Genomic DNA, 55756 nt, shown 5'->3' with positions numbered 1-55756 from the left:
CCGGCGTTAGGGCAGGGAAGTCGTTTTCAAAAACGTAGGTGGCCGTATAGGCGGGATTGCTGCGGCCCTGCGCGCGGGCGTTGCCGGGACAGAGATAGCAGTGCGGATCATAGGGCGGTACGAGCGCGGGCGTGATCGATTCTTCCTGGCCCTGCCAGGGACGGTTATTGCGTTGCGGCGAGACCAGCACCCATTCGTCGAGCAGCGGGTTATAGCGCCGGTGCGGATGCGAGAAGATCTCGCTCATGACGCGGCTTCCGCGCCCGCTCCCGGCGCACTGCGGCAAACCCAGGAGGCGCCGGGAAGCGCGCGCCGCAGTCCGGCCACCGCTTCCGGCTGTGCCAGCGCGAGCACGCAACCGCCGAAGCCGCCGCCCATCATGCGCGCACCGTACACGCCCGGTTGGCGGCGGCAGAGATCGGCGAGATCATCCAGTTCCGGGCAACTCACCTGGTAATCATCGCGCAGACTGGCGTGCGAGGCATTCAGTAATTCCCCGAGAGCGGTCAAATTGCTCTCCGATAACGACCGTGCCGCGGCCAGCACGCGCTCGTTCTCCCTCACCACGTGGCGGCAGCGCGCGGCCAGCACCGGCGGCAGCAGCCGGATGCTGCGCTCCAGATCCTGCGGCGCCAGCTCGCGCAGCGAGCGCAGGCCCAGCCGCGCCGCCGCCATTTCGCATTCCGCCCGCCGCTGGTTATACTCCCCGGCGGCATTATCATGGCGCACGCCAGAGTCGCAGACGACAAAGCAGGCCTCCTCCGGCCACGGCAGCCAGTGCTTCTCCAGGCTGCGCGTATCGAGCTGCAGGAACCAGCCCTTGCGGCCGTGGCAGGCGATGAACTGATCCATCAGCCCGCAGCGGCTGCCGGCGAATTCGTGACTCGCCTGCTGGCACAGCTTCGCGAGTTCGGTGCGGTCGATCTCGAGCTCTGCGACGGCGGCCAGCGCCACGCCCACCGCAACTTCCGCGGCCGCGGACGAGCTCAGACCCGCGCCTACCGGAATGCTGCTGCGCAGCTCCAGCGCCGCGCCTGGCAGTTTGACCTTGCGGTCGAGCAGCAGCGCCACCCCGCGCAAACTCCGGCTCCAGACCGGCACGGCGGCCTCAACGTCCGTCTCGTCGATGGCAAATTCGGCCGCCTCGCCAAAATGCTCCGACCATATACGGACGCGCCGCCCCGCGAGCGGCACGACGGCGACCCGCACCTCCAGGTCAATGGCGGCCGGCATCACCCAGCCGTCGTTATAGTCGGTGTGCTCGCCGATGAGGTTGATTCTTCCAGGAGCCCGAAACTCGCGCGGAGCCTCAGTGGGCACGCAGCATCACCACGCCATGCGAGGGCACGGTTACGGTGTAATGACCGGGCGAACGGAAGCTCCGGTGCGCCCACAGGTCGCGAATCTTGGGATTGCTCCCCACGCCCAGCTTGGCCCAGTCCGCGGTCATCGCGGCCGCCTGCGGGCCCCGGTTGAACAGCGCAATCGCCGTCGCGCCGCCCGACAGCGGCTTTTTCCAGATCTCCAGATCGCCATCCTGCTGCACGCGGTAGCCCTGCTTGCCCAGCTTGTCCTGATCGACCGCAATCACTTCGCGGTTGGTCAGAATCGCCAGAATATCGGGGGTCATCTTGGTCAGGTCGTTGCCGGCAATTAGCGGCGCTGCGAGCATGGACCACAGGCTCATGTGGGTGCGGTACTCGGCGTCGGTCATGCCGCCGTTGCCGATTTCAAGCATGTCGGGGTCGTTCCAGTGCCCCGGCCCGGCTGCGCCCTGGCGCCCGTTCTGGCTGAAACCGTTGCGCGACATCGAGGCGTAGTTGTCTTCGATGTCGCCGGTAGTGCGCCACAAATTGCCGCCCACCTCTGCACCCCACGCGCCCACGTTTTGCCAGCCATACTCGCACAGGCTGAAGACGATGGGCCGCCCAGTCATTCGACTGGCGCGGGACCCCGCGCGGCGCAGCGCCAGCGCCATTTTTTCGTACACCGCTCGCATCTGATCGGGCGAATAGACTTCGCTCGCGCTGCACCAGTCGTACTTGAGGTAGTCAATGCCCCACTTCGCGTAGGTGCGGGCATCCTGCAGTTCGTGATTGTAGCTGCCGGTGTAGCCGGCGCAGGTCTTCGGCCCCGGCGACGAATAGATGCCCAGCTTCAGTCCCTTCGAGTGCACGTAATCGGCCAGCGCCTTCATGTCGGGAAATTTGCTGTTGGGCTGAATGTTGCCGTTGGCGTCGCGCTGGCCCTCCCAGGTGTCGTCAATATTGACGTACACGTAGCCCGCCGCCGCCATGCCGGTGGAGACGAGGAGATCGGCCGTGCGGCGGATGTCTTCCGCGTTCACGTGCACGTTGAAGTGGTTCCAGCTATTCCAGCCCATGGGCGGCGTCAGCGCCAGGCCATTGGGCGGCAGCGGATGAAACGGCGCAAGCGGCGGATGCCGCAAATCGGGCGGCAGCTCATACACAGTGTTGGACGAGACCTTATGAAACGTCACCGGCTGTGGCGAAAACCGCCGGAAGCCGGAGTAGCTGGCGCGGCTGCCGCCGGGCGCGAAGGCGAGCGTCAGGCGCGATCCTTGCATGGTGCCCTGGTATTGCCGCCCCGGCGCCTGTGGCCGGAAGGGATCGTAAATTTTCAACTTCACCTGATTCCCTTCGACGTTGCCCTTGATGATGCCGTTGTGTCCCTGCTGCGTGGCCGCTACGCCGGTGATCTGGTTGCCCTCGGTCTTGAAGACGTATTCCAGTTGCACCGTGTGGCTCTGCCCACGTCGCGTATAGGTCTGCTCCGCTTTCCAGGTCCCCGCCAATTTCGACTGCTGCGGCGCAAACCCCAAAAACATCACGCCAAGCGCCAAAACCCATAGTTTCCAGCTACGCATCGGTTCCCCCCTCCGCAACAGAGTAGTTGAATCCTGAACGGATAAAGTATACCGTTTGCCATGGGGAGTCTCCGATGACCAACCGACGAATCATCATTACTCTTCTGGCTCTGACCTGCGCCCTGCCGCTGCTAGCCTCTGCCCAAGGCAGCGCCGCTGATTATGCCCGCGCCAACTCCATCAACAAAGAGTACGCCGGGCTCACCGTCAACATCCCCGGCCCGACCAACTGGATTGCCGGCAGCGATCACTTCTGGTATCACAAGACCGTTCCCGGCGGGCGTGAGTTTATCTGGGTGGACGCGACCACGCTCACCAAGCGCCCTGCGTTTGATCAAGCGCGGCTGGCGGCGGCGTTGTCCGACGCGAGCGGCAAGCACTATACCGCGCTGACGCTGCCGTTCACGGATGCGAATGCCGAACGTCTGGGCCGCACGTTTCCCCGCCCGGGCGGGCTGCAGTTCATCAACGGCGAGCAGGCGATTGCCTTCGGCCTCGGCGGCTACAACTGGACGTGCAGCCTTACCGATTACACCTGCACGCGCGGCGAAAAAATGAAGCCGCAGTCCCGCCGTTTTTTCCCGCCCCCGCCTTACGCCTCCGGCGCCAACGGTGGCGTCGCGGTGGATGCGGGCATCTATCCGCCGCCCATGATGGCCAATGAGCCGGAGGACGGCCTCGAAGATTTGGTTCCGTACCGCCCGCAAACAGCACAACCACCCTCAGCGCGGCCGCAACCGCCGCCCCAGCCCAACGAGAAGCCCTCCCCCAACGGCGACTGGATCGCCTACATTCAGAACTTCAACGTTTGGGTGCGCCGCAGCGGCGACAAAACCGGCTCCTCACTGAGCACCGATGGTTCCGAAGGCAATGCCTACTCGCTGCCCACGCTTGCCTGGTCGCCCGACTCGACGCATCTCGCTGCCTACGCCATCCGCCCCGGCTACGACCGGCACATTCAATACGTTGAATCCTCGCCCACCACGCAGTTGCAGCCCATCGCCTTTAAAGGCCCGCTCTACCGGAAACCCGGCGACACGCTGCCGATTGCGCAGCCGGCGCTATTCGACGTTGCGACTCGCACGGAAACGCCGATCCCAAACACGCTTTTTCCCAATCCCTTCAATCTGACGCCGCCCAAGTGGTGGAAAGACAGCCGCGGCTTCACCTTCGAGTACAACCAGCGCGGCCACCAGGTTTACCGCGTCATTGAGGTCAACGCGGCCACGGGCCAAGCGCGCACACTGATTGAAGAAGACAGCAAGACCTTCGTCGACTACCGTCCGCTGGTGCCCAACCCCACCGACACCGGCAAGTATTTCCGCTACGACGTCAACGACGGCAAGGAAATCATCTGGGCGTCGGAGCGCGATGGCTGGGAGCACCTGTATCTCTACGATGGCGTCACCGGCCAAGTCATCCGCAAGATCACCAACGGCGATTGGCCCGTCCGCGCCGTGGACTACGTGGATCCGGTCAAGCACCAAATCTGGTTCGAAGCCAGCGGCATGACGCCGGGCGAGAATCCCTATTACATCAACTATTACCGCATCAACTTCGACGGCACCGGTCTGATGACCTTCACAAGCGCGGATGGCGATCACACCGTCAGCTTCTCGCCCGACCACCAGTTCTACACCGACGAATGGTCCACGGTTGATCAGCCGCCCATCTCCGAGCTGCGCCGCACCAGCGACCAACACGTCCTCCTGACGCTCGAAAAGGCCGACGACAGCAAGCTGCTCGCCGCCGGCTGGAAGCCGCCGCTCATCATGCATGCCAAAGGCCGCGACGGCAAAACCGACATTTGGGGCATCATCTGGCAGCCCTCGAATTTCGACCCGAGCAAGAAATATCCCGTGGTCGAGAGCATCTACGCCGGGCCGCAGGGCAACTTCGTGCCCGAAACGTTCCGGCCGCGCGGCATGCCGCTGGCGGAGCTGGGCTTTGTGGTGGCGCAGATTGACGGCATGGGCACGAACAACCGCTCGCGTGCCTTTCACGATGTCGCCTGGCAAAACCTCGCCGACGCGGGCTTTCCCGACCGCATTCTCTGGCACAAAGCGGCCGCGGCGCGTTATCCCTGGTATGACATCAGCCACGGCGTGGGCATTTACGGCACCTCGGCCGGCGGGCAAAGCGCCCTGGCCGCGCTGCTGTGGCACGGTGATTTCTACACCGTCGCGGTCGCCAACTCCGGCTGCTACGACAACCGCATGGACAAGATCTGGTGGAACGAGCAGTACATGGGCTGGCCGGTCGGTCCGCAGTACGTCAAGAACTCCGACACCGTCAACGCGTGGCGCCTCCACGGCAAGTTGCTGCTGTTTTTCGGTGAACTCGACGGCAACGTTGACCCCTCTTCCACCGTGCAGGTCGTGAACCAGCTCATTCAGCACAACAAGCGCTTCAGCTTGATGGAAGTTCCCGGCGGCGGCCACGGCTCCGGCGGTGAGTACTACCAGCACCGTCTCGAAGATTTCTTTGTCCATAACCTTCTCCACGTAGAACCACCCCTCTGGAATACGAAAGGAACTGAGCAGCAATGAAACCGACGCTCCGCCACTTCACCCTCATCCTCACCAGTTTCGGTTTGTTGGCGCTCGGCCAGGCGTTCGGCCGCCCTCAAGGTCCGCAAGAGGTGCAAACGCCGGCGCCGCTGCATTTCCGCTATCTCGGCCCGGCGCCCGCCGGCCGCATCGCGTCGGCGGCGGGCGTTGACGGCAATCCCAACGTCTACTATCTCGGCGCGTCTTCCGGCGGCGTTTGGAAATCCACCGACGGCGGCAAGACGTTCGTGCCGGTGTTCGACAACCAGAACGCCATGGCGATCGGCGCGCTGGCCGTGGCGCCTGCGGATCCGCAGACGGTCTGGGCAGGCACGGGCGAAGCCTGGGCGATTCGCGGCATTGACGTCATCGGCGATGGCATTTACAAGTCCACCAACGCCGGCCGCACCTGGCAGGACATGGGTCTGGAGAAATCGGGCCGCATTGGCCGCATTGTCATCAACCCCACCGATCCCAATACCGTCTTCGCCTGCGTGCTGGGCCAGATTACCGGGCCATCACAGGAGCGCGGTGTTTACAAAACCGCCGACGGCGGCAAGACCTGGACGCGCGTGCTGTTTGTGAACCCCTATACCGGCTGCTCGGGCCTTGCGCTTGATCCCCACAATCCCAACGTCCTGCTCGCCGGCACCTGGCAAGTGCTGATGCATAGCTGGGGCGAGTTCAGCGGCATGTGGCCGGGTTATCAGGGCACCCCCGGCAGCGGCGTCTACATCAGCCACGACGGCGGCAGCACCTGGACACACCTGACCGACGGTCTGCCGAAGCCGCCGCTGGGCAAAATTGACGTCGCCATCGCGCCCTCCGACGGCCAGCGCATGTACGCGCTGATTCAGACCACTGACCAAGGCTCGGTCTGGCGCAGCGACGATGGCGGCGCCACCTGGCGCGATGTGAACTGGGACCGCACGCTCATCGGCCGCGCCGGCTACTACGTCCGCATCGCGGTGAATCCTTTCAACGAAGATAACGTGCTGGTCACCAACAGCAGTTTCCACGAATCCTTCGACGGCGGCCACACCTTTTCGGTGCCGCGTCCAGCGCGCTTTGGCGGCCCGCGCCTGCAGGCGAGCTGCGGCGACTGCCACGACATCTGGATGGATCCCAAAATCCCCGGCCGCTACGTCCTCACCGATGACGCCGGCGCCAGCATCGCCACCGGCCACAGCGTCGTGCGCGTCAGCCTGCCCAACGGCCAGATGTATCACGTCTTTACCGATAATCAGGTTCCCTACTGGGTCTACAGCAACCGCCAGGACGACGGCACCATGCGCGGCCCCAGCGACACCTCCGAAGGCACCGGCAGCGGCCGCGTCCCCGGCGTCGATGCCGGTCCGCATGGGCCTCCGGGCCGTCGCGCCCCGTACGGCGCTCCCGCCGCTTCCGCGCCGCATTGGCAGTACGGCCTGGGCGGCTGCGAATCCGGCTTCACGGAGCCTGCCAAGGGCAATCCCAACGTCGTCTGGTCAAGCTGCTACGGCGATGAAATTACGCGCTGGAGCGCCCGCACCAGCGTGGCGCGTTCGGTCGCGCCCTGGATGCACACCCTCGACTCGCAGCCCAATCTGCTCAAGTACCGCTGCCACTGGACGCCGCCGATGGCGATCGATCCCTTCAGCGGCAGCGTCTACTACGGCTGCCAGGTCGTTTTCCAGACCGATGACCAGGGCCAATCCTGGAAGGTCATCAGCCCCGATCTGTCGCAGGGCGGCCCGCGCCACATCGTCTCGTCCGGCGGCCTCGTCGGCGACAACCTCGGCCAGTACTACGGTGGCGTGGTCTACGCCATCGCGCCTTCGCCCGTCGCGCCGCGCCTGATCTGGGCGGGCACCAACAATGGCCAGCTCTGGTACACCAAAGATGGCGGTACGCACTGGACCAACGTCACCAAGAACATTCCTGATCTTCCGCCCGGGGGCACCGTTACGCAGATCTCGCCCTCCAGCTTCGAGCCCGGCACCGCGTACGTCGCATTCGATTTGCACCTGAACAACAATCGCGCGCCGTACCTTTACAAGACGCACGATTTCGGCCAGACCTGGACCAGCATCAGCGGCGATCTGCCGCACGGCAACCCGCTCGACTACATGCGCTCGGTGGCTGCAAACCCCAACCGCAAAGACATGCTGTTTGCCGGCAGCGGGCATGGGTTCTTCTATTCGATGGATGACGGCGCCCACTGGACGCAGTTCAACCGCGACCTGCCGGCCTCGCCCATCAACTGGATTACGGTGCAGAAGCGGGCGCACGATGTGCTCGTCGCCACCTACGGCCGCGGCCTGTATGTACTGCCCGATATCAGCATCCTCGAGCAGACCGGCAAGACCAGCTATCCCGACGGCGTCACGCGCCTCTATGCGCCCAAGGCAGGCATCCGCCAGGCGCGCGACGGTCGCGCCGAGTTCGATTTGTCGCTCGCGCGTACGCCCGCCAAGCCGCTGACCTTCACCATCCACGATTCCACGGGTGCTGTCGTCCGATCCTTCAAGGTCACGGCGCACGGCGGTCTCAATCGCGTCGACTGGAACCTGCGCTACACCGCGCCGGACTTCGTCAAGCTGCGCACTACGCCGCCCGAGGATCCCTATATCTGGTCGGAGCCGCGTTTCCAGGGCCGCGACTGGCGCCCGGTCACGCACTGGGGCATCGAAGGCGCGCAGCATGCCGGTCCACTCGCGGCGCCGGGCAATTTCACCGTCAGCTTCACCGACTCCGGCAAGACCTACAGCGAACCCTTCACCGTCGTCCAGGATCCTGCCATTCACTCGAGCGATGCCGATCTCGAGGCTTCGACGAAGATGCAGGTTCGCATCCGCAACGACATGGACGCCGCCGCGAGCATGATCAACCGCCTCGAGATTCTGCGCAAGCAGGTGCAGGACGATCTGAAGTCGCACCCCGATCAAGCTGCCGCGCTCAATAGCTTTGCGGGCAAGCTCATGGCGGTCGAAATGCAGTTGCTCAACCACGAAAGCCTGCTCAGCGATGATAAGTACTATCCGGAGCAGTACAAGGTCTACATGAACCTGATCTGGTTCAACGGCGTGGTGGGCACCGGCGCGGGCGATGTTGCCGGCGGCGCCAATTACAAACCAACCGATGTTTCCTATCCCATCCTCGCCGGCATCGAGCAAAAGCTGGCCACCGCTAAAGCCGATTACGACCAGGTGATCCAAACCGCGCTGCCGGCCTTCAACCGCCAGATGGAGGGCAAACTGCCGCCGGTCCATTAGCTAGCGAGTATATACTTTAAGTAGATATGCCCCGTAAGCTCGCCAAGCTCTTTTGGACCGGCAGTTCGCAGGCCGTGCGGCTGCCCAAGGAGTTCAGACTGCCGGGCAAGCAAGTGAGCGTGCACCGGCGCGGTGCGGCCATCGTGCTGGAACCGTTGCCGGAAAGCTGGGCATGGCTGGATGCCTTGGTGGCACCGGTAGACGCTGATTTTGAAAAGGCGGCCACGGAACGGCCCCGCGGCCAGCGGCGGCGCGAGCTGGACAAGCTATGGCGGTGACCACGCCCCGCTTCCTGCTGGACTCCAACGCCGTCATCGCTTTGCTGAACCAGTCCTCGAAGGATCTGGACCGGCGCGTGCGCCGCGAGCTGCCCGGCGCCGTCGCCATTTCCGTCATTGTCCTGCACGAGCTCGATTACGGAGCCTTCAGGAGTCGGCGCGTTGACGAAAACGCCCGGCTGGTGGACGCCTTGCAGTTTCCGGTGCTGGCGCTCGAGTCCGACGACGCCCGCCAGGCTGGCCGCATTCGCGCCGAGCTGGCCGCTGCCGGCACGCCCATCGGCCCCTATGACGTACTCATCGCGGGCCAGGCGCTGGCGCGCGGCTTGACCCTGCTCAGCCGCAACGCCGCGGAGTTTCGCCGCGTGGCGGGCCTGAAGTGGGAACAGTTCTGAGATGCTCGTGGCCAGCAGGAATGGTGCGGTCACCGGCCCAGGTCTGCGATGTGCTGCTTATTCGTCGCCAGGTCGGGGATCCCCGATTTGAATCGTCCGGTCCCGATGACCCGGTGCCGGCTGGCAGTTGGACGGCTTGCCTCGAACTGCTGGATTGCCGCTTGGATCACTTCTGACCGGCTCCAGCCTAGGCGTGCCACCAGGCGCTCCAGCGCGTCGCTGGTCTTGCCGTCAAGCGTAGCTCGCACCGAGGATCCCATACCTCAGCCTAGCTCACCGGCAGCCGGGCAGGCGGAAGGCGCCGATGCGCGTGGTTGATGCCGGCGCGCCGGGCTTGAGATAGTCGCCCACGTACCAGAAGGTGCAGTCGTCGCTCGGGTCCATGGCCATGGTGGTGTAGTCTTCCCAGCGATTGCTGCCCGTCTGCGCCGCGCCGCCCTGCGCCAGCACGGTCTCGCGCATGGTGAGCTTGCCCGGTGGATCGCCCGCCCGCCGCGCTGCAAAGCGCTGGCCCGGGTACACGTCCGGCCCGCCGTAGGAGTAGCCGATGCCGATGTCGCCGAACTTGTCCATATCCATGCTTGCCATCCAGCGATAGTGGTCGTCGGGCGCGTAAATGCCCTGCTGGTACAACGCCGGATCGCCCTGCCGGTCGAGCCGGAACTCGTACCAGTCCACGCCGCCGGCATGCGCGGCGGTATCCACGGAATGCTCGGCCAGTATCGACTGGTGCCCGTCCCAGCGGCGGTACACCAGCCGCTGCATGAGCTTGTCACCCTGCGAGTCGAGGTAGGTTTTGGAGTTCAACTGGGGGACACAGTTGCTTAGCTGTCCATTGCACAGGAAGTGATAGGGCGCGACGGCAAGCTGGTGGCCGCGCGACACGGTCGTCTTCCTGAAATTTTTCCAGTCGACGTGAACCTTGAACCAATACAGCACCGAGCTGTCGTAAATGTTCTTAAGCTGCGTGCCGCCGTCGGCCATCAGGATGTTGGCCTCGCCCGCGGGCGGCGGCGTGGGGCCATCGACGTCGGTATTATTCAGAAAGCTGACGCCGTCGATCAGCACGCACTGTTCCTGCGCCGGCTCGCCCTTCAGCATGCGCGCGCGCTGAGCGACGCAATCCATTTTCTGAATCACGCCATCGCCCGAGCTGGTGGGCACGTAGTAACCGTCGGGCCAGACCGCCGGCCGCGGGTAATCCGGAAAATACGGCCGCCGGAACTCGTAGCGATAATAGGTGCCGAGCGCGTTCGCGCTGGTGCTGACCGCGTAGCACATGCCGAAATCGCCCTTCGGTTGTCCTTGCGGCCGCGAGAAAATCGGCATCACGAACAGCCAGCGGTGCGCGAGCTGGTCGTAGCGCACCACCGCATCGCCGTTGTTGGTGGTGGCGCAGCGGCCTCCAAAGCCCGCAAAGATCGTATTGGTCGGCACCGCGCCATAGAGGAGCTTGCCCTGCTTGTCGAACACCGCCATCTGCGAGTTGATGATCTCAACCACCTGCTTCGGCCCTACCGCCAGACTCAGGTCGAGCGCGCCGCGCCGGCGCGCTGGCTCCGGATGCTGTCCTGGAAAGCCATAGCCCAGACCGTCGAAGCTGGCCACCAGTCGCGCTGCGGGTGCATCGCCCATCGCCGTCTGCTCGGCCGCCCGCTCCGCCGGCCCCAGCTCAGGAAACGGCGGCGGCAGGGGTGCGGGCCGCGGCGGATCGGTGGCCTCCGTCGGCGCGGGCCGGTGCTTCTCGAACCAGGCGTGCATCTGCGCCGGAGTCAACCCCGCCGGGAAAAATCGCCTCTGTGGCGCCGGCGGCGCGCTGCCCAGACCCTTGCCCGGCCCCACGAGCACCACGCCGGTAGCCGCCGGGCTTTCAAAGGCCGTATGCACCACCCCCGACGGCGGCGCATAGGCTCCCACCCGCTGCACCTGTGCCTGCGCCAGCGACAACCCGGCCGCAGCGGCGAAAAGAAGAGCGACTCGCAGGACGTGTTTCATGGTGATTTCTGGTGCGAGAGGGGGGAGTCGAACCCCCAACCCCTTGCGGGGACCAGATCCTAAGTCTGGCGCGTCTGCCAGTTTCGCCACTCTCGCACAACGTCATTGTGGCACGGAGGGGTAGCGCCGGTTGTGCGCGACGCCGCCCCAAGCTGCTCGCCAGGAAAATCGCCCGGTCTCAGAACATTGCGGTTTCACCGCGCCACGTTTTCTCCGTGCGCGCGCCTGATCCGTTATCATCCCCCGCAGCTCGTGGCAAGTTCCCAACTGGAGATCCTTGCTGCGGCGGGCCGGTCGAGCCTCACGCTGCCGTCGCCCGAGAATCTGCTGCCGCGAGGATCGCCCCATGTGAGCAAGAGCGGCACAGTCGCAAGCTCAACGCCATGTGCACCCCGCACCTCGGCGTAAAAACGGCAAGACGCCAGAGCGTCCCGAGGAGCCACAGGGCCGCCCTTGTCCCACGGCAACGGGGGCAGCCAGCCGGATGACGAAACCGAGGCCGCCGGTGGCGCATGACGGATATAGCGGCCCCGGACGTGCCCGTCGAGCAAAACCCTGAGCTCGTCGCCAGTCCAGTAGGTACGCAGGGCCCCGCCGATTTCCATTCCAGGGCACGAACACCCTGCCAAGTCGGTGCTCTCCACGTAGCTCGCGGGCAGTTCTCGACTTGCCGCAGCAAAGTAGCCAGCCGAGGCCGCCCACCATCCGCCGAGCAGTACGATGGCGGCACCGGATGCGCAAACTGCAACGGTTCGCGGATTCAATCGGGACATGGCGCTGCCTCAGCTCGGGGGCGATATACCAATAATAGACTCGTGGCCACTCTGCCTGACTGTGCAGCAGCCGGGAGCGGCCCCGATTAGAGTTTCTGGCCTTTGGCGATCTGGCCTGGGAGCAGGAACGTCTTGGGCAGCGCTCCGTTGCCGCATAGCTTGAAAGTCCCAAAGTCTTTGTACCAGTCCCCGTCGGGGACTAGCGGCGCCGACCGCACCCAGTGCATGAGCTCGTACAGATCCTCCAAGCCTATGCCACGTTCGCGCATGCGTTCCATCAGGTGGCGGCGTAAGGCCGGCGGAAACGCGTCCCAGCGCGCCAAGCGCGGCATCAGCCGCCGAAGACCATGCGGCCGAGTTCCTCTCCCAGTCGCGTGGCATCGTCTGGGTCGGATGCGGCACGGAAGTCCTGCGCCAGTTTGAGGAATTGCTGCCGCCGCACCTGTTCCGCGTCCAAGCCGGCCTCAACGAGTTGGGCCAGCATTTGGCTGGCACTGGTGCGCTTCTCCCGCGCCAGCGCTTTGACCCGGCGGGCCGTCGAGGCCGGCAGCGTTACCGACTGGCGGTGAACCGATTTCCTCGCGCGCGTTGCCACGGCACCATTATGCACCAAACTGCACCATTTTGCAGAGATACCCTTGCAGGTTCCAGGCGTCTACGCCCACATGACCGCAATTTCCTGCTCCCGGGCCGGGCTTTTTTAGTATGCTTCCCGCTTATGCGCCTACTCCGCTGCCGCTGGCTCCTCTGCAGTCTTCTGCTCGCAACCTTTGCCGCCGCTCAGGGCATCCCCACCCCGGCGCAGTACTTCGGCTTCGCCATGGGCGCGGACCGCAAGCTGGCGCGCTACGACAAGATCGTGGCCTATTTCCACGATGTTGCCCGGCAATCAGCCCGTGTCAAGGTGCTCGATCTCGGCCCGACCACGGAAGGCAATCCCTACGTGGTCGTGATCGTCAGCTCCGCCGCCACCATGAAAAACCTGGATCATTACCGCGATCTCGAACGGCAGCTTTATTTCCAGGGCGGCGAGCCCTCACCTGCCCAGCGCGACGAGATTTTCCGCGATGGCAAGGCCGTGGTGGTGATCACCAACAATATCCACTCCACCGAAATCGGCTCCTCACAGATGGTCGTGGATGCGGTTTACAAGCTCGCCACCGACAATTCCGCCGCGACCCGCACGATTCTCGATAACGACATCCTGCTGCTCATCCCCTCCCAAAACCCCGATGGCCAGATCATGGTGACGAACTGGTACGACAAGTACCTGGGCACGCCGCAGGAGGGTGGCCCGCTGCCGTTTCTGTATCAGAAGTACGTCGGCCACGACGACAACCGCGACATGTATCTGTTCTCGCAGCGCGAAACCCAGATGCTGGGCAAGCTCCTCTGGCACGACTGGTTTCCGTCGGTCTGGCTCGATGAGCACCAGCAGGGTATGACCGGACCGCGCATGTTCACCATGCCGGCGACCGATCCCATCAATCCCAACGTCGATCCGCTGATCTACCGGCTCAACACCATCTACGGCCAGTCGCAGGCCGCCGCGCTTGAAGCCGAAGGCAAAACCGGCGTCATCTTCAATGCTACCTACACCAACTACTGGGAAGGCGCGCTCGCCTGGGCGGGCTGGTGGCACAACGAAGTGGGTTTGTTGACCGAAGCCGCCAGCGTTCGCATCGCCACTCCCACCATGCAAGCCATGGCGAAGCCCGGAGCGACGCCCATCGCCGGACCGGCGCCACGCCGCGGCGGAGGCTTCGCCGCCGCCTTCGCTTCGCCGACCGCGATTCTGCCGGCGCCCACCGATATCAACTCCCGCACCGAGTATCCGCGGCCCTGGATGGGCGGCAAATGGACGCTCAAGGACATTGTGGATTATGAAATGACGGCGACCTTCGCGCTGCTGCAAACCGCCGCTCAGCGCCGCGAGGAGCTGCTGCACAACATCTACGACGTCAATGCCCGCACCATCGCTTTGGGCCGCGAAGGCAAGCTCGGCTTCGGTGATCGCCAGCCCAGCTACGCCGCCATCATTCCGCTGGCGGGCCAGCAGGACGGCAATGAAGTCCGCGATCTGGTTGCCAAGCTGGAGGAGGGCGGCGTCGAGGTGCGCCAGGCGACCGCGGCCTTTAGTAATGACGGGCATAGCTATCCGGCGGGTACTTTTGTCGTTCCCTTCGCTCAGGTTTTCGGCCGCTATGCCAAAGACATGCTAGAAAAGCAGGTCTATCCGCTGGTGCGGCGCGCGCCCAACGCTCCCGCCGAAGCCCCCTACGATGTCTCGGCCTGGTCGCTGGGCATGCAGTTCGGCGTCGCGGTGAATTTCGCCCACACGCCGCTTCCGTCTGATTTCACCAGCGCCTCGGTCGCGCACCCCGGCTTCCGTCTGAACGCCGCGCACGGTTCCGGTGGCTGGCGTTTCGCCTATACCGGCGTGACCGGTGATGAAGTGATCAATCGCCTGCTCCGCGAAGGCCTCAGCGTCCATCTGGCCGCTGCCTCGGGCGCCGCGCCCGCCATCGCATCCGCAGCGGCTTCGGCGGCGCAGTGGCGGCAAGCCACCGCGGGTTTTACCGTAGACAATGCCACCCTGCCTGCGCCCTCATCCGGCTGGACGATTCACCAGCCCCGCGTCGGCATGTACCAGTCCTTCACCGCCAACATGGACGAGGGCTGGACGCGCTGGGTCTTCGACCATTACGGCCTGGCGTATACGACGCTGCACAATGCCGATGTCGCCGCCGGCAATCTTCACGCCCGCTTCGACGTTATCGTCCTGCCCGACCAAACCGCCCAGAGCATTCTGAAAGGCAACAACTGGCCCGCGCTGCCGGAGCCCTATCGCGGCGGCATCGGCGACGCCGGCTGGAATGCCCTGGCCGCATTCGTCCGCGACGGTGGGGAACTGGTGGCCATGGGCAACGCCACTAACCTGCTCATCAACAAACTGCCCATCGGCGTGCAGGACATCAAACACACGCTATCGCGCGAGCAATTTTTCGGCCCCGGCTCGATTGTTCACCTGCAGGTCGACACCACCAATCCCGTGGGCTTGGGCATGGCATCCGGCACCTGGGCGTTCTACATCAACACGCCCTTTTTTGAGCTGACCAATGGGTTTGCCTCGCAAACCACGGCGGTCGCCGCCCGCTTTCCCAATGCCGAGGTCAACGCCTCCGGCTGGCTGCGCGGCGAGAGCTACCTGGTGGGTCGCGCGGCGGTGGTCACGGTGAATCTGCATCCGGGCAAAATCGTGCTGTTTGGCATTCGCCCGCAGCACCGTGCCCAGACGCGCGCCACCATGCCCATGCTCTTCGACGCCCTCTACTGGTCGGCCGCGCAGCGCTGAGTGGCTCGCCACTTTTTGCCCTGGTCGCTCCCGATGGTCGCTTGGAGTGCGGGCTTCGATTCCCGGCAGGGTCCGCCCGCTGGCGCTCATGGCTCCTCCAAGCTGCCGCCAGCGAATCGCTCATTCAGCTTTGAGCGTTCGGATCGGATCAATTCTTGCGGCGCGGCGCGCGGGAATCAGTCCTGCCGCCAGCGCGCAGATCACCAGCACGATGGCGCCGGCCGCCAGCGCGCGCGGGTCATACGCCCCCACGCCATACATCTGGCTGGCCATCAGGCGCGCGGTCAATATCGCCGCCGGAATGCCAACGCCAATGCCGATCGCCGCCTGCACGCCGACCCCGCGCAGCACCATGCGCACAATCCGCACGCGCGAAGCGCCCAGCGCCATGCGCACGCCAATCTCATTGGTCCGCCGCGCCACCAGATAGGCGGTGACGCCATAGAGGCCGATCACCGCCAGAATCAGCGCCAGCACGCCGAACAAACTGGCGAGCGTGGCCAGCAGCCGGTCCTGGTTGAAATTGCCCGCGACCTGGCTTTGAAACGTGCGCAGGTCGGATACGATCAGGTTCGGGTCGATGTCACTGAGCGTGCGCCGCAACAGCGCCGGTGCCGCCGCGGGCGGATGGCTGAAGTCCACTACCATGGCTCCCATGAACATCGAGCCGTCTTCGGTGGCCTTCATGCCGGGCTGGGTATAGCCGCTGTAATACTGTGTCATGGGCCGCAGGAACAGCGGCCGGACCGGCCGGCGGGGGTTGTTGAGCTTGAAGTCGCGGAAGACGCCGACGATGGTGAAGCTGCCCGAGTATTGCGGGTAATCAATGCCGAAGTGCTGTCCGACGGCGTCCTGATGCGGAAAGAACTGCTTGGCGAACGCCTGATTCACCAGGGCGACTTCGGGCGAGGATGCCGTGTCCTGCGCCGTGAAATCACGCCCCTGGAGAATCGGTACGCCTACCGAGGCGAGAAAGCCGGGACTTACCCGGTCCCAGCTCGAGCCGCAACGGTCGTGCGGACCGGGCGCAGGATGGCCTTCCTGAATGACGCATTCGCCCCAGTTATCATCCTCGAGCGGGCTGTACATTCCGAGGCCGACGTGCGCCACGCCCGGCAGCGCCGCAAACGCGTCCGTCAGCCGCCGGTTGAGCACCTGCGCCGTCACGGGAGTGTAGCCGGCGCCGGCTTCATCCCAATGCACCACCCAGCGCTGCGCCGTGGTCAGGCCGAAGTTCTGGTTCTCCACGTTGGCCAGCGAGCGTGCCGTGATCAGCGCTCCCACCAACAGCACCAGCGAGAGCGCGACCTGGAAAATCACCAGCGCGTATTGCGACAGCGATGAGCGGTCGCGGGTCGAGCGGTTGGCGCCCCGCAGCGCCTCGGCCGGCTGCGCGTGGCTGGCGGCCCAGGCGGGCGCCAGTCCGAACAGAATGCCGGTGAACAGCGATACGCCAAAGGCAAAGGCCAGCACCGGCCAGGAGGGTGCGGTAGCGATTGCCGAGTTCACCGCCTCCGGAAAGGCCAGCGCCAGAATCAGGCGCGCGCCGCCGTAGGCCAGCGCCAGACCGGCCAGCCCGCCCATGCAGGCGAGCAGTACGCTTTCCGTCAACATGCGCCGCAGCAGCCGCGCCCGGCTCTCGCCCAGCGCCATGCGCAGCGCGATTTCGCCCCGCCGCGTGGTCGCGCGCGCCAGCATCATGTTGGCGACGTTGGCGCAGGCAATGAGCAGCAGCACCCCCACCAGCGCCAACAGTAGCTTCAGACCTGCGCCGGACTCCTGCTGCAGGTTCTGCACCCCGCCGGCCGCGGGCACGACTACCACATGTTGCTTGGGAATGATGGACGCGCCGCCATTGGCCGTGTACGACGGCTGTGCCGCCAGCCAGTGGCGCAGCGCAGCCGAGAGCTTGGCTTGGACGGCCTTGATATTGGTTCCCGGCCGCACCCGCCCGATGGGATACAGCCAGTTGGCGCTGGGCAGGTTCAGCAGCGTGGTCGCCGGGTCGGTTTGGCCCCAGATGACCGGCTGCGCCTGCAGCGGCAGCCACACCGCCGGCGGCGCAGCGCTCATGCGTGCGCCGTAGAAGCCTGGTGGCGCAACGCCCACCACGGTAAACGGATGGGCCTTGATCGAGATGGTCGAGCCGACGATGTGCCGGTCACCGCCAAACTCGTTCTGCCAGGCGGCGTAGCTGAGCACGGCAACCGGTGCGGCTCCCGGCTGATCATCGGCAGGCGTCAGCAACCGTCCGGCGAAGGCGTTGATCCCCAGTGTGGGGAAAAAGTTCCCCGAGACCAATTGCCCGCTCAGCGAAGCCGCAAAGTTCGCGCCCCGCCGCACCGGCCAGCGCCCCTGGCCGGCAAACACCGCTGCGAGCGAGGTGAACTCGGGCTTGGAAGCCGCCTCCAGACGCTTATAGAGCGCATAGGAAAAAATGTCGAAGTCGCCGTTGTTGCCGACAAAGCCGCCGTTCACGCAGCAGTCGCCGGTGTCGCCCACCCGATAGAGCTGGTTGGGGCTGGCGACCGGCAGCTTGCGCAGCAGGATCCCCTGGACGAGCGTGAAGATCGCGGTGGTCGCCCCGATGCCCAGCATCAGCGTCACGACGGCGGTAATGGTAAACAGTGGCGCTTTGCGCAACTGCCGCAGGGCATGGCGGAGATCCGGCAACATGGCTATCCCTATATACCGGCCCGCACGGAAAAGGTTTCTCAAAAAAATCCTTCGGCGGCAGCTCGGAGGATCCCTGAGCGCCAGCGGGCGGACCCTGCCGGGAATCGAAGCCCGCACTCCAAGCGACCAACGGGAGCGACCAGGGCAAAAAGTGGCGAGCCACCGGCACCGCGCCTCACCTGCTACTGCCCAGCAGCAGAGCAGCCGTTTAAACTGATTATGTGAAGGGCATTAAGATTTTTGTTTCGTTCTTGGTTCTAGCTGTCGTGGCCATCGGTGCCGCCGGGCAAGCGCCATCTGCCCCCGTGCCGACGGTCAACGAAGCGGCTTACAACGCGAAAATGCTGGCGCTGGCGAATCGGCGTCCGCAGACCCATTGCCTGCCGCCGGGAGCGGTTGCCACCCCGGTCGATCCCCCTGCTGAGCCGATCGGCGCGCCCTCCAAACACAAGCCGCACCGGAAGAAGGTGGCGCCTTTGCGGCCGTGTCCCAAGCCGTTGTGGCCCGTGCATGCCGCTTATCCCGATGCGGGTGCGCTGCTGCCCTTTCACCGCATCGTCGCCTATTACGGCAATTTCTACTCCACGCAGATGGGCATTCTCGGCCAGTACCCGCCGGCCGATGTTCTCACCAAACTGCAAACCGTGGTCAACGCCTGGACGGAGGCTGATCCCGCGACGCCCGTGATTCCTGCGCTGGACTACATTGCCGTGTCAGCGCAGGCATCCCGCGGCCCGGATGGCGACTACCGCCTGCGCATGCCCGCCGCGCAGATCGAGAAAGCCATTCACATGGCCGATCAGGCGCATGGCCTGGTGTTCCTCGATGTGCAACCTGGCTGGAGCAGCCTGCAGCAGGAGTTGCCGCGCCTTGAACCCTACATGAAGTTGCCCAACGTCGAGCTGGCGATTGACCCGGAATTCGCACTGGTGCATGGCCATCGCCCTGGCGTGTGGCGCGGCACGCTCAGCGGTTCCGACATTGATTTTGCCGTTCGCTGGCTGGCCAATATCGTCGAGCAGAATCACCTGCCGCCGAAAGTTCTCGTCGTCCACCGCTTCACCCAGGCGATGGTCACCGACTACCGCGCCATCAAGCCGCGACCGCAAGTCGAGGTCGTGATGGATATGGATGGGTTCGGCTCACCCAGTGACAAGAAGGCCGCTTATCGCGATTTCATCGAGCACCAGCCGGTTCAGTTCACAGGCTTCAAGCTCTTCTACCACAACGACATGAAGTGGGGCCATCACCTGATGACGCCGGCAGAAATTCTGGCGCTCTCGCCGCGCCCGATCTATATCGTTTATCAGTAGCGGGGTGCATAATGGCCCCATGAGGTTGCTGTTCCTCATCGCCGTGGGGTTCGCGACCGTTGGCGTGTTGCCGGCGCAGCAGCCTTTGCCCTACCGTCCCATCGACCATCCCCATTTTGTCGCTGCGGCGCAGGCCAGCTTTCTCGCACCCTCGAATCTGCTCATTGGCGTTAGCGAGGATGGCGTTTCGCGCGCCTATCCAGCCGCGATTGTGGCGCAGCACGGCATCGTCGAAGACCAGATGCCCGATGGACCGATCACCGTCACCTGGTGAAGCTACTGCAATACGGCCCTCGTGTTCAGGGCCGCTGTAAAAGGTCGCGTGCTGCAGTTCGATACCGCCGGTGCCGATGGCGGTAATGAAGTCTTTCGCGACCGCCAGACCGGTAGCCGCTGGCTGCAGTCCACCGCAAGCGCCATCAGTGGGCCGTTGAAGGGCACGCACCTCGAGCTGTATCCGTTCCAGCTCACGAAGTGGAGCGAATGGCGCCGCAAGCATCCGCAGACACAGGTGCTCCAGCCTTTGCCCGGCTACGCCGCCCGCCTCGGGCGCATGAACCAGATTCTGGATCAGGGCATCGTCAATGCCGGCGGCGGTGCGCCCAAGGGCGCGTTCGGCCATGATGACCGCTTGCCGCCGCGCGCTACGATTGTGGGCCTTGAGGCGGGTGGCGTCGTCAAAGCCTATGCCGTGGCCGCGCTCAATAAAACGCCGGTCGTCAACGATCAGCTCGGCAGTGTGCCGGTGCTGTTGGTGCATCAGCCCGCCTCCGACACCACCACCGCCTTCATCGCCGAAGCTCGCGGCCGCCATTTGCATTTCCAGGCTGCCAACCCCGGCGCGTCGCGCCTGCGCGACCGGGAAACGCACTCCCTCTGGAACGCCTATGGCGTTTGCCTCTCTGGCCGCCTGCGCGGCGCGCGCCTGCGCTCGCTCATTCTGGAACCAGAATTCTGGTTTGCATGGTCGGAATTCCATCCCGGCACCAAGCTTTACAAGGAGGACTCACCCCAATGACACGACGCGAAGCCAACACCGCGCTGCTCTCGGCCGCCGCCGGCCTGCTCACGCTCCCCCTGGCTCTGCCGGCGCTTGCGGCCGCGCAATCCGGGAAACACACCCCCGTGCGCACCCTCATGCGTGAGCCGCTGGCGCCCATGCCCAACGCCGAGGCCAGCGTCATCATTCTGACGCTCGCTCCCGGCGAGCACGGCCATCCGCACGAGCATACCGGCCCAGTGTTCGCCTACATCCTGAAGGGTTCAATCGAGAACCAGGTCGATCCCGGCCAGCCCAAAACCTACCGCGCCGGCGATTACTTCTACGAACCGCCCATGCATGTGCATCGCATGATGCGCAACCTCAGCGCCACCGAACCCGCCGAAGTGCTCGTCTTCCAGGTCGGCGAAAAGGGCAAGCCCTTTACTATCCCCGCGAAGTAGCCGCAGCGCCATCCCAAGCTGATTCGCTGACTTGCTGACTGTCGCCGCTACGCTGACCCCTGGCCCCTGGCCCCTGCCCCTTTGTCAAACTTCGGTTGCTTCATCAGAAACACCAGCGGCGAGGCGATGAAAAAGATGATGGCCAGCGCCCGGAAGGCGTCGAGATAGCTGAGCACCGTCGCCTGCCGCATAACCTCGCCTTGCAGCACGCCCCAGGCTTGCTGCGCCGCCTGCGCGATGCTGGATCCGTCGCGCAGCAGCCCCTGGGCGATGGCGCTGTGGAGCATCGAGCTGATCGGGTTGGCGGAATTCACGTGTGCGACCAGGCGCGCATGGTGCGCCTGTTCCCCGCGCGACAGGGCCGTCGCCATCACCGAAATCCCGAAGCTCGAACCCAGATTCCGCGTCAGCCCGGTGATGCTGGTGGCGTAGCCCATCTCGGGATTCGGAATCGGGTCCACGCTGATAGTGGCAAAGGGCACAAAGACCAGCGACAGCCCCGCCCCCATCACAATCTGCGGCCAGAAGAATCCCCAAGGGCCCGACTGCCCATTCAATTGGCCGAACATCAGCACGCCAATCGCTGACGCCACCAACCCGCAAAACAGCATGCCGCGCATGTCCCAGCGCTTGCCGATCAGAATTCCGACGATCGGCATGCCGATCATGGTGGCGATGCCGCGCGGCATGTTCCAGACGCCCGCGGTCACCGCCGGGAAGTTCAGCACTTCCTGCATGAACAGCGGCAGCAGCAGGATGCTGCCGTAGAGCACAAAAAACAGAATCAGCGACAGTGCGCAGGCGGTGCCAAACGTACGGTACTTGAGCAGCCGCAAATGGACGACGGGGTTGGGTGCGCGCAGCTCCCAGATCACAAACGCCACCAGGCACACGGCGGCGATCACCGCGCCCACAACGATCAGATGCGAGCTGAACCAGTCGGCTTCCTGGCCTTTGTCGAGCACGACCTGCAGCGCAGCAATCCCAAAGGCGAGCAGAATAATGCCCCAGGTATCGGCGCCTTGCTTGATGCGCTTCAGGTAGGACGGGTCGAAGACATAAGCGTTGACCATCGTCAGGGCAAAGATGCTCACCGGTACGTTGATGAAAAACACCCAGCGCCAGGAGTAATCCGTCGTCAGCCAGCCGCCCAGTAGCGGCGCCACGATGGGCGCCACGACGATGCCTACGCCCCACATGGCCATGGCGTGCCCGCGCTCCTCGCGCGGAAATGACTCCAATAAGATCGCGCGCGTGATCGGCTGCAACAAGCCGCCAAAGCCTCCTTGCAGCACCCGGAAGCTAATCAACAGCGGCAGCGACGGCGCCAGGCCGCAGAGAATGCTGGCGCAGGTGAATCCGGTCACCGCGGTCAGCAGCAAACGCTTGCGCCCAAACCGCGCCGACAGCCAGCCCGTCAGCGGCAGCATGATGGCGTTCGAGACCAGGTAGGAGGTGAGCACCCAGGTCGCTTCGTCAATGCTGGCCGAGAGGTTGCCGGCCATGTAGGGAATGCTGACGTTGACCGCGGAGGTGTCGACCAGCTCCATAACCGCGCTGGCCATCACGGCAATGGCGATCATCCAGCGCGTCCACCCCTCCGGGTAGCTCACCGCCTGCTCCGGGTTGAGCGTCGCTTGATCCGCCAATCTCTCAGACTACCAAACCGCTGATCCTCTATGTGATGCTACGATGGATCACATGAAGACAGCCTCCATTCGGGACCTGCGCTACCGCTTTCCGACGATTGAGCGCTGGCTTCGCGCTGGCGAAACCGTGGCGATCACCCGCCGTGGCCGCCGTATTGCGCGCCTGGCTCCAGAGTCCACGGCGGATGCGGTCGAGATGCCCGACATCCTGGGACGCCTGCGCCAGATCTATGGGAATAAGATCCTCAAGCCGAGTACCGCGACGCTGTTGCGCCGCGAGCGGGACGAGCGATGGTGAGAGCTTATTGGGACACCAGTGCCCTCGTCCCACTCTACGCTCCGGAGATCTACTCCGCCGCTGCCACGAAAGCTCTGGTCCGTTGCCGCGGCGGCATTCTACTGACCCCACTGAACGAGCTCGAGTTGGTCAACGCCATCCAGTTGCGCATCTTTCGCCAGGAAATCGCGGCCGTCGAGGCTGCAGCGGCCCGTGCGGCGATCGCGAGAGATCGCGATTCCGGCCTTTACATCTGTGCGCCTCTTTCCGACGCTACATACACGACCGCGGCCGAGCTGGCGCTCGCACATACGCACCGCCATGGCGTTCGATCGCTGGACCTGCTTCATGTGGCTGCGGCGATCGAGTTAAAGGCCGAGATGTTTTTGTCCTTTGACAAGCGCCAGCGCGCCCTGGCTAGCGCGGCCGGTTTATCCGTCGCCTAGTTGCCGCCGCCGCCACCGCCACCGCCGCCGGGCCGGCGCTTGAGAGTGGGTTTGCCTGCCGGCGCGGCCGAGCCATTCGGCCGGATCAGGCTGGGCCGCCCGGTACCATGCAGCTTCAGGTTGGTGTCGTCCACGTGCTCCAGCATGGCCAGGCGGGCCTTGATCTTGTTGAAGTTCGAGGTGTTCAGGATGTATTCCGGCCGCGAGGGCAGCAAAGAATCGATTTCCTTTTCCGAGTCCTTAATGCGTGCGGGCGTGGGCGGGTGCGAGGAAAACGCCTTGGCGATGGTTCCCGGCTGCTTTTTTTCCTTGGACAGCAGCTTCTCGAACATCTGCACAAATGCCTGCGGGTCGTAGCCCGCTTCATACATGTATTGCAAGCCCAGGTAATCGGCCTCGCGTTCGTCACCGCGGCTGAATTTCATGAAGCTCATGGGGATGGCGACCTCCGCCAGACTCCGTCCCGCAAGTCCAATGCCGCCGCCAACGAAAATCAGCGGTAACGTCGCGTAGTCGATCAATCTCGCCTTCGTGAGATTGCGGGTGGCGTGCCGCGCCGCTACATGCGCAATTTCATGCGCCATCACGCCCGCCAGCTCTGCTTCATTGTCGGCCGCCAGTATCAGCCCCGTGTTCACGAAAAAGTAGCCACCCGGCAATGCCGCGGCGTTGACTTGGGGCGACTCCAGAATCCGTACGGTAAAGGGCACTTTAGCATCGGAGTGCCGCACCAGATTTTGGGCCAGTCGATTGATGTATTCGTTGATCTCCGGATCCTTCTGAATGCGCGCGGTCGCCTCCACTTGTTCGGCCAACTGCTTGCCCAGCGCAATAGACTTTTCGACGGAATAGAAGTTCATCCCGTCGCCCACACCGCGATGGCCGATATCCTTGAGGTTCTTTTCGTTGGCGCTTTGCGCGGCCAGCGGAATGGCCAGAGCGAAAATGAGCCCGAGGGCGAGCGAACGGAGACGGGCGCGCTTCATGGGGGATCAGACTTCCTTGCTCCAAGTATACGTCTACCAAGGTAGGACGTTGAGTTCCCGCTCCGGCGTTACCCTTAATGCTTGGCAGGGGCGAGCCCCCAGCCCTGCCAAGCGCAAGCGGGTCACTCGGCCCTGCCGAGCCCCGCGCCAAACGCGGCAACTTGGAGACGCCCTGAGCGCCAGTGGGCGTCCGTTGCAGGGGAGCGACGCTCGGCCACAGCCCGACCACCGGGAGGGCGGCTCCAAAAAGAGGTGGCCGTGCCACTCATAATGAGACATGCTGCTTTCCGAAATCCGCGACCAGTTTCCCGTCTCCCGGCATTATGCCTACTTCAACCACGCCGCTATTGCGCCGGTAGCTACGAGTACCCGCCAGGCGATGGAGGCCCATTTGGCCGATCAAGCCGAGTTTGGCGCCCTGCACTTCATGCAGTGGCTGGAGACGCAGGAGGGCGTGCGCGCCACCCTTGGCGGCCTTATTGGCGCTACTGCCGCCGATATTGCCCTGACTAAAAACACCACCGAAGGCCTGTTGACTATTGCCAATGGTCTTGCCTGGCGCCCGGGTGAGCGGGTGGTGACGTTCGAGTGTGAATTTCCAGCCAACCTCTATCCTTGGCTCGCACTGCGGGGCCGGGGCGTAAACGTCGAGCTGCTGCCCACGGCCGCGCTAACCGATCTCAATCAAGTGCGCGCCGCCTGCCGCGGCGCGAAAGTGCTGGCCATCAGCTTCGTGCAGTATTTGAGCGGCTTTCGCGCTCCGCTCGAAGCTATCGGCGCCATTTGCCGCGAAACCGGAACATGGCTCGTGGTGGATGGCATTCAAGGTTTGGGAGCGTTTCCGCTCGACGTGACCCGCTGCGGCATCCACGCGCTCGCTTGCGGCAGCCACAAGTGGCTGACTTGTCCCGAGGGCGCGGGATTTCTGTACGTCCATCCCGCTCTGCTCGAGCAACTCACGCCGCCCGAGCCCGGCTGGCTTTCGGTCGACAACTATCTCGACTTCGATGCCGCCCAGCGCGCGGCACAAACGGGGATTATGCACTGGCGCGCCGGCGCGGCGCGCTTCGAATGCGGCGCCGTAAACAGAACCGTGCTGCTCGGCATGGGTGCGGCCATCAAGCTGTTGCTGTCAGCGGGCGCGGATACCGCTGCAAACCATATCCTCGACCTGGGCCAGCGCCTTGCCGACGGTCTGGACCAGCGCGGCTGCACTCTCGCTTTATTGTCCGACGACCGCAGCGTGCGCAGCGGCATCACCAGCTTTCAGCACCCGCGCGAAGAGGCCGCCAGCCTGGTCCCGCGGCTCGAAGCCGCCGGGATTCTCTGTTCCCAGCGCGGCCCCTGGGTGCGGGTTGCCCCGCACCTCTATAACACCCCGGACGAAATCGACCGCCTGCTCGCCGAGCTGCCTGCATGACGCCCGCCGAACGCGAGCAGCTTCGTCGCATCCCCAAAGCCGAACTGCACCTGCACCTGGAAGGCAGCCTTTCGCCGCAAACCTTGTGGGCGTTGGCGCAGCGACAGGGCCGGCCCCACGGTCTGTGCGATCTGGCGGCGTGTCAGCGCCTGTATCAGTTCCACGACTTCAGCGGCTTCATCACGGCGATTAAGACCGCCAGCCTGCTGCTCGACTCGCCGGCCGACTACGCCACCGCGGTGCTTGCCCTCGCGGACTACTTGCATGCGCAGGGCGCCGTCTACGCCGAAGTCTTCTTCTCGGTGGGCATACTGCTCTGGCGCGGCGTTCCTGTCGAGCCCTACTGGGAAGCGATCGAGCAGGCCCGCGTGGAAGCCGAAGCCGCGAGCAGCGTGCGCATCCGTTGGGTGTTGGATGCCGTGCGTCAGTTCGGTGCTGAGCCGTTTGAGCAGGTTGTCAATTGGGCGATCCGGCTGCAACCGTCAGGTGCGGTCGCCGGCATCGGCATTGGCGGCGACGAGACGCAGCGCTCCGCAGCCGAGTTTGCAGCCGGCTACGGCCGCGCCCGGGCTCACGGCCTGCGCACCACTATTCATGCCGGGGAAACCTGCGGCGCGGCTTCCATCTGGGATGCGCTCCGCCATCTGCACCCGGATCGCATTGGCCATGGACTACATGCCTTCGAGGACGAACGGCTTCTCGACGAGCTGGCGCAGCGCCAGGTCGTGCTCGACATCTGCCCGACCTCGAACTTCAAGACCGGCGCCTGGCCGGAAGGCACGCTTCACCCGGCGCATCTCTATTACCGCCGCGGTATCCGCGTGGCTATCAGCTCCGACGACCCGGGCATCTTCGGTTGCACCTTGCTCGACGAATATGCCTTCCTCGCCGGACACGGCGGCTTTACGTTCTCCGAACTAGGCGAGCTCGCTGCCGGCAGCCTGCCGCGCTGACTGCCAGGCTTCGCCCCGGCGGATGCGCGTGGCAATCGACGGGTGCGAGTACAGCAGCCATTCCTTCCAGCGCGGCGGCTCGACTTCCGCCAGATTCTTTTCCGCCAGCCGCCGCAGACCTGCCAGCAGCGGCGCGGCCGTGCCCAGCGTGGCGAACGAGTAGTCATCCGCGTTGCGTTCCATCGCCCGCACAAAGGCATTGCTCACCGGTAGCAGCAGCAATCCCAATACGCTGAACACCAGCACCAGCAGCGGCCCGCCCGCCACGTCGGCAATGCCCTGCAGCCGCAGCGGCCCCACCAGCGCCGCCAGCACGACGTGCGCCAGCCAAAAGCCCAGCAAGCTGAGCGCCGTCTGAAAGCCCAGCCCGCGCCAGATGTCGTGATGGACGTGATGGCCCAGCTCATGCACGAACACGGCTTCAATCTCTTCCACCGGCGAGCCTTCCAGCAGCGTGTCGCTGATGATGACCCGGCGGGTTCGCCCCAAGCCGGTCAAGGCGGCATTGGCCTTGGCGCTTTTCTCGCCCAGCTTCCACTCGAATATGCCATGCAGCTTCGGCAGCTTCGGGTTCTTTGCCCGCAGGCCGGCGTAGGTGCCTTCCAGGCGCCGTACCAGGGGTGCATCGTTTTCATTCTCTTCCGTCATTGGCCGCAACTTGAAAAACAGCGGCAACAGCAGCACCGGCCCCAACTGTGCCAGCCCTACCATGACTACTGCGAACGCCGCCCACGCCCACAGCCACCAATGCTCAGGCGAAGCCCGCAGCAGCCAGTAGACCAGCTCGGTCGCACCCACGCCCAGCACCGCCGCCAGCAACGCGCTTTTGGTTTCGTCCCACAGCCATGAACCCACGCTCTGGCGGTTCATGCCGTAGCGGATCTCAATGCGCCGCCCCAGCCAGGCGCTGGGCAGGTCCAGCACCTGAAAGCCGGCGCCGACCAGCAGCACGTACTCGAGCACGACGAGCGCGGGCGCACCCGAGCACCAGCGCGCAATTGCAATGCTGAAGCCCGTCACCAGCAACAGCACCAGCAGCAGCAGATTGAAGCCGCCGGAAAAAAGGCCCAGCCAGAAGCGCTCGCGGGCATAGCGTTTGGGGTCGTTCATGAGATCCATCTTTCTGAATTTTAAGGGGAAACGCCGCTAAATCCTGCTATTCTGCCATCGTGCCCACACCGGCCACTAAACCAACCGGCTTTTGTGCCCTGATTCTGGCCGGAGGCCGGGGAACCCGCTTCTGGCCGAAAAGCCGCCGTGCCGCCGCCAAGCAAATCCTTCCAATCCTGGGCGGCCGGACCATGCTGGAGCGCACCATTGACCGCCTCCAGCCGCTGCTGGCCTCGCCCGAAGACATCTGGATCATGACCAACCGCGAGCTCCGTCCGGCGGTGCTGCGGCAAGTCCCGCAAGTGCCGGCTGCGCAGGTGATTGCCGAGCCGGTCGGCCGCAACACGGCCCCGGCCATCGGCCTTGGCGCCGAGCTGATTCTGCGCGCCCGCGGCGACGTCAATATGGGGGTGTTTCCCTCTGACGCCTTTATTGCCAACGAGGAGAAATTCGTTGCTCTCGCCCGCGTGGCGATCAAAGAAGCGCAGCGCCCCGGCAAGCTCGTGGTGCTGGGCATTGAGCCCACGCGCCCCGAAACCGGCTACGGCTATATCGAGGCCGTTCACGACCCGCGTTCCAAAGCGCACGCGCTGCGCGTGCAGCGCTTCACCGAAAAACCCAGCCTCGCGCAGGCGCGTGAGTTCGTCGAAGCCGGCCATTACTTCTGGAATGCCGGTCTGTTCCTCTGGCGCACCTCCAGTATTCTGGAGGCCTTGGCCGAATTTCTCCCCGCAACCGCCGAAATCCTCCGCCGTATCGCCGAAGCGCCCCGCTCGAAGCTGGGAGCGGTGCTCGAACGCTGGTATCCGGAGTGTGAAAACATCTCCATCGACTACGCCGTCATGGAGCGCAGCCGCAATATCGTCTGCGTCCCCTCGGCCAATCTGGGCTGGACGGACCTGGGGAGCTGGCAGTCGCTCTATGAACAGCTCGCGCCCCACGGCGGTACGGTGGCTCAGGCCGGCGATGTGGTCGAACTGGACGCCGCCAACAATTTTATTAACGTGGACGGCAAAACCGTTGCCATCGTCGGCCTCAGCGATCTGGTCGTGGTCGAGACCCCTGACGCCCTGCTGATCGTCCCCCGCTCCCAATCTCAAAAAGTCGGCAAGCTCGTCCAGCAGCTCGAAGCCGAAGGGAAAACCAAACTGCTGTAGCGGCTCAGCGAATCAGCGAATCAGCGATTCAGCCGCACCGCACTGCTCTCAAAGTTTACCGTGAATCGCCAGGTCTGCCGTGCTGATCCGCTGACAAGCTGACCCGCTGATCAGCTCAGCGTCGCTTTTGCGGCGGCGATGATCTCGTCCACGTTGGGCTTGCTCAGCTCTTCGAGATTTGCCGCGTAGGGCAGTGGGGTTTCCTTGCCGCAGACGCGCCGCACGGGCGTTTCCAGATCCCAGAAGCCGTCGGTACTCAGCCGGGTCACGATCTCGGCCGAGGGGCCATAACTCTGCCAGGCGTAGTCGGCGACCACGGCGCGATTCGTCTTCTTCAGCGATGCCAGCGCCGGGCCCATGTCGATGGGCCGCAGGCAGCGCATGTCGACCACTTCGGCTGAAATGCCGTCGCGCTCCAGCTCGCGTGCCGCTTCCAGACAGAGCGCCGTGCTGGCGCCGTAACCGACGAGGGTTACGTCGTCGCCGGGGCGCTTAATGTCCGCCTTGTCGATCGGCACCAGATACTCGCTGTCGTCCACGTCGCCCTGCTTGTTGTTCAGGGGACCTGGTTCCAAAAACACCACCGGATCATCACTCCGGATGGCAGACTTCAGCATGCCTTTGGCGTCGTACTGATTCGACGGGCTCACAACCCGCAGCCCGGGGCAGTGCGCAAACAGCACCGTCAACTGCTGCCCGTGCTGCGCCGTCAGGCCGGAGTTTGGCCCCGGTCCTTCGGGTCCTCGCAGGACCATCGGCACCGAAAGCCGGCCGCCCGACATGTACCGGATTTTGGCCATGTGGTTGTAAATCTGGTCCATGGCGCGCAGCCCGAAGTCAATGCGCATCAGCTCGACCACCGGCCGCTGGCCCATGGTCGCCATGCCCACGCCCATGCCGACGAAGCTCTCTTCCGAAATCGGCGTATCGATCACGCGGTCGCCGCCGAACTCGTCGAACAGACCCCGGGTGACGTAGTGCACGCCGTTGTACTGGGCCACTTCTTCGCCCAGAACCACCACCCGCTCGTCACGGGCCATCTCCTCGCGCAGCGCCATGTTCAGCGCTTCGTGCATGGATTTTTTCACAATCACAAAAGTTTCCTCGTCTGCCTGCGCCTATTGCAGCACGTCGTGGAGCAGCTCTTCCGGCGCCGGTTCTTCACCCTTCTTGGCTTCGGCCACCTTCGCTTCCAGCTCGGCGATGACGTCCTTGCGCAGCTTCTCGATGTCGCCGTGGCTCACAATCTTTTCTTCCATCATGTAATCGCTCAGCAGCTTCAGCGGGTCGCGCTCATGCCACGACGTCTCTTCCTCAATGCTGCGGTAGTTCAGCGTCTTGTCATGAATCCCGTGGCCGTCATAACGATAGGTCAACACTTCCACGAAATAGGGCCGCTGCTTGTCCCGCACCGTATTTAAAATCCGCGCCGCCGCTTCGGTGGTTGCCCACACGTCCTGTCCATCCACCTGCTCGGTGGGCATGCCGTAGCCGCGGGCGCGGTCCACCAGCTTCGTCACCGCCGAATGCCGTTCCAGGCTGGTGCCCATACTGTACTGGTTGTTGATGCAGACGTAAGCGGTCGGCACCTTGAACAGCGACGCCATATTCAGCGATTCGTGGAAGGTTCCGGTATCGAGCGCGCCATCGCCGAAAAAGCAAACGGCGACGCCGTCCTTTTTCTGTTGCTTCAGCGCCAGTCCTACGCCAGTGGCGATCGAAAGTGGTCCGCCCACGATGCCGTCGCCGCCCAGAAAATGCTCTTCCGGGCTGTACATATGCATGCTACCGCCCTTGCCTTTGGCCACGCCCGTTCGCCGCCCGAACAGCTCGGCGTAGATCCGCATCGGGTCCATGCCGGACAGCAGCATATGGCCGTGGTCCCGGTAGTTGTCGACAATGTAGTCGCGGCTCAGGTCAATAGCGTGGAAGAAGCCCACCCCCACCGCTTCCTGGCCGGCATAGGAATGGTAGTAGCCGCGGATCAGGCCATTCTTGAACTCCCGGTAGCCCAAGTGCTCGAACTCCCGCAGCGTGACCATTTTGCGCAAGAAGTTGCGCAGGGTTTCTGCCTCCAGCGGGAAGCGCCGTGCCGGGCTGAGGACTTTGGTCGAGTTTGAGGGGGCGGCCGGCTTGCGATCCGGTACCGATAGTTGGGGTTGAGGGCGCGAACTCATAAAATATACGCAGTCGTCTACGGAAATCTCAGAAATTGGGTGTCCTTAATATTTTCGCGGTTCCCAACCGAACGGTCAACCCCATTCTTGGCCCGCTCGAACCTCCATGATCGTAGCGGCCTCTGCCTGTTCGAAGCTTTCACCCGCCGCCAGCTCCGCCAACCATCCTCTGGGGATGGTTCCTCCACTGGTCAAATTTACCAGCCAGCGGGCCTCGTCCGCCGCGCCGATCCTGACCGGCCCCTCCCATCGCCACAACTGAAAAAACGGTGTGTGCAGCAATAACCCGCTCGTCGCCGCCGCGCACCGCCCGCCATCGGTTTGGCGCGCAACCTCCATTCCCGGCTCCAGATGCAGCTCCCGCCCGCGTCCGTAGTCGTCCAGCCGGAAGGTCGTATCCGACGGCTGCTGCACTTCCAGCAGCACCGATCCTCCTCCGATGGCATGCACCGTTCCGGCGGGTACGGTGATGACCTCGCCGGCGTGCACCTCGAACCAGTGCAGCATCCCGGCGCCGCGTCCTGCCCGGCACGCGGCCTCCAGATCGGTGAAGCTAACGCCTGCGCGCAGCCCCACGCCCACTTGCGCTCCCGGCTCGGCGCTGACCACATACCAGGCTTCGCTTTTGCCGCGTCCCAGGCCATGCGCCGCCGCATAGGCATCGTCCGGATGCACCTGCACCGAGAGCCGTTCCCGCGGAAACAGCAGCTTCACCAGCACCGGGCAATTCTCGGGCGAGAGCCACGCTTCGCCGATCGGTTCGGTGCGCGCCGCGGCGTCGGGGTACCAAGCGCGCAAGTCGCGGCTGCCCCAAACGCGCGGCTTGAGCACCGGCTCAACGAGGCGCAAGCCCTGACCCCTGACCTCTGACCTCTGGCCCCTGACCCTTAGCCCCTGGCCCCTGATTCAGCGACCCGGTCCGGTAGCCTTCCAAATCGAGCGTCACGTAGCGGAACCCCAGCTTGCGGAAAATCGCCGTCAGTGCGTCCGCCATTTCCAGCGTGAGTGCGCGCAGCAGCTCCTCGCGGGCAATCTCGATGCGAACGATTTCGCGGTGAAACCGCACCCGCACCTGCTGGAAGCCCAGGGCGTACAGCGCCTCTTCGCCCTGCTCAATGCGTGCCAGCACCTCCGGCGTCACGGCAATCCCATAGGCAACGCGGCTCGCCAGGCACGCCGCGGCCGGACGGTCCCACACCTCCAGGCCCGCCTCGTGCGCCCGCCGCCGGATTTCCGCCTTGTCCAGCCCCGCTTCGCGCAGCGGCGCGCGCACGCCGTGCTCTTGCGCCGCCCGGTGTCCCGGCCGGAACTCCAGCTTGTCGTCGGCGTTAACGCCGTAGGCGAGCGTGCGGAACTCGGGCCGGCGCGCCAGTTCCGCCTCCATCCGGCGGAACAGTTCATCCTTGCAGAAGTAGCAGCGGTCGGGGGCGTTGCGCCGGTAATTGGGGTCGTCCATCTCCCCGGTATGAATGACTTCGCAGGGGATATGGTGCGCCTCGGCAAACGCTACCGCATCCTTCAAGGCGTTGCGCGGCAGGCTCGGGGAATCCGCAATCACCGCCAGCATTTGCCCTGGGGCGGCCTGTTGCGCGGCATAGGCCAGATAAGCCGAATCCACCCCGCCCGAGTAGGCCACCAGCAGCGGCGCGCACGCCCGCAAAATCGTCTCCAGTTCCGCAATTTCCGTCATTCATCTAAACTATACCCGTGCCCGGTCTCATCATCGTCCACACCGGCCCCGGCAAAGGCAAAACCACCGCGGCGCTCGGTACCGGTCTGCGCGCCGTCGGCGCCGGCCTCAAGGTGCTGGTGCTGCAGTTCATCAAGGGTTCGTGGCACTATGGCGAGCTCGACGCGGTGCAGGCCTTTGGCGACAAGTTTGTCATCCGTCAGATGGGCCGCGGGTTTGTCAAAGTCGGCGAAGAAAAGCCCGACCCGGAGGATGTGCGGCTGGTCGAGGCCGCCTGGGAGGAAGCCAAGCGCGACATTGCGAGCGGCGACTGGGATCTGGTGATTCTCGACGAAATCAACTACGCCATTTCCTACCACATGCTGGCGCCCGAGCCGGTCGTCGAGTTTCTCAAAACCAAGCCCGAGCAGGTGCACGTCATCCTCACCGGCCGCAACGCCCACCCCAGCATCGTCGAGCTGGCCGATACGGTCACGGAAATGCGCGACATCAAACACGCCTATCAAAAGGGCATTCTCGCCCAGCGGGGCATCGAGTACTAGAGCGAAACCAGACCTGCTATGGCAACTCCAACCAAATCGTATGCGGCTTTGACATCAGGAAAAGCCGCACGTCATAAACCGCAGCCCATGAAACCAAGTCTGGTTTCGCGGTAGCCATGCCCTGGTTCCGGCGCGAACACCATCCTCTGCCCTCAGTTGCCGACAAACACGTCCGCACCGAGGGCTTGTGGCTCAAGTGCGAGGGCTGCCGCGCCATCATCTGGAAAAAGGATCTGGCCGCCCATCTGCACGTTTGCCCGCACTGCCAGCGTCATTTCCGCATAGACGCCCGCACCCGCCTGCAGTTTCTGCTCGACGACGGCCGCTACGAAGAGCTCGACACCGCCCTGGCCTCGGCGGACCCGCTCCATTTCGTGGACCGCAAATCCTACGCCGACCGGTTGAAGGCGGCGCAGCAGGCCACCGGCCTTGCCGACGCCCTCATCACCGCCCACGGCGCCATCGAGAGCCAGCCGGTCTACGTCTGTGCCATGGAGTATGGCTTCATCGGCGGCAGCATGGGGGCCGTGGTCGGCGAAAAGATCACCCGCGCCGTCGAGGCCTCGCTTGCCGCCCGCGAGCCGCTGATCATTATCTCCGCCTCCGGCGGCGCGCGCATGATGGAAGGCGCCGTCAGCCTGATGCAGATGGGCAAAATTTCTGCGGCGCTCGCCCGGCTTGATGAAGCCGGCATCCCTTTCATCTCGCTGCTCACCGACCCCACCACCGGCGGCGTCACCGCCAGCTTTGCCATGCTGGGCGATCTCAATATTGCCGAGCCCGGCGCGCTCATCGGCTTTGCCGGTCCGCGCGTCATCGAGCAGACCATCCGCCAGAAGCTCCCGCCCGACTTCCAGCGCAGCGAGTTCCTGCTCGCCCACGGCATGCTCGACGCCATCGTTGCGCGCAAAGATCTGCGCGCCTATCTTGCCCGCGCCCTTGCCTTTCTCCACGCCGCTGAACCCAAAGAGCAACAGGCCCACGCCGCGACCTCTCAACCCTCTCTGTTGTGACCCCAGACGAGTCGCTTCAGTATCTGCACGAGCTTGGCGCCGAGTTGCATCCCGGCCGTAAGTTCACCCTCGCCACCATCGCCCGGCTATTGGCGCCGCTCGGCGATCCCCATCATGCTTTCGCCAGCGTTCATATCGCCGGCACTAACGGCAAAGGCTCAACCGCAGCTTTGGTGGCCTCCGCTGCCCACGCCGCCGGCTATCGCGTTGGCCTCTACACCTCGCCGCACCTGCAGCGGGTCAACGAGCGCATTCGCATCGCCGGCGACGATCTTGACCCGGAGGCGCTGGCCTCGGCGGCGACCCGCGTGCGCGATGTGGTCGAACAACTGCTGGCTACAGGCGAACTGCCGTATCCGCCGTCATTTTTCGAGGTCATGACCGCCATCGGTTTTCTCGCCTTGGCGCGCGCCCGCATCGAGTTGGCCGTCGTCGAGGTTGGCCTCGGGGGCCGTCTCGACGCCACCAACGTTCTGGCGCCGCTCCTGGCCGCCATCACCCCCATCGGCCTCGATCACGAAGCCTTTCTCGGTCCTGATATTCCTTCGATTGCCGGCGAAAAGGCCGGCATCATCAAGCCGGGCATCCGGAGCGTGATCGTCGCACTCCAACCGGCCGAAGCCATGGCGGTGATCGCGGCCCGCTGCCAATCTGCGGGTGTTTCGCTCCATGCCATCACGCCTGCGGAAGTCGCGGCCGCACCCGCTACCGCTTTGCGAGGCGCCCATCAACACGTGAACGCCGCTGTCGCTGCCGCCCTTTGTCGTGCGCTGGCGGCTTGCGGTTTTCCAATTCCCGAAGCCGCCATCAGCGACGGCTTTGCCTCCATCCGCTGGCCCGGCCGCCTGGAGCGCCTCTGCGACCACCCCGAAGTCTTTCTCGATGGCGCCCACAATCCCATGGCGGCGCGCGCCCTGGCGGCCTTTCTCGACGAATATCGTGGCGCGCACCCGGCGCCGGTATTGATCTTCGGCTGCATGCGCGACAAAGCGGTCGAAGAGATCTGTGAGCTTCTGTTCCCGCGCGCCGCCGCGGTGGTGCTGACCGCGCCCGCCCATCACCCCCGCGCTCTCGCCCCGGCCGCGCTGGCGGAAACCTATGGCCCGCTGGCGCCGCAGTGGGAGATCGCCGCCACCTACCCGGAAGCCCTCACCGCCGCTCGCCGCCTCAGCGCCGCCGGCGATGCGAGCCGGCCCATCTTCGTCACCGGCTCCTTGTACCTGGTGGGTGAAGCACGCGACTATGGATGCGGCGCTCCGTAATGTCGAAGCTCAGCTACACCAGTTCCCGTCTCCGCTCCGGCCTCATCTTTGCGCCGCTGTATGGCTTGACTACAGCCGCCTACGGCTTGGTCTCCATGGCCTGTTCTCGCTTTGACGAATCCGGCGCTCGTCAGCACCGCGTCGCCCAAGCCTGGGCGCGGATGTTGTTGCGCCTCGGGGGTATCCACGTCAAAGTCGAAGGCCTTGCCCACCTCATGCCTGGTCCCAAGGTCATCATTTGCAATCACCTCAGCTATATGGACGTACCGGTCCTGTTCGCCGTGCTTCCCTTGCAGTTCCGCATTCTCGCCAAACAGGGTCTGTTCAAAATTCCGTTCCTTGGCGGTCATCTCCGCCGTGCCCAGCACCTGGCGGTCGATCAATCCAACCCGCGTGCCTCGATGCGCAGTCTGCATCAGGCCGCCGCTGCCGTTGCCGCCGGCTTGCCGCTCTTCATTTTTCCGGAAGCCGGCCGTAGCTTCTCCGGCGCCATGCAGCCCTTCGTCCCCGGCGCCTTCTTCATCGCCATTCAGGCCCAGGTCCCGATCGTGCCCATCGTCCTCGTCGGCACCTACGAGATCCTCCAGCCCACCACCGCCCATCTCCGCCCCGGCCGCGTCCAGCTCCTCATCGGCCCGCCCATCTCCACCGCCGGCCTCACCCGCCACGACGCCACCGCCCTCGCCCAGCAGCTCCACGACCAGATGGCCGCCACCTACGCTGCCCACGGCAACTCCACCACCGCACCTGGAACCATACGCAGGCGCTAAAATGTATGTATGAAGAAGACGATGAACATCGACGCTGGCTTACTGGCCCGCGCCCGCAAGGCGGCCGGTGCGCGCACCGATACCGAGACGGTGCGCCTCGGTCTTGAGGAGCTCGCCCGGCGTGAGGTTTACGCCAAACTGAATACCTTCTGGGGATCTGAACCCGACGCTCTGGAGCGGCAGTACCGGGCTGCATTGCAGCAGGCAGAACGTTACAACCCCAACCCTCGCCGGCAGAAGCGGCGGGCACGGGCAAAGGCTGCCGGAAGATGATTCTTGCTGACACCTCGGTGCTCCTGCGTGCGCTCCAGAATCGCGAACCGTATGCCGCCGAAGCAGCCGCCCTGACCTCTCGCGGCGAGCTGGCCGCTCATCCTCTTGTCTACGGCGAACTGTTGATCGGCGATCCTGGCGGACGAGTCGCATTCCTCGACGCCTACGCCCGATTGCCAGCCGCACCTCTCGCAGAGCACGATGCGGTCGTTTCCCTGGTGCGCTCGCGCCACCTTCACGGACGTGGCCTGCACTGGATCGACGCCCACCTGCTGGCCTCCGCGCTGGCGGCGGATCTCCGCCTCTGGACCGCGGATGCGCCGCTGGCGGCAGCGGCGCGCGATCTGGGCGTGGCCTGGCCGGCTGCCTAGCCTCCGCTGCCGGCCTTGCTTGCCGCTATCGCTGCGGCTTTCCGCGCGGCCTCCCGGTAGTGTGGCGGCGCATCGGGCACCTGCGCGGCCCGCTGATAGTCGTGTGCCGCTTCCGGCCATTGTGAGTACAGTGCCGCAATCGAACCCAGGTCGTACCAGACCTGCGCCCGCGGCGCCTTCTCGTATCCCGGTGCGCCCGCCCGCGCCCGCTGCAAGATCGCCTCGAAAGTCGCGTGCGCCGCGGCGTGCTCGCCCGCCGCTTCCTGCGCCTCGCCCGTTTCCACCGCAAACAGCACGTTGCGGGGATACTGCTCCGTCAGGCGGGCGAACAACGCCGCCGCGGCACGGTTGTTACCGTCGCGCCGGTACGCGACCGCCAGCAGCACCGCTGCGTCGGTGCGCGCGCGCTCGCCATGTGCCGCCACCTCTGCCACCTGCTGCAAGCCCCGTTTCTTATTCCCGCGATAGCCGATGACGCTGGTGAAGACCTTCATCGTCCAGGGCAGGCTGCCGGCGACGTAGTTCTGCACCCCGATGATCAGCAGCGGATCCACCCACGCCGGTTTCAGCTTATGCGCGATATCAGCTTCGCGCCGCGCATTTTTGGCGTCACCCAATGCGCTCCAGTACGCCTTCTTCACAGAGAACGCCAGGTTCGCATCGAGGCCCCACGCCACCGCCAGATCGTAATGTGCCTGGGCGTCATCGGGATTGGTGGCGAGGGCCGCCTGGGCGCAGGCCTTCGCCCGCCCCAAATCCTCTTCGATTGTGGCTACGGTGCTGGGGTCGGGCGGTAGCAGCTTCCGCCGCAAAAACGCATCGCTTTTGCCGTACAGGGTCGACTCCAGCGCTCCGATGCGGTGCATCTCCTGATACAGCTCAGCCTGCGCCAGATGGTTCCACGCTCCCGCGGCGTGGGGCTTGGCGTCGGCGATCTCCCGAAATCCGGCGATCGCTTGCGGATACTCGAGGTTGTAGAAGTGATTGGTCGCGGCGGTTTTCGTCGCGGCAAAATCAGCCGAAGCGTGACCTTGCACGGCTGCGGCGCTAAGCAGAAGCGAAGCGCTGACCGCCAGAACCATCCTCGCCTGGCGCACGCGCCCCATGGCTGTAGTCTAGAGCGGTTTTAGCGTAAGTGTGGCTCGCTCCGGCGAAGTGCGTGCGGCTTCTCCTGGTATCGAAGCCGCATGCGGTCAGCTCCTTGCGGGCTACAGCGATGCTAAAACCGCTCTAGCTCGCCACGAGGGCCGGTCGTGCGGGCACGCTTCCGGCGGCTATTGCGTAACTTCCAGCTCGGGTTGTTCCGGCTCCTCTGCCGTTTTTGCGCTGCGTTCGATGCGCATCGTGTAGAACGATCGCCACACGAACACCAGCATGATGAGGAAGAACAATCCCGCCAGCCAGCGCCCGAGCGCGGTGCCTTCGCGCCCGGTGAGCGATACGGCCAGCTCGACCGCCAGCAATCCAAACAACGTGGTGAACTTGATGATGGGATTCAGAGCGACGGATGAGGTGTCTTTGAAGGGATCGCCGACGGTATCGCCGACGATGGTGGCCGCATGCAGCGGCGTCCCTTTTTTCTCCATCTCGGTCTCGACGATCTTTTTGGCGTTGTCCCAGGCGCCGCCCGCGTTGGCCATGAAAATGGCCTGATAGAGGCCGAAAAAGGCGATCGCTATCAGGTAGCCGATGAACAGGAACGGCTCGGCGAAGGCGAAGGCCAGCGCCGCAAAGAACACCGCGATAAAGATGTTCACCAGCCCCTTCTGCGCATAGCGGGTGCAGATCGCGACGACTTTCTTGCTGTCTTCCGTCGACGCCTTGGCGGTCCCGTCCAGTTGCATGTTGTTCTTGATGAACTCGACCGCGCGGTAGGCGCCAGTGGTGACCGCTTGCGTGGCGGCGCCGGTGAACCAGTAAATCACTGCGCCGCCGCCCAGCAGCCCCAGCAGGAACGGCGGATACAGAATCGACAGCTTGTCCAGGTTCACCGTCAGACCGTGCGTCAGCGCCATGACGATGGAAAATATCAGCGTCGTGACGCCCACCACCGCGGTGCCGATCAGCACCGGTTTGGCTGTCGCCTTGAAGGTGTTGCCGGCGCCGTCGTTTTCTTCCAGATTCTTCTTGGCCAGCGCGAAGTCGGGCCGGAAGCCGTATTTCGACTCCAGTTCGCGCTCAATGTCCGGGATCTGTTCGATCAGCGAGAGCTCGTATACCGACTGGGCGTTGTCGGCGACCGGGCCGTAGGAATCCACCGCGACCGTCACCGGGCCCATGCTCAGAAACCCGAACGCCACCAGCCCAAAGGCAAATACCGCCGGCGCCTCCATTAACCCCGGCGCCGAGAGTCCGCCCGTCGACACCCAGTAGCCCAGCGCCATCAGTCCCAATATGATGAACCCCAGCCAGAAGGCGCTGAAACTGCCCGCCACCATGCCCGACAGAATATTCAGCGAGCTGCCGCCCTCTTCTGACGAGGTCACGACCTCGCGCACGTGCCCTGAATCCGTTGAAGTAAACACCTTCACCACTTCCGGAATCACTGCGCCAGCCAGGGTGCCGCAGCTTACGACTGTCGCCAGTTCCCACCACAAGCTGTGGTTGCCGGCAATCACTGGCACCAGAAAATAGGAAACGACATAGGTGGCGATGATCGAGCAAATCGCGCTGATCCACACCAGTGACGTCAGCGGACTTTCAAAATTGAAGTGGGCGCGGTGCTGGTACCTGGCCTTGGCGATCGCCTGATTCACGAAGTACGCGATGCCCGCTGCCAGCAGCATGACCGCGCCCAGCGAGAACACCCACACCAGCAATTGCACTTGCACCAGCGTGTCTTTCACGGCCAGCACGATGAAGGTGATCAACGCTACTGCTGTCACGCCGTAGGTCTCAAACCCGTCCGCCGACGGCCCCACTGAATCGCCGGCGTTATCGCCGGCGCAGTCGGCAATCACGCCCGGGTTGCGCGCATCGTCTTCCTTCACGCCAAAGACGATCTTCATCAGGTCGGCGCCGATATCGGCAATTTTGGTGAAAATCCCGCCCGCCACACGCAGCACCGCCGCCCCCAGCGATTCCCCAATCGCAAACCCGATGAAGCACGGCCCGGCGTAGCTGCCGGGGATGAACAGCAGAATACAGAGCATGATTGCCAGCTCGAGCGAGATCAGCACCATTCCGATACTCATCCCCGAGCGCAGCGGAATCGCGTAGACCGAGTACGGCTCGCCCTTCAGGCTGGCGAACGCGGTGCGGCTGTTGGCAAATGTGTTGACGCGGATGCCATACCAGGCAATGGCATAACTCCCCAGAATGCCCAGCACGCTAAAGCCGAAAATCGTGGCGACTTTGGCCGCGCCCATGTTATCGAAGTAGCCAAAGTAGATCAGAATGACGATGGCGATCAGGGCTTCGAGCGCCGCCAGGAACTTTCCCTGCGTGATCAGATAGGTCTTGCACGTCTCCCAGATCAGTTCCGAAACCTGCCGCATCGCCGCATGCACGGGCAAATCCCGCAGCCGCGCGTAGGTTACCAGCCCGAACAGCAGCCCCAGCGCGCAGATGATCAGGCTCCAGCCCAGAACGGCGGCGCCGCTGTGGCCCAGGAACAATCCCTGATGCAGGTTCGGTACCACCAGAAGCGCATCACTGTTTGCGCTGGCTGTTCCCGGCGCTTGCGCTGCCGCCAGCCCCGCCAGCGCCGGTACACATAGCCCTACGAGCCACCTGCTCGGATTGGGCAGATGAAGCCTTTTATAGATCAGAGTGGATTCCCTCCCTGCAGGATGCGCGCTGTGCGCACACGAACGCGATTTCCACGATAACCCACCCCCGCATGGCACGCAACCGATCCTCCTGCTGCTCCGGGCGTCGCCGGTCCTGACCTCTGGCCCCGGTCCCCTGTTACAATCAAGATGCGCCTCTCAGGCGCTTTTACTGTTTCAGCCTATGTTCGAGTCCCTGTCCGACAAATTGCAGCGCGTCTTCAAGACGCTGCGTGGCGAAGGCCGCCTGAGCGAGGCCAACATTGCCGAGCCGCTGAACGAGATCCGTCTCGCCCTGCTCGAAGCTGATGTCAGCGAGAGTGTGGCGGATGAGATGCTGGCGGCCATTCGCGAGCGGGCTTTGGGTCAGGAAGTGCTCAGCTCGCTCTCCCCCGCCGAGCAGGTGGTCAAAATTCTGCGCGATGAGCTGCTGGAAGTCCTGGGCGGCGAGGCCAAACTCAATCTCAAGTCCAATCGGCCGCCGGCGGTAGTGCTTATGGCCGGACTGCAAGGGTCCGGCAAAACCACTTCCAGTGCCAAACTGGCGCGCTTCCTGCGACAGCAAGGCCACCGGCCCATTCTGGTTTCGGTGGACGTTTACCGTCCGGCCGCGCGCGAGCAGTTGGCGCTGCTGGCGGAGCAAATCCCGGCGCCGCTGTTTGCCGGCAAAGAGGTGGTTGCCGAGGGCGCCGAACCGGCCCATCACGATCAGTCCACGGGGTGGGTGCTCGATTTAGCCAAGGGCGCGCGCCGCGAGGCCGTCCGGCAGGGCTGCGACGTGCTTATCGTCGACACCGCCGGCCGCCTGCACATTGACGAGGATCTGATGGGCGAGATGCGGCAGCTCAAGGCGCTGCTCACGCCCCAGGAAATCCTCTTCGTGGCCGACGCCATGACCGGTCAGGATGCCGTACGTTCCGCCCGCGCCTTTCACGATCAGCTCGCGCTCACCGGCGTCATTCTGACCAAAATGGATGGCGACAGCCGCGGCGGCGCCGCCCTGTCCATTCGCCGCGTGACCGGCCAGCCCATCAAATTCATGGGCACCAGCGAGCGCCTCGACGGCCTTGAAATTTTTCACCCCGACCGCATCGCCAGCCGCATCCTCGGCATGGGCGACATCCTGAGCCTGATCGAGCGCGCCGAGGCCACCGTCGACCGCCGCCAGGCGATGGAGCTGGAAAAGCGCATGCGCACCGACAGCTTCACCCTGGCCGACTTCCGCGACCAGCTCAAGCAGGTGCGCAAGCTGGGCTCGATGGAAAGCCTCATCAAGATGCTGCCCCGCGTCGGCCCCTTTCAGCAGTTGCATAAAGCTTCCGCTCAGATCGATGAATCGCAGATCACGCGCGTCGAGGCCATCATCAATTCCATGACCCAGCAGGAGCGCCTGCATCATCAGGTACTCAACGGCGGCCGCCGCAAGCGCATCGCCCGCGGCGCCGGCGTTACCGTTCAGGACGTGAATCAAGTGCTGAAGCAGTACGTCCAGATGCGTAAAATGTTCAAATCCGTTTCCGCGTCCTCGTTCCTCACCAAGAAACTGATGGGCGCCAACCTTCCCGGCTTACCGGAAAAAGAAGCCTGATTCAAGGAGACTGTCACTGTGCTAGCCATCCGCCTCGCCCGTCAGGGCACCAGCAAAAAGCCGTTTTATCGCGTCCTGTTGCTTGAAAAAAGCTCTGCCCGCAACGGCCGCTCCCTCGAAATTCTGGGCACCTACAACCCCGTGCCCAACCCGGCGCTGATCGATCTGAATGTCGAGCGCATCGAGTACTGGCGCTCCCATGGCGCCCAGGTCTCCGACACCGTCGCCAATCTCCTCCGTCGCGTCAAAGAACGCGCCACGGCTGCGCCGGCGGCGTAGCTATGGAATCCCTCCTCAATTTCCTCGTGCGCGGCCTCGTCCAGTATCCCGAGCAGGTGCAGGTGCTCGCCGTGCCGCGCCGTCCCGGCTCGGGCGAGCATGGCGCGCCCAACTGGGAGTTGCGCGTTGCCCCGGAGGACTTCCCGCGCGTGGTCGGCCGCGGCGGCCGGACCGCGCGTGCCCTGCGCGCCCTGCTCGAGGGCAGCTACCACGCCGTGGGCGGCGGCGGTTACGAGCGCCCCGGACTCAACATTATGGATCCCGAGGATGACGGCCGTCCCGTCTGACTGGATCACGCTCGCCCGTGTCGTCAAAACGCAGGGTCGCAAGGGCGAGCTTGCCCTCGACGTTCTCTCGGACATTCCCCACCGCTTCGACTCGCTGGAGCGTGTCTTTCTGCTCAGCCGCTCCGGCACGCGCCAACCCGTGACCATCACCCGCCGCTGGCCGCACAAAGGCTGGCTCATCCTCGCTTTTGCCGAAATCTCCGATCTCAACGCTGCCGAGCCGTGGGTCGGCGCCGAGGTGCAGCTTCCGCGCTCCGAGCGTGCTCCCGCCCCGGAAGGCCGCCTGCACACTGAAGATCTCATCGGTTGCCGCGTCTTTGATGGCAACCGCCTGCTCGGCGTCCTGCAAGCCATCGAACCCGTCCCCGGCGCTGCTGACCTCCTCCACGTCGAGGACGCCACGGGCAGGGAAGTGCTCATCCCCTTTGCCGCTGCCTACGTCCGCGAACTGGCCATCCCCGCCGGCGCCATCCACCTCACTCTGCCGGACGGCCTCCTCGATATTGAATGAAGTTTGACCTGATCACGATTTTTCCGGACTTCTTCCGCGGCCCTTTGGATCACGGCGTCGTCGCCCGTGCCCGCACCGCCGGCATCATCGATATCGCCGTCCACAACCTGCGCGACTGGGCGCCGCCGCCGCATCGCATCACCGACGACCGCCCCTTTGGCGGCGGCGAGGGCATGGTGATGAAGCCCGAGCCAATCTATGCCTGTCTTGCGTCGCTGCTCGGCCGCGAGCCCGGCCCCGCAGCCGATTCGGACTCCACGCGGGTCGCTCTCCTTTCCGCGCAAGGCCGCCGCTTCCATCAGGCGGATGCCCGCGGTTTCGCCTCGCTCGATCGCCTCATCCTGATCTGTGGCCGCTATGAAGGCGTCGACGAGCGCGTGGCTGCACATATGATCGATGAGGAAATTTCCATCGGCGATTTCGTGCTTTCGGGTGGCGAACTGGCCGCGGCCCTGGTGCTCGATGCCACGGCGCGCCTGCTCCCCGGCGTCCTCGGGGACGAACAATCGTCCATCAACGAATCCTTCACCGATCCCACCGCGCTCGATTGCCCTCACTACACCCGCCCCGTCGATTTCCGCGGCTGGCAAGTCCCCGAAGTCCTCCGTTCCGGCCACCACGCCGACATTGCTGCCTGGCGCCGCGCGCAAGCCCAGGCCAAAGCCCGCCGCCTCCGCCCCGACCTTTCGGTCCGCCCCCTCTCTTAGCTTTTCCCTTTTCCCTTTTCCCTTTTCCCTCTCCCGTCGCTTCCCATCCCGATCTGCTAAACTAAGCATCTGTCTCTCGCCGGAGTCTTCCATGAGCCTTAAACCCGCCCTTCAAAAGTTTGTCGATCAGCAGGCCGGAACGGCCCTGCCGCCGTTCCACCCCGGCGATACCGTCCGCGTGCACGTGAAAATCATTGAAGGCGATAAGGAGCGCGTCCAGGCCTTCGAGGGCGTCTGCATCGCCCGCAACGACCGCAGTGCGCGCCGTTCCTTTACCGTCCGCAAGATCTCCTTTGGCCAGGGGGTCGAGCGCATTTTCCCGGTGAATGCGCGCGTGATCGACAAGGTCGAGGTGGTGCGGAGCGGCCGCGTCCGCCGTGCCAAGCTCTACTACCTGCGCGGCCTGCGCGGCAAAGCCGCCCGCCTGCGCGAGATCACCGAAACCACCGCCGCCAAAGCGTAGCTTGTATGCGCTGCAGCAGCGCATTCGAAAAGCAAGCGTTCGCCGCAGGCCATCGTCTAGTGGCCGGCGTCGACGAAGTCGGCCGCGGCGCCCTCTTCGGACCGGTGGTTGCCGCTGCCGTCATCCTCAACCCGGAAGACCGCATCCGCGGCCTCAACGATTCCAAACTTCTCGACGCGCCGGAGCGCGAGCGCCTCGACGGCCATATCCGCCACCGTGCGCTGGCGTTCGCCATCGCGGCCTGTGATGCTGGTCTCATCGACTGCGTCAACATCCTCCAGGCCTCGCGCCGCGCCATGCTCGCCGCCGTGCAATCACTTCCGCTTCCTCCCGACTTCCTTCTGCTCGACGCTGTCTCGCTCGACTCCCCCCTCCCCCAGCGCCCTCTGATCCACGGCGACGCCCTTTCGATCTCGATTGCCGCCGCCTCCATCATCGCCAAGGTCTACCGCGATGCTCTCATGGCGCACTGGGATGTCATCTTCCCGGCCTACCATCTCGCCAGCAACAAAGGCTACGGCACCCCGCCCCACCTCGCCGCCCTCGCCCGCTGCGGCCCGTCTCCCCTTCACCGCCTCTCCTACGCCCCCGTCGCCGCCTGCATCCCCCAGCGAACACTCGAACCCCGAAACTTTTCTGACTCCCTTCCCTCACCCATCTGACTCTAATTAGCAGGCAGCCGCAGCTTGCGGTTAGGACGGGGGTTCCCATGCGCAAAATGCACCCGGTGTTGATTCTCACCTTACTGGCCGCTTTGCCCCTTGCTTTGCCGCGGCGCGTCGCCGCGCAGGTCGCCGTCGGCATTTCCGTCCGCATCGGCCCGCCGCCCCTGCGTGTCCTCGCGGTGCAGCCAGTCTGCCCCGGACCCGGTTACCTTTGGACTCCTGGCTACTGGGCCTACGGTCCCGACGGCTACTACTGGGTCCCGGGTACCTGGGTCATGGCGCCCCAGCCGGGACTTCTCTGGACTCCCGGCTACTGGGCCCGCGCGCGAGACAACGCGCAAGACGACGAGGAAGGCGACGCACCAGACGACTACGTCTGGCATCGCGGCTACTGGAGCCCGCGCGTCGGCTATTACGGGGGCATCAACTATGGCTACGGCTACTACGGCGCCGGTTTCGCCGGCGGCCACTGGTCGGGCCGGCGCTTCTACTACAACACCGGCGTTTGGCGCGTGAACCGCGCCGTCATCCATACCACCTACATCGACCGCAACGGCGTTCGCGGCGAACGCGCCGAAGGCCGCCGCAGCTACAGCCGCGGCCGCGGCCACGGCCGTGGCGCCGAAGTCCGCCATCAGCAGCGCAACGGCAATGGCAGATTCAGGCACGAACACAAGGACAAAAAAGAGCACGACCACCGCGGTCCCGGCGGCGGATTCTAAAACCGGGCGCCGCCTCCTCACTCTCGGCTGCCCGCATCCGAGCTGATAGCTGATAGCTGATAGCTGATAGCTGATAGCCTAGGCGCCGCGCCCGTGCCGGGCAGCGTCGGGTGGTCCGCACGCGCCGCCGGTATCCGGTTCAGTGCACCCGCGGCGCGCCCGGCGCGAAGTAGCCGGAGCGCGCGCGAAGGCGTACGCCGCTATGCGCCTGCGCTGCCGCTCCCTGCAGTTCGATGTGCACCGTGCGGAACGCCCCCGGCGAGGGCGGCAGGTTGCTGTGGTAGCCGAGCGAGTACTGGCTGCGCAACTCCGCCTCGAGCTGCGCAAAGGCCTTGGCGAGGTTGTTGCCGGCGTTGATGGTGCGGCCGCCGGTCTGCTCAGAAATCTTTTTCAACTCGCCCGGGCCCGGGCCGCGGTCGTAGCCATAAACGCCAAAGTGACGGTCGACGGTCATGACGGCGAAGACGGTGGTATTGCTGTCGAGCGCAGCCCGCAAGGCGTCCTGGTTCGTGTAGCTGCTGCCCTGCTCGCCGCCGTCGGTGACCACGATGATGGCTTTGCGCCCCACCTGCTGCGCCATCTCGTCGCGGCAGGCGAGCACGATCGCATCCCACAGATGCGTTGCGCCCACTGGCCCCTGGCTGGGAAAATCTCCCGGGTTCACGCCCACGCTCGAGGCGTCCGCGCCTCCGATGTGGGCGTGGTTGACGGCGGCGGCGAGGCGGTCGCTCTGCGCCGTCAAGTCCTGCAGCAACTGCACCTGGATATCGAAGCCGATCACGTAGGCGAGGTCCTTCGGCCGGATCACCTGGTGGAAAAACTGATCGCTGATGCGCTGCTCTTCCGTCAGTACGCCGCTCTGGCTGGGGCTGGTGTCGAGCAGCAGTCCCAGCGTGAGCGGCAATGCATTTTCTGCCGAGAAAAATTCGATCACCTGCGGCTTGCCGTCTTCCTGCACGCGGAAATCTTCTTTCGTCAAACCAGGCACAAAGCCGCCGTGCAAATCCTCGACGCTGAAAACCATGTTCACCAGATTTACGTTCGCCACCAGCGTCGGCACTTGCGGCAGCTTCGCTTTTTTCGCCGCCTGCGGCGCCCGCACCGGCGCGATCTGCGACTGCGGCAAGAGCTGCGCCCGCGTCAGCGGCGCGAGCAGCAGCAACATCACGGCGACGACCGGAATTGTCTTCATCACTTCTTTCATCAGACGAGAGCGCACGCCTTCCGGTTGCGATCCGGAGTTCCTCGCTTCATTTTTTCCTTGACACTCGCTTCCGCAAAATTCTATACATTCACTAAACCTGCGTGGATCTACTCGCGCAGATCTTGTTCGATTGGAGAATAGTTCATGCCTACGAAGAAACCCGCCAAGAAGGCTGCAAAGAAGCCGGCGGCGAAAAAGAAGACCTCGAAGAAAAAGAAGTAGCATTTCTTCGGGAATTGGGCGAAGGGGGGCGAGCGATCGCTCCCCTTCGTTGTTTTTCAGGGCCGCGCCAAGTTGATTACCCGTCCTCATATGCCTCGCGTTCTTGCCACCGACGATCCCGCCGCCATTCCCGAGCTGCTTCGGCTTCTCGCTGCCGGCGGCATCGCCGCCGTTCCCACCGACACCCTCTACGGTCTTGCCGCCAACGCGCTTGACGCCGTTGCCATCGGCCGCGTCTTCGCGCTCAAGGGCCGCGACTTCCACAAACCCCTTCCCGTCGTCGTGCGCGACGCGGCGCAGGCCGCCACGCTCGCCACGCAGCTTCCGCCCCGCTTCCTCGAGCTTACCGCCGCCTTCTGGCCCGGTCCGCTGACCCTGGTGCTTCCAGCTGCTCCCCACGTGCCCGCCGCGCTTACCGCCGGGACGGGAACCATTGCCATCCGGCAGCCCGGCCTCCCCTTTCTGATGGCGCTGCTCGCCGCCACCGGTTTCCCGCTGACCGCCACCAGCGCCAATCGCAGCGGCGCACCCTCCTGCCGCACCGCCGCCGAAGTGATCGCCCAACTCGGCGAAGACTGCCCTCTCGTGATTGATGCGGGCCCGTCGCCTTCCGCTCTTCCCTCTACCATCGTCGATCTCTGCGGCCCCGCACCGCGCCTCATCCGCGCCGGCGCCATCGCGACGGAACGTCTGGCAGCCTATCTCGAATTCCGTGTATGATTGGTTTTCGCGCCCCCGTGCCGGCTGTCTGCCGTGCGGGGCCGGAGGACGATGCCCATGGCTGGTGAGATCGAAGAAAAAGTCCGTCAAATCGTGGTGGAAAAACTCGGGGTCGAACCCGCCGAAGTCACTCCCAATGCCTCCTTCGTCGAGGACCTGGGCGCCGACTCACTCGACCTGGTCGAGCTGGTGATGGAGTTTGAGACCGCGTTCGAAGTACAAATCCCCGATGAGGACACAGAAAAGATCCGCCGCGTCCAGGACGCCATTGATTACATCAAAGGCAAAGTAGGGGATAAATCCTGAACTCTAGAAATCGTGTGGTCGTTACCGGCGTCGGCCTCGTGTCGGCGGTGGGCCTGACCTCAGCCCAAACCTGGGAAGGCTTGCTGGCGGCGCGGAGTGGCGTTGCGCCCATTACCCATTTCGACGCGTCCGCCTATAGCTGCCGCTTCGCCGCCGAGGTGAAGGCGTTTGATCCCTTCCAGTTCATCGAGAAAAAAGAGCTCAAGAAGATGGGGCTCTTTATCCAATTTGCGCTGGCCGCGGCTGCCGAGGCGATGGCCGGCTCCGGGTTGAAAGTCGATGATGCGCTGGCGCCCCGCGTAGGCGTGCACATCGGCAGCGGCATCGGGGGATTCGATGTCATCGAACGCGAACATGCCAACCTGCTTCAGTTCGGCCCCCGCCGTGTCTCGCCGTTTTTTATTCCCGCCACCATCGTCAACTTGGCGGCGGGACACGTCTCCATCCGCTACAACGCCAAAGGTCCCAATTCCGCCGCCTGCACCGCCTGTGCCTCGGGCAGTCACTCCCTCGGCGACGCCATCCGGCTCATTCAGCACGGCTATGCCGACGCTATGATCGCCGGTGGCACGGAGGCAGCCATCACACCGCTGAGCGTCGCCGGCTTTGCCTCCATGAAGGCGCTCTCCACTCGCAACGACGACCCCGAGCACGCCAGCCGTCCCTTTGATCTCACCCGCGACGGTTTTGTGATTGGGGAGGGCAGTGGCATCCTGGTGCTCGAGGAACTCGAATTCGCGCGCCGCCGCGGCGCCAAAATTCTGGCCGAAGCCGTCGGCTATGGCATGTCGGCCGATGCCTTTCACATCACCATGCCCGAGGACTCCGGCGATGGCGCCTTCCGCGCCATGCAGCAGACACTCGCCGATGCCGGCGTCGCGCCCGGGCAGGTCGACTACATCAACGCCCACGGCACCTCGACATCCTACAACGACAAGTTCGAAACCATGGCGATCAAGCGCCTCTTCGGCGAGCACGCCTACAAGGCCGCCGTCAGCTCGACCAAGTCGATGACCGGCCATCTGCTCGGCGGCGCCGGCGGCCTTGAAGCCGGCATCAGCGTGCTCGCGCTCCAGCACCAGACCGTGCCACCCACGGCCAACTACCAAACCCCTGACCCCGACTGCGACCTCGACTACACCCCCAACCACGCCAAGCCGCGCGCCATCCGCTACGTCCTGTCGAACTCCTTCGGCTTCGGTGGCACCAACGCGGCGCTGTTGTTCAAGCGCTGGGAGGAGTAGCAGCGAACGCGGCGCGTAAGCGCCGATAGGTTTCGCTCAGATCCTCGGGCAGCACCCGCGTTTCCCCCACCACGGTCATAAAATTGGCGTCCCCGCGCCAGCGCGGAACGACATGCAGGTGCAAATGCCCGGCAATGCCTGCCCCCGCCGCTTCACCCAGGTTCAGTCCTACGTTCAGCCCCTGCGCCTTGTATTCCTGCTCCAGCACGCGCTCGGCCCGCGCCGCCAGCTCGATCATTTCTCCGCGCGCCGCCGCTCCGCATGCCGTCAGCGTGGCGCAGTGGGCGTACGGCAGGATCATCATATGTCCGCTGGTATAGGGATACCGGTTCAGCACGATAGCGCACTGCGCGCCGCGCAGCACGACCAGGCTGGCCGCATCGTCCCCGCTCGTCAGCTCCCGGCACAATACGCATTGCTGCCCGTCGCTGCGTGCCTCCCGGATGTACTGATACCTCCAAGGCGAAAACAGGAAATCCATAGCTACAAGTTATCAGTTCTCAGTCGTCAGTTTTCAGTTCCGGCGGTCACGCCCCCGCGCGCCCCCTCCGCCGCCCCGCTCAAACTGTGAACTGTAAACTGTGAACTGTAAACTCAGAAAAACAGGTACTTCCGCCACTGTTCGTCGCTCCGGCCCATCATCCGGATCAGGTGCCGGCTGGTGTGCAGGCTGAACGGCTGCGGCTCGCGCAGCAGTTTCATGCCGGCTTCGAGGGGCAGGCTGTCGCCTTTGCGGTGATTGCAACTGTGGCAGCAGGCCACGAGGTTTTCCCAGGTGCTTTTGCCGCCGCGCGAGCGTGGGAGGACGTGGTCGAGCGTCAGCGCCGGCGCGGCGCACGCGGCGCCGCAGTACTGGCAGGTATTGCGGTCGCGCAGCAGAATGTTCTTGCGCGACAGGGCCCGCGAGCGGTGTGGAATGCGCCGGTAATCCAGCAGCCGGATCACCGATGGCACCGGATAGCGCGTGCGGCTGCTGTGAAAGTAGCTGCTGTGCACCTCCTCGGTCCGCGCCGCGCCTTTGAGCACCAGCACCAGCGCGCGCCGCGCCGCGCACACGTTGATGGGTTCATAGCTGGCGTTCAGCACCAGCACGGGCCGCAGCAGCGGCGCCGACTGCAGCGGAGTTGCGACTGCTGCACTCATCGCTTCCACCGCGCCGGCTGGCCGCCGGTGCCGGCCTCGGCAGGAGCGCTCGCCGGGCTGGGGTCCGGCGGGAGCGACCAGGGCAAAAAGTGGCGAGCCACCTCCGCTCCCGCTCGTGACAGGGCTAGCGCGGTCACGCTACGGCCTCCTTCACCCGCGGCGCGGCCTGATGCAGGTCGGCGCGCGCCGCCGTGGCCAGCATGACCCGGCGTGCGCCCGCCGCGCACAGCGCCTGCGCCGCGGCGCGCGCCGTTGCCCCCGTCGTCAGCACGTCGTCTACCAGCAGCACGCTTCGGCCTGCTACCCGCTGCCGATCCGCCGCGAAGGCATGCTGCAAATTGCGTTGCCGGTCGGCGAGGGGCAGCTCTGATTGCGGCCGGGTTTCGCGCTGCCGCTCCAGAGCATGAGGCTCATACCGGCAGTCAATTTTTTTCGCCAACCGCCGCGCGATCTCGCTGCTTTGATTGAAACCCCGCTCCCGTTGCCGCTTTTTGCCCAGCGGAACGGGTGTCACGAGCTCGGGCGTTTCCGGTAATTCGCTCGTCAGCGCCGCCAGGCGTTGCGCCCAGTATTCGGCCGCGGTTCGCACGCCACGGAATTTCAGTAGATGGATCAGCTCCCGCCCGCGTCCCTCATAGGCCGCCGCGCACACCGCCCCGTCATACTCCGCCGGATGCGCCAGGCAATGCAGGCAGATGCGCGAGCCTTCGTCCAGCGGCGCCGCCAGCGCGTGACCGCACCGCCCACACGCCTCGCTCGCCGGCGGGCGGATTTCGTTCAGGCAGGTTGCGCAGACCGGCAAGCGGCCGGCATGCCGCAGATCGCGACCACACAACTTACAGGGTGATGGGAACAGCAGGCAAACGAGCGCACCGATGAGCGATTGCGCTTGGAGCGGCGGAGCCGCGCTGGCTGGGCCGCGGACTGCGATGGCATGGCGGCGGCTGAAGATTTCCCTCCCAAAATGCCCTGTCTGGAAGCGTTCTCATCATAACACGCTGCCCAGCCACGACACCCCGCCGCCCCCGGCCGGCCGATGGTCCGGGGTTACGCCACTACGCCTTGTTCCATCTTCTCCTGACAGGCAATGCACAGACCGGCCCAGGGAACCGCTTCCAGCCGCTTCAGGTTGAGCTCCTCGCCGCAGGCGATGCATTCGCCAAAGCTGCCTTCCCGAATCCGCGCGAGCGCGTCGTTCACGAGCTGCAGTTGGGTGCGGTCGGCGTTGCTTTGATGGAAGAGAAATTCCTTGGTATAGGAGTTGGTGGCCTTGTCGGCGATGTCCTGAGTCGCCTCTTCATCGGCAGCGCGGCCATCCTGCTCATTGCGGGCCACCGCTTGCGTAAGCTCTTGCTGCTTTTGCAGCAGCTTTTTCTGGAACTGTTCGAGCTTTCTGCGATCCATGCTCACCCTCCCGCGGCGTCTGAAGATATCCGCCGCTTCAAAATGATTAACCATACCGGCCTTAGCGCGTTCTGTCAATCGCCTGCCTCCTCTACTACCCGGATCTGAGGCTTGGATGCGGTTTGGCGCCTGCAGGGTACAAGTTTCTCCGCTGCCGGTTTGACAGTGTGCGCGAGCGCCGCTAGCATTAAGGTTTACTCTGCTGCCGCGTCGCCGCAGACGCTCTCGAGGTTCCCTTGGCCCAAATCAGTCGTCGCGAGCTTAAAAGTGATGAGTTCGTCAGCGGCATGGATGCCGCCTACGAGTTTTATCTCCAGCATCAAAAAGCCATTCTCACCACCATCGTTGTTGTCGTCGTGGTGGCCTTCCTTGGGTATGGCTTGTTTGCCTGGCGGCAGTCCCGCAACCAGAAGGCGAATGCCCTGCTGGCGCAGGCGCTCAACACCTTGCATGCGCCGCTGACCGCCGCGGCCCCGGCGCCGGCAACCGTCTCCTTTCCTGATGCCAAGTCTCGTGGCGCGGCTGCGGTGACGCAGTTTCAAGCCGTGGTGGACAACTATGGTTCTACAGATGCCGGAAGGCTTGCTCATTACTATCTAGGGCTGGCCGAGCTCGACGAAAAGACTCCCGAGGCCAACAAGAAGGCCGAAGCCGACCTGGAAGTCGCATCCCGATCGAGTGATGCCACGGTCGCCGCGGCAGCCAAGCACGCCTTGGCCAACCTGGCGATTGAGAATGGAGATCTGGCCAAGGCGCACGCTTTGCTGCTTGCCCTCACCCAGCAGGATTCTGCCACCATGCCCCGGGCGGTGGCGCTGCTCGAGCTTGCCGATCTCGACCGGACGTATAACCCTAAAGAAGCGGCCACCTACTACCAGCAGCTCCAGACGCAGTATCCGAACACCTCGACTGCACAACTGGCGCAGCAACAGCTCGCAAGCCTGAAAAAATAGAGAACCGGGATCAAGGCACAGCCGGACAGCTATAACCGGCGATGTCCTGCGCGGCAACTTGGAAACGCCTGAGCGCCAGCGGGCGTCGGTTGCAGTGTGGAATACTGAGATTTACGTATGCGGCTCCGCCTCTCGATGGTCACGGTAGCGGTGGTCTTGCTCGCGGCCGGGGTGGTGTTTTGGCGCCGCCCGGCTCCGGGACCGAATCCCTATGTCTTGCAGGTGCCTGCCACCTATCTTAGCGTTGGGCAACAATTCCAGCCGCGCCTGGTGAGCCTGGCTGCGGACGCGGGCGCGGCTACCGACTCCGTCACCCTCACGCTCTGGAGCAGTGCCGGCAAACGGCTGGCCACCGCGCAGGTTGCGCTCGCTTCCGCCGCTTCGGTCGATGCCGATCCCATGGCCTTACCCCACACCGGCAGCTTTCTGTTGCGCGCGCAAGCGTCCCATGAGGCGCACGCCGCGGTGCAGACGATTACCCTGCATGCCGTGCCGGAAGCCGCCGTCGATCTCGGCGGCGTCCTGCCCGTTACCGCGCTGGGTCTGGCGCCGGGCGTCATGAACTACCTCCGTCAGCACGGCTTTGTCCTCACGCACGCCGATCTTTCGCATCCCATGCCTCCGGCCTCGCGTCTGCTGCTCGTCGGTCAGCCGGCAGGCTCCCATCTCGCGGCGCAGTACGGTTGGCTGTGGCAGCAGGTGGCCAGCGGCGCCAAGGCCTTGCTGCTCCAGCCGCCGCTGCCTGCCGCGGTTCCATACTGGCCGCTGGCGCCGCCGCTGGTGGCGCCCTCGCCCGGCGCCTGTGGTGATGATGCTTTCGCCCCGCCCCTGACGAATGGCCTCGCCACGGGCGATGGCCTCCGCGCGCTGCTGCACCCACCCCTTAAATTCGACTTCAGCCACGACACCACCATCGCCCTTTATCACTGGAACGGCTACCAGATCATTCCACGGGGCCGGGGCTATCCGTCCTGCCATGCGTTGGTCAGTTATCGCTTGGGCGACGGCTGGGTTTCGCAATCGACCCTGCCGCTGTTGCAGCACTTCCAGGATGTGCGCGCGCGCATTTATCTGATGAACCTGATCATGGCTTCGGGACATCGCAAGCACGCTGCGCCGGCCAGCCCGGGGCTGGCCTGGGTCATGCGCCAGCGCATGGAAAAATTGGCGGGAACTCCTCCTCCCGCGTTCGACACCATTTACTACCGTGCGCCGCCCACTGCGGTCGAGTCAGCGCCCGTGCTGGTTCCCGAGGTCAACGACGCCAATCCCAACTCCTGCTCGACGGCGCCGGCGGCATCGCGGCCGGGCGCCAGTTACACGTTGGACCTGGGCGGCGCCCCCGAAGCCGTCCACAAGTTAACGATTGCCGCCCGCGGTCTGCCTGCGTTCCGCCTCGAAGCCTCCGCCGACGGCCGTACCTGGAAACCACTCGCTGCGCCGGCAACAGCCACCTCCGTCACCGTCCCGCTGCCTTCCGGCCGCTGGCGGTTGTTCCGCCTCACCACCACGGCGCCCTCCGCGCCCTGGAAGCTCTGTCAGTTCTCCGCTCGGTAGAATAGAGGCCTATGACTTCCGCTGCGGATTTGCATGCGCGCCTTGACGCCATCCCAATTTTCAAGCTCCTGAAATTGCGGCTGCTCGAAACCGGCGACGGCACCGCCCGCCTGCTAGCCCCCTACGAGCGCGCCTACGACGGCATCTTTGAATCCTTTCACGGCGGTCTGCTGATGACTCTCGCCGACACCGTCGCCTGTATCGCCATCCTCACGCGCACCGGAGCGGACGAGCGTCTCACCACCACCGACATGAACATCCGCTTCCTGGCCGCCTGCAATTCCGACGCCACCGCCGAAGCCCGCGTCATCAAGCTCGGCCGCACGCTGTGCCCGGTCGAAGTAAACCTCTACGATGCCGGCCGCAAGCACATTGCCGTTGCCCAGGTCACCTACATGCGTCTCGGCCGCTAAAAAGTGTCATAATTTAGTCGTTATGACACTAGAGCCGCTGCAAAGCAAAGCCAGGATCAACGCCAACGGTCGCATCGTGCTGCCGGCAGCCATGCGGAAAGCCATCGGTGTCAAGCCCGGCGATGAGGTTCTGCTGCGGGTTGAGGATGGAGAGATTTGTGTCTACACCATGGCCAACGCGGTTCGCCAAGTCCAGGAGCTGGTCCGACCCTATGCGAAGGGCAAGGGAAGTATGGTGGACGAGTTGATTCGCGAGCGCCGGCGCGAAGCGCGGCGCGAAATCCAGCAGATCAAGGCCCACCGTAAAGCGCACGTGGCGGGCCGCGCCGGATGAACTCTTACGTGCTGGATGCCTCGGCGCTTCTCGCTTTGATTCAGAACGAGCCGGGGGCCGCGGAAGTCTCGCGCCAGCTTCCCGGCGCAGCGATGAGCACGGTGAATCTTTCCGAGTCCCTCGCCCGCCTGCGGGCGCGCGGGCTGAACACACAAGACGCCTGGGCGAGGGTCGCTCGCCTCGAGCTCATGTTGGTCCCTTTCGGAACCGAGCAGGCTCGCCTGGCGGCAGATTTGTTTCCGTTAACCCG

The 55756-nt window shown here is 64.5% G+C and carries 58 protein-coding genes and 1 tRNA gene (2 of these 59 only partly in view); 36 read left to right on the top strand and 23 right to left on the bottom strand.

Going from position 1 to position 55756, the window contains the following annotated elements:
- The 3 genes in view from EPN33_05875 to EPN33_05865 are tightly spaced (each overlapping or abutting the next) and all read right to left on the bottom strand, a layout consistent with a single transcriptional unit that may run on beyond the window.
- Window positions 1-247, bottom strand: partial view of a UDP-glucose--hexose-1-phosphate uridylyltransferase gene (locus EPN33_05875; GenBank protein ID TAN23019.1) — the start only. The gene continues 791 nt to the left of window position 1, outside the view; 247 of the gene's 1038 nt are visible here — the first part of the coding sequence; it begins with the start codon at window positions 245-247; its stop codon lies off the left edge, out of view.
- A complete protein-coding gene (galK, locus tag EPN33_05870) occupies window positions 244-1320 on the bottom strand; it encodes a galactokinase (protein ID TAN23018.1) in 1077 nt (358 codons plus the stop codon). Before galK ends, EPN33_05875 begins: the two co-directional genes overlap by 4 nt.
- Window positions 1310-2587, bottom strand: coding sequence for a glycoside hydrolase family 27 protein (locus EPN33_05865; GenBank protein ID TAN23151.1), 1278 nt, complete (start codon window positions 2585-2587; stop codon window positions 1310-1312). The genes galK and EPN33_05865 overlap by 11 nt, the downstream gene beginning before the upstream one ends.
- Window positions 2588-2961: 374 nt before the next feature.
- On the opposite strand from EPN33_05865, the gene EPN33_05860 reads away from it, so the two are divergent.
- The 4 genes from EPN33_05860 to EPN33_05845 are packed head-to-tail and all read left to right on the top strand — an operon-like array spanning window position 2962 to window position 9363.
- Entirely contained in the window at window positions 2962-5436 is a 2475-nt protein-coding gene (locus EPN33_05860; protein TAN23017.1) for a S9 family peptidase, read from the top strand.
- Window positions 5433-8690, top strand: coding sequence for a sialidase (locus EPN33_05855; GenBank protein ID TAN23016.1), 3258 nt, complete (start codon window positions 5433-5435; stop codon window positions 8688-8690). The genes EPN33_05860 and EPN33_05855 overlap by 4 nt, the downstream gene beginning before the upstream one ends.
- A 26-nt stretch (window positions 8691-8716) precedes the next feature.
- Complete coding sequence (locus EPN33_05850) at window positions 8717-8968, top strand: AbrB/MazE/SpoVT family DNA-binding domain-containing protein (GenBank protein TAN23015.1); 252 nt, start codon at window positions 8717-8719, stop codon at window positions 8966-8968.
- Complete coding sequence (locus EPN33_05845; protein TAN23014.1) at window positions 8959-9363, top strand: type II toxin-antitoxin system VapC family toxin; 405 nt, start codon at window positions 8959-8961, stop codon at window positions 9361-9363. Before EPN33_05850 ends, EPN33_05845 begins: the two co-directional genes overlap by 10 nt.
- Window positions 9364-9392: 29 nt before the next feature.
- Here the strand turns inward: EPN33_05845 and EPN33_05840 are convergent, their stop codons facing one another.
- The 5 genes from EPN33_05840 to EPN33_05820 form a co-directional block, all read right to left on the bottom strand.
- Window positions 9393-9623 (bottom strand): ribbon-helix-helix protein, CopG family, encoded by a 231-nt coding sequence (locus EPN33_05840; protein TAN23013.1) that lies wholly within the window; start codon window positions 9621-9623, stop codon window positions 9393-9395.
- Window positions 9624-9636: 13 nt separating this feature from the next.
- Window positions 9637-11358: a hypothetical protein gene (locus EPN33_05835; protein ID TAN23012.1), complete on the bottom strand. Its 1722-nt coding sequence runs from the start codon at window positions 11356-11358 to the stop codon at window positions 9637-9639.
- A 9-nt stretch (window positions 11359-11367) separates the two neighbouring features.
- Window positions 11368-11454: transfer RNA gene (locus EPN33_05830), tRNA-Leu, on the bottom strand.
- A gap of 763 nt (window positions 11455-12217) precedes the next feature.
- Entirely contained in the window at window positions 12218-12454 is a 237-nt protein-coding gene (locus tag EPN33_05825; GenBank protein ID TAN23011.1) for a hypothetical protein, read from the bottom strand.
- 8 nt (window positions 12455-12462) lie between these two features.
- Complete coding sequence (locus EPN33_05820) at window positions 12463-12726, bottom strand: hypothetical protein (GenBank protein TAN23010.1); 264 nt, start codon at window positions 12724-12726, stop codon at window positions 12463-12465.
- 9 nt (window positions 12727-12735) lie between these two features.
- On the opposite strand from EPN33_05820, the gene EPN33_05815 reads away from it, so the two are divergent.
- The gene (locus EPN33_05815; GenBank protein ID TAN23009.1) at window positions 12736-15486 is read left to right on the top strand and encodes a hypothetical protein; all 2751 of its coding nucleotides are present in this window, start codon (window positions 12736-12738) and stop codon (window positions 15484-15486) included.
- A 120-nt stretch (window positions 15487-15606) separates the two neighbouring features.
- On the opposite strand, the gene EPN33_05810 is transcribed toward EPN33_05815, so the two are convergent.
- The gene (locus EPN33_05810; GenBank protein TAN23150.1) at window positions 15607-18159 is read right to left on the bottom strand and encodes an ABC transporter permease; all 2553 of its coding nucleotides are present in this window, start codon (window positions 18157-18159) and stop codon (window positions 15607-15609) included.
- A gap of 224 nt (window positions 18160-18383) precedes the next feature.
- Between EPN33_05810 and EPN33_05805 the strand changes: the two genes are divergently transcribed.
- From EPN33_05805 to EPN33_05790, 4 genes are read left to right on the top strand one after another with little or no spacing between them, the layout of a single operon-like run.
- On the top strand, window positions 18384-19475 hold the full coding sequence (locus tag EPN33_05805) for a hypothetical protein (GenBank protein TAN23008.1): 1092 nt from the start codon (window positions 18384-18386) through the stop codon (window positions 19473-19475).
- A gap of 19 nt (window positions 19476-19494) precedes the next feature.
- Window positions 19495-19749 carry a DUF3179 domain-containing protein gene (locus EPN33_05800; protein ID TAN23007.1) on the top strand — a complete coding sequence of 85 codons (255 nt, stop codon included), beginning with the start codon at window positions 19495-19497 and terminating at the stop codon, window positions 19747-19749.
- A 21-nt stretch (window positions 19750-19770) separates the two neighbouring features.
- Window positions 19771-20493, top strand: coding sequence for a DUF3179 domain-containing protein (locus EPN33_05795; protein TAN23006.1), 723 nt, complete (start codon window positions 19771-19773; stop codon window positions 20491-20493).
- Window positions 20439-20918 carry a cupin domain-containing protein gene (locus EPN33_05790; GenBank protein ID TAN23005.1) on the top strand — a complete coding sequence of 160 codons (480 nt, stop codon included), beginning with the start codon at window positions 20439-20441 and terminating at the stop codon, window positions 20916-20918. The genes EPN33_05795 and EPN33_05790 overlap by 55 nt, the downstream gene beginning before the upstream one ends.
- 47 nt (window positions 20919-20965) lie before the next feature.
- Here EPN33_05790 and EPN33_05785 read toward each other — a convergent pair whose 3' ends face one another.
- Window positions 20966-22567: a DHA2 family efflux MFS transporter permease subunit gene (locus EPN33_05785; GenBank protein TAN23004.1), complete on the bottom strand. Its 1602-nt coding sequence runs from the start codon at window positions 22565-22567 to the stop codon at window positions 20966-20968.
- A gap of 43 nt (window positions 22568-22610) precedes the next feature.
- Here EPN33_05785 and EPN33_05780 point away from each other — a divergent pair, with 43 nt between their 5' ends.
- Together EPN33_05780 and EPN33_05775 are read left to right on the top strand one after the other, a co-directional pair.
- On the top strand, window positions 22611-22865 hold the full coding sequence (locus EPN33_05780) for a prevent-host-death protein (GenBank protein ID TAN23003.1): 255 nt from the start codon (window positions 22611-22613) through the stop codon (window positions 22863-22865).
- Window positions 22859-23290, top strand: coding sequence for a PIN domain-containing protein (locus EPN33_05775; GenBank protein ID TAN23002.1), 432 nt, complete (start codon window positions 22859-22861; stop codon window positions 23288-23290). Before EPN33_05780 ends, EPN33_05775 begins: the two co-directional genes overlap by 7 nt.
- Here the strand turns inward: EPN33_05775 and EPN33_05770 are convergent.
- Window positions 23287-24276 carry a peptidase M48 gene (locus EPN33_05770; GenBank protein ID TAN23001.1) on the bottom strand — a complete coding sequence of 330 codons (990 nt, stop codon included), beginning with the start codon at window positions 24274-24276 and terminating at the stop codon, window positions 23287-23289. The genes EPN33_05775 and EPN33_05770 overlap by 4 nt on opposite strands.
- 277 nt (window positions 24277-24553) lie before the next feature.
- Between EPN33_05770 and EPN33_05765 the strand changes: the two genes are divergently transcribed.
- Complete coding sequence (locus EPN33_05765) at window positions 24554-25696, top strand: aminotransferase class V-fold PLP-dependent enzyme (protein TAN23000.1); 1143 nt, start codon at window positions 24554-24556, stop codon at window positions 25694-25696.
- Entirely contained in the window at window positions 25693-26649 is a 957-nt protein-coding gene (add, locus tag EPN33_05760) for an adenosine deaminase (protein ID TAN22999.1), read from the top strand. The genes EPN33_05765 and add overlap by 4 nt, the downstream gene beginning before the upstream one ends.
- On the opposite strand, the gene EPN33_05755 is transcribed toward add, so the two are convergent.
- Entirely contained in the window at window positions 26614-27768 is a 1155-nt protein-coding gene (locus tag EPN33_05755; protein TAN22998.1) for a hypothetical protein, read from the bottom strand. The two genes, add and EPN33_05755, sit on opposite strands and share 36 nt — an antisense overlap.
- Window positions 27769-27857: 89 nt before the next feature.
- Between EPN33_05755 and EPN33_05750 the strand changes: the two genes are divergently transcribed.
- Window positions 27858-28916: a mannose-1-phosphate guanylyltransferase gene (locus tag EPN33_05750; protein ID TAN23149.1), complete on the top strand. Its 1059-nt coding sequence runs from the start codon at window positions 27858-27860 to the stop codon at window positions 28914-28916.
- A gap of 110 nt (window positions 28917-29026) precedes the next feature.
- Here EPN33_05750 and EPN33_05745 read toward each other — a convergent pair whose 3' ends face one another.
- The 4 genes from EPN33_05745 to larE form a co-directional block, all read right to left on the bottom strand.
- The gene (locus EPN33_05745; GenBank protein ID TAN23148.1) at window positions 29027-29992 is read right to left on the bottom strand and encodes an alpha-ketoacid dehydrogenase subunit beta; all 966 of its coding nucleotides are present in this window, start codon (window positions 29990-29992) and stop codon (window positions 29027-29029) included.
- 42 nt (window positions 29993-30034) lie between these two features.
- On the bottom strand, window positions 30035-31093 hold the full coding sequence (locus EPN33_05740) for a pyruvate dehydrogenase (acetyl-transferring) E1 component subunit alpha (protein TAN22997.1): 1059 nt from the start codon (window positions 31091-31093) through the stop codon (window positions 30035-30037).
- A gap of 75 nt (window positions 31094-31168) precedes the next feature.
- Window positions 31169-31942 carry a mannose-6-phosphate isomerase gene (locus EPN33_05735; protein TAN22996.1) on the bottom strand — a complete coding sequence of 258 codons (774 nt, stop codon included), beginning with the start codon at window positions 31940-31942 and terminating at the stop codon, window positions 31169-31171.
- Entirely contained in the window at window positions 31929-32783 is an 855-nt protein-coding gene (gene larE, locus EPN33_05730; protein TAN22995.1) for an ATP-dependent sacrificial sulfur transferase LarE, read from the bottom strand. Before larE ends, EPN33_05735 begins: the two co-directional genes overlap by 14 nt.
- 11 nt (window positions 32784-32794) lie before the next feature.
- Here larE and cobO point away from each other — a divergent pair, with 11 nt between their 5' ends.
- The 6 genes from cobO to EPN33_05700 all read left to right on the top strand — a co-directional run bounded on the left by cobO (window position 32795) and on the right by EPN33_05700 (window position 37014).
- A complete protein-coding gene (cobO, locus tag EPN33_05725; protein ID TAN22994.1) occupies window positions 32795-33325 on the top strand; it encodes a cob(I)yrinic acid a,c-diamide adenosyltransferase in 531 nt (176 codons plus the stop codon).
- A 116-nt stretch (window positions 33326-33441) separates the two neighbouring features.
- Complete coding sequence (locus EPN33_05720) at window positions 33442-34338, top strand: acetyl-CoA carboxylase carboxyltransferase subunit beta (GenBank protein ID TAN22993.1); 897 nt, start codon at window positions 33442-33444, stop codon at window positions 34336-34338.
- Window positions 34335-35600 carry a bifunctional folylpolyglutamate synthase/dihydrofolate synthase gene (locus EPN33_05715; GenBank protein TAN22992.1) on the top strand — a complete coding sequence of 422 codons (1266 nt, stop codon included), beginning with the start codon at window positions 34335-34337 and terminating at the stop codon, window positions 35598-35600. The genes EPN33_05720 and EPN33_05715 overlap by 4 nt, the downstream gene beginning before the upstream one ends.
- Window positions 35585-36370, top strand: a complete 786-nt coding sequence (locus EPN33_05710) for a 1-acyl-sn-glycerol-3-phosphate acyltransferase (protein ID TAN22991.1) — start codon at window positions 35585-35587, stop codon at window positions 36368-36370. The genes EPN33_05715 and EPN33_05710 overlap by 16 nt, the downstream gene beginning before the upstream one ends.
- A gap of 9 nt (window positions 36371-36379) precedes the next feature.
- Window positions 36380-36643, top strand: coding sequence for a hypothetical protein (locus EPN33_05705; GenBank protein TAN22990.1), 264 nt, complete (start codon window positions 36380-36382; stop codon window positions 36641-36643).
- Entirely contained in the window at window positions 36640-37014 is a 375-nt protein-coding gene (locus tag EPN33_05700) for a PIN domain-containing protein (GenBank protein TAN22989.1), read from the top strand. The genes EPN33_05705 and EPN33_05700 overlap by 4 nt, the downstream gene beginning before the upstream one ends.
- Here the strand turns inward: EPN33_05700 and EPN33_05695 are convergent.
- On the bottom strand, window positions 37011-38120 hold the full coding sequence (locus EPN33_05695) for a DUF3808 domain-containing protein (GenBank protein ID TAN22988.1): 1110 nt from the start codon (window positions 38118-38120) through the stop codon (window positions 37011-37013). The genes EPN33_05700 and EPN33_05695 overlap by 4 nt on opposite strands.
- Window positions 38121-38288: 168 nt before the next feature.
- On the bottom strand, window positions 38289-40784 hold the full coding sequence (locus tag EPN33_05690; protein TAN23147.1) for a sodium-translocating pyrophosphatase: 2496 nt from the start codon (window positions 40782-40784) through the stop codon (window positions 38289-38291).
- A 184-nt stretch (window positions 40785-40968) separates the two neighbouring features.
- On the opposite strand from EPN33_05690, the gene EPN33_05685 reads away from it, so the two are divergent.
- From EPN33_05685 to EPN33_05650, 8 genes are all read left to right on the top strand, one after another.
- Complete coding sequence (locus tag EPN33_05685) at window positions 40969-42372, top strand: signal recognition particle protein (GenBank protein TAN22987.1); 1404 nt, start codon at window positions 40969-40971, stop codon at window positions 42370-42372.
- An 18-nt stretch (window positions 42373-42390) separates the two neighbouring features.
- A complete protein-coding gene (gene rpsP, locus EPN33_05680; protein ID TAN22986.1) occupies window positions 42391-42651 on the top strand; it encodes a 30S ribosomal protein S16 in 261 nt (86 codons plus the stop codon).
- Window positions 42652-42653: 2 nt separating this feature from the next.
- The gene (locus EPN33_05675) at window positions 42654-42938 is read left to right on the top strand and encodes a KH domain-containing protein (GenBank protein TAN22985.1); all 285 of its coding nucleotides are present in this window, start codon (window positions 42654-42656) and stop codon (window positions 42936-42938) included.
- Window positions 42919-43449: a 16S rRNA processing protein RimM gene (gene rimM / locus EPN33_05670; GenBank protein ID TAN22984.1), complete on the top strand. Its 531-nt coding sequence runs from the start codon at window positions 42919-42921 to the stop codon at window positions 43447-43449. Before EPN33_05675 ends, rimM begins: the two co-directional genes overlap by 20 nt.
- Window positions 43446-44156, top strand: a complete 711-nt coding sequence (gene trmD, locus EPN33_05665) for a tRNA (guanosine(37)-N1)-methyltransferase TrmD (protein ID TAN22983.1) — start codon at window positions 43446-43448, stop codon at window positions 44154-44156. The genes rimM and trmD overlap by 4 nt, the downstream gene beginning before the upstream one ends.
- A 91-nt stretch (window positions 44157-44247) precedes the next feature.
- The gene (locus EPN33_05660) at window positions 44248-44619 is read left to right on the top strand and encodes a 50S ribosomal protein L19 (GenBank protein ID TAN22982.1); all 372 of its coding nucleotides are present in this window, start codon (window positions 44248-44250) and stop codon (window positions 44617-44619) included.
- 5 nt (window positions 44620-44624) lie between these two features.
- Window positions 44625-45281, top strand: a complete 657-nt coding sequence (locus EPN33_05655; GenBank protein TAN22981.1) for a ribonuclease HII — start codon at window positions 44625-44627, stop codon at window positions 45279-45281.
- A gap of 56 nt (window positions 45282-45337) precedes the next feature.
- Entirely contained in the window at window positions 45338-46006 is a 669-nt protein-coding gene (locus tag EPN33_05650; GenBank protein TAN23146.1) for a hypothetical protein, read from the top strand.
- 139 nt (window positions 46007-46145) lie between these two features.
- On the opposite strand, the gene EPN33_05645 is transcribed toward EPN33_05650, so the two are convergent.
- The gene (locus EPN33_05645) at window positions 46146-47198 is read right to left on the bottom strand and encodes a VWA domain-containing protein (GenBank protein TAN22980.1); all 1053 of its coding nucleotides are present in this window, start codon (window positions 47196-47198) and stop codon (window positions 46146-46148) included.
- A 324-nt stretch (window positions 47199-47522) separates the two neighbouring features.
- Between EPN33_05645 and EPN33_05640 the strand changes: the two genes are divergently transcribed.
- Genes EPN33_05640 through fabF form a run of 3 tightly spaced genes read left to right on the top strand, consistent with a single transcriptional unit; the run spans window position 47523 to window position 49702 of the window.
- Window positions 47523-48152 carry a threonylcarbamoyl-AMP synthase gene (locus EPN33_05640; protein ID TAN22979.1) on the top strand — a complete coding sequence of 210 codons (630 nt, stop codon included), beginning with the start codon at window positions 47523-47525 and terminating at the stop codon, window positions 48150-48152.
- Window positions 48153-48209: 57 nt separating this feature from the next.
- Window positions 48210-48458, top strand: coding sequence for an acyl carrier protein (locus EPN33_05635; protein TAN23145.1), 249 nt, complete (start codon window positions 48210-48212; stop codon window positions 48456-48458).
- On the top strand, window positions 48455-49702 hold the full coding sequence (fabF, locus tag EPN33_05630) for a beta-ketoacyl-[acyl-carrier-protein] synthase II (GenBank protein ID TAN22978.1): 1248 nt from the start codon (window positions 48455-48457) through the stop codon (window positions 49700-49702). The genes EPN33_05635 and fabF overlap by 4 nt, the downstream gene beginning before the upstream one ends.
- Here the strand turns inward: fabF and EPN33_05625 are convergent.
- From EPN33_05625 to EPN33_05610, 4 genes are all read right to left on the bottom strand, one after another.
- Entirely contained in the window at window positions 49683-50183 is a 501-nt protein-coding gene (locus tag EPN33_05625; GenBank protein TAN22977.1) for an HIT domain-containing protein, read from the bottom strand. The genes fabF and EPN33_05625 overlap by 20 nt on opposite strands.
- A gap of 113 nt (window positions 50184-50296) precedes the next feature.
- On the bottom strand, window positions 50297-50845 hold the full coding sequence (locus EPN33_05620; GenBank protein ID TAN22976.1) for an HNH endonuclease: 549 nt from the start codon (window positions 50843-50845) through the stop codon (window positions 50297-50299).
- Between the two features lie 133 nt (window positions 50846-50978).
- A complete protein-coding gene (locus EPN33_05615; protein TAN22975.1) occupies window positions 50979-51797 on the bottom strand; it encodes a ComF family protein in 819 nt (272 codons plus the stop codon).
- Window positions 51798-51892: 95 nt separating this feature from the next.
- Complete coding sequence (locus EPN33_05610; GenBank protein ID TAN22974.1) at window positions 51893-52249, bottom strand: TraR/DksA family transcriptional regulator; 357 nt, start codon at window positions 52247-52249, stop codon at window positions 51893-51895.
- Window positions 52250-52485: 236 nt separating this feature from the next.
- Between EPN33_05610 and EPN33_05605 the strand changes: the two genes are divergently transcribed.
- The 5 genes from EPN33_05605 to EPN33_05585 all read left to right on the top strand — a co-directional run.
- Window positions 52486-53202 (top strand): tetratricopeptide repeat protein, encoded by a 717-nt coding sequence (locus EPN33_05605; protein TAN22973.1) that lies wholly within the window; start codon window positions 52486-52488, stop codon window positions 53200-53202.
- Between the two features lie 117 nt (window positions 53203-53319).
- The gene (locus EPN33_05600) at window positions 53320-54759 is read left to right on the top strand and encodes a hypothetical protein (protein ID TAN22972.1); all 1440 of its coding nucleotides are present in this window, start codon (window positions 53320-53322) and stop codon (window positions 54757-54759) included.
- 11 nt (window positions 54760-54770) lie between these two features.
- Window positions 54771-55172: a PaaI family thioesterase gene (locus EPN33_05595; GenBank protein TAN22971.1), complete on the top strand. Its 402-nt coding sequence runs from the start codon at window positions 54771-54773 to the stop codon at window positions 55170-55172.
- Window positions 55114-55506 (top strand): AbrB/MazE/SpoVT family DNA-binding domain-containing protein, encoded by a 393-nt coding sequence (locus tag EPN33_05590; protein ID TAN22970.1) that lies wholly within the window; start codon window positions 55114-55116, stop codon window positions 55504-55506. Before EPN33_05595 ends, EPN33_05590 begins: the two co-directional genes overlap by 59 nt.
- Window positions 55503-55756, top strand: the 5' portion of a protein-coding gene (locus EPN33_05585) for a PIN domain-containing protein (GenBank protein TAN22969.1). 130 nt of this gene lie beyond the right edge of the window; the window shows 254 of its 384 coding nt (coding positions 1-254); its start codon is at window positions 55503-55505; the stop codon falls past the right edge of the window. Before EPN33_05590 ends, EPN33_05585 begins: the two co-directional genes overlap by 4 nt.

Source organism: Acidobacteriota bacterium (assembly GCA_004299485.1).
GTDB lineage: Bacteria > Acidobacteriota > Terriglobia > Terriglobales > SCQP01 > SCQP01.
Note: the sequence above shows the minus strand (reverse complement) of the source record. Positions and strands in the feature narration are given on the sequence as shown.

Bases quoted from the DNA above. Each gene is read 5' to 3' on its own strand.
- EPN33_05865 (TAN23151.1), bottom strand. From the start codon at position 2,587: ATGCAAGGATCGCGCCTGACGCTCGCCTTCGCGCCCGGCGGCAGCCGC.
- EPN33_05860 (TAN23017.1), top strand. From the start codon at position 2,962: ATGACCAACCGACGAATCATCATTACTCTTCTGGCTCTGACCTGCGCC.
- EPN33_05855 (TAN23016.1), top strand. From the start codon at position 5,433: ATGAAACCGACGCTCCGCCACTTCACCCTCATCCTCACCAGTTTCGGT.
- EPN33_05850 (TAN23015.1), top strand. From the start codon at position 8,717: ATGCCCCGTAAGCTCGCCAAGCTCTTTTGGACCGGCAGTTCGCAGGCC.
- EPN33_05845 (TAN23014.1), top strand. From the start codon at position 8,959: ATGGCGGTGACCACGCCCCGCTTCCTGCTGGACTCCAACGCCGTCATC.
- EPN33_05840 (TAN23013.1), bottom strand. From the start codon at position 9,623: ATGGGATCCTCGGTGCGAGCTACGCTTGACGGCAAGACCAGCGACGCG.
- EPN33_05835 (TAN23012.1), bottom strand. From the start codon at position 11,358: ATGAAACACGTCCTGCGAGTCGCTCTTCTTTTCGCCGCTGCGGCCGGG.
- EPN33_05815 (TAN23009.1), top strand. From the start codon at position 12,736: ATGCACCAAACTGCACCATTTTGCAGAGATACCCTTGCAGGTTCCAGG.
- EPN33_05800 (TAN23007.1), top strand. From the start codon at position 19,495: ATGAGGTTGCTGTTCCTCATCGCCGTGGGGTTCGCGACCGTTGGCGTG.
- EPN33_05790 (TAN23005.1), top strand. From the start codon at position 20,439: ATGGTCGGAATTCCATCCCGGCACCAAGCTTTACAAGGAGGACTCACC.
- EPN33_05780 (TAN23003.1), top strand. From the start codon at position 22,611: ATGGATCACATGAAGACAGCCTCCATTCGGGACCTGCGCTACCGCTTT.
- EPN33_05775 (TAN23002.1), top strand. From the start codon at position 22,859: ATGGTGAGAGCTTATTGGGACACCAGTGCCCTCGTCCCACTCTACGCT.
- EPN33_05770 (TAN23001.1), bottom strand. From the start codon at position 24,276: ATGAAGCGCGCCCGTCTCCGTTCGCTCGCCCTCGGGCTCATTTTCGCT.
- EPN33_05765 (TAN23000.1), top strand. From the start codon at position 24,554: ATGCTGCTTTCCGAAATCCGCGACCAGTTTCCCGTCTCCCGGCATTAT.
- add (TAN22999.1), top strand. From the start codon at position 25,693: ATGACGCCCGCCGAACGCGAGCAGCTTCGTCGCATCCCCAAAGCCGAA.
- EPN33_05755 (TAN22998.1), bottom strand. From the start codon at position 27,768: ATGGATCTCATGAACGACCCCAAACGCTATGCCCGCGAGCGCTTCTGG.
- EPN33_05745 (TAN23148.1), bottom strand. From the start codon at position 29,992: ATGCACGAAGCGCTGAACATGGCGCTGCGCGAGGAGATGGCCCGTGAC.
- EPN33_05740 (TAN22997.1), bottom strand. From the start codon at position 31,093: ATGAGTTCGCGCCCTCAACCCCAACTATCGGTACCGGATCGCAAGCCG.
- larE (TAN22995.1), bottom strand. From the start codon at position 32,783: ATGACGGAAATTGCGGAACTGGAGACGATTTTGCGGGCGTGCGCGCCG.
- EPN33_05720 (TAN22993.1), top strand. From the start codon at position 33,442: ATGCCCTGGTTCCGGCGCGAACACCATCCTCTGCCCTCAGTTGCCGAC.
- EPN33_05710 (TAN22991.1), top strand. From the start codon at position 35,585: ATGCGGCGCTCCGTAATGTCGAAGCTCAGCTACACCAGTTCCCGTCTC.
- EPN33_05705 (TAN22990.1), top strand. From the start codon at position 36,380: ATGAAGAAGACGATGAACATCGACGCTGGCTTACTGGCCCGCGCCCGC.
- EPN33_05700 (TAN22989.1), top strand. From the start codon at position 36,640: ATGATTCTTGCTGACACCTCGGTGCTCCTGCGTGCGCTCCAGAATCGC.
- EPN33_05695 (TAN22988.1), bottom strand. From the start codon at position 38,120: ATGGGGCGCGTGCGCCAGGCGAGGATGGTTCTGGCGGTCAGCGCTTCG.
- EPN33_05685 (TAN22987.1), top strand. From the start codon at position 40,969: ATGTTCGAGTCCCTGTCCGACAAATTGCAGCGCGTCTTCAAGACGCTG.
- EPN33_05675 (TAN22985.1), top strand. From the start codon at position 42,654: ATGGAATCCCTCCTCAATTTCCTCGTGCGCGGCCTCGTCCAGTATCCC.
- rimM (TAN22984.1), top strand. From the start codon at position 42,919: ATGACGGCCGTCCCGTCTGACTGGATCACGCTCGCCCGTGTCGTCAAA.
- trmD (TAN22983.1), top strand. From the start codon at position 43,446: ATGAAGTTTGACCTGATCACGATTTTTCCGGACTTCTTCCGCGGCCCT.
- EPN33_05660 (TAN22982.1), top strand. From the start codon at position 44,248: ATGAGCCTTAAACCCGCCCTTCAAAAGTTTGTCGATCAGCAGGCCGGA.
- EPN33_05655 (TAN22981.1), top strand. From the start codon at position 44,625: ATGCGCTGCAGCAGCGCATTCGAAAAGCAAGCGTTCGCCGCAGGCCAT.
- EPN33_05650 (TAN23146.1), top strand. From the start codon at position 45,338: ATGCACCCGGTGTTGATTCTCACCTTACTGGCCGCTTTGCCCCTTGCT.
- EPN33_05645 (TAN22980.1), bottom strand. From the start codon at position 47,198: ATGAAGACAATTCCGGTCGTCGCCGTGATGTTGCTGCTGCTCGCGCCG.
- EPN33_05640 (TAN22979.1), top strand. From the start codon at position 47,523: ATGCCTCGCGTTCTTGCCACCGACGATCCCGCCGCCATTCCCGAGCTG.
- EPN33_05635 (TAN23145.1), top strand. From the start codon at position 48,210: ATGGCTGGTGAGATCGAAGAAAAAGTCCGTCAAATCGTGGTGGAAAAA.
- EPN33_05625 (TAN22977.1), bottom strand. From the start codon at position 50,183: ATGGATTTCCTGTTTTCGCCTTGGAGGTATCAGTACATCCGGGAGGCA.
- EPN33_05620 (TAN22976.1), bottom strand. From the start codon at position 50,845: ATGAGTGCAGCAGTCGCAACTCCGCTGCAGTCGGCGCCGCTGCTGCGG.
- EPN33_05610 (TAN22974.1), bottom strand. From the start codon at position 52,249: ATGGATCGCAGAAAGCTCGAACAGTTCCAGAAAAAGCTGCTGCAAAAG.
- EPN33_05600 (TAN22972.1), top strand. From the start codon at position 53,320: ATGCGGCTCCGCCTCTCGATGGTCACGGTAGCGGTGGTCTTGCTCGCG.
- EPN33_05595 (TAN22971.1), top strand. From the start codon at position 54,771: ATGACTTCCGCTGCGGATTTGCATGCGCGCCTTGACGCCATCCCAATT.
- EPN33_05590 (TAN22970.1), top strand. From the start codon at position 55,114: ATGCCGGCCGCAAGCACATTGCCGTTGCCCAGGTCACCTACATGCGTC.